The 57,671-nt window shown below is 42.8% G+C and carries 48 protein-coding genes (2 of these 48 cut by a window edge); 21 read left to right on the plus strand and 27 right to left on the minus strand.

Annotated features, from left to right (window positions below; translation table 11 throughout):
• The 8 genes from PSU78_RS06810 to PSU78_RS06845 form a co-directional block, all read right to left on the minus strand.
• Nucleotides 1-844: the 5' portion of an energy transducer TonB gene (locus PSU78_RS06810; protein ID WP_300386362.1), read on the minus strand. 113 nt of this gene lie to the left of the window's left edge; 844 of the gene's 957 nt are visible here — the first part of the coding sequence; it begins with the start codon at nucleotides 842-844; its stop codon lies beyond the left edge, outside the window.
• An 82-nt stretch (nucleotides 845-926) separates the two neighbouring features.
• Nucleotides 927-2,324 carry a UDP-N-acetylmuramate:L-alanyl-gamma-D-glutamyl-meso-diaminopimelate ligase gene (gene mpl, locus PSU78_RS06815; RefSeq protein WP_300386158.1) on the minus strand — a complete coding sequence of 466 codons (1,398 nt, stop codon included), beginning with the start codon at nucleotides 2,322-2,324 and terminating at the stop codon, nucleotides 927-929.
• Nucleotides 2,325-2,945: a hypothetical protein gene (locus PSU78_RS06820; protein WP_300386160.1), complete on the minus strand. Its 621-nt coding sequence runs from the start codon at nucleotides 2,943-2,945 to the stop codon at nucleotides 2,325-2,327.
• Between the two features lie 3 nt (nucleotides 2,946-2,948).
• Nucleotides 2,949-6,731 carry a methionine synthase gene (metH, locus tag PSU78_RS06825; protein ID WP_300386163.1) on the minus strand — a complete coding sequence of 1,261 codons (3,783 nt, stop codon included), beginning with the start codon at nucleotides 6,729-6,731 and terminating at the stop codon, nucleotides 2,949-2,951.
• Nucleotides 6,732-6,877: 146 nt separating this feature from the next.
• Complete coding sequence (locus PSU78_RS06830; protein WP_300386166.1) at nucleotides 6,878-8,158, minus strand: hypothetical protein; 1,281 nt, start codon at nucleotides 8,156-8,158, stop codon at nucleotides 6,878-6,880.
• 5 nt (nucleotides 8,159-8,163) lie between these two features.
• On the minus strand, nucleotides 8,164-8,832 hold the full coding sequence (locus tag PSU78_RS06835) for an ion channel (RefSeq protein ID WP_300386169.1): 669 nt from the start codon (nucleotides 8,830-8,832) through the stop codon (nucleotides 8,164-8,166).
• 11 nt (nucleotides 8,833-8,843) lie between these two features.
• Nucleotides 8,844-10,391: a YifB family Mg chelatase-like AAA ATPase gene (locus tag PSU78_RS06840; protein ID WP_300386171.1), complete on the minus strand. Its 1,548-nt coding sequence runs from the start codon at nucleotides 10,389-10,391 to the stop codon at nucleotides 8,844-8,846.
• The gene (locus PSU78_RS06845) at nucleotides 10,388-10,633 is read right to left on the minus strand and encodes an accessory factor UbiK family protein (RefSeq protein WP_300386174.1); all 246 of its coding nucleotides are present in this window, start codon (nucleotides 10,631-10,633) and stop codon (nucleotides 10,388-10,390) included. The genes PSU78_RS06840 and PSU78_RS06845 overlap by 4 nt, the downstream gene beginning before the upstream one ends.
• Nucleotides 10,634-10,810: 177 nt before the next feature.
• Between PSU78_RS06845 and PSU78_RS06850 the strand changes: the two genes are divergently transcribed.
• From PSU78_RS06850 to pqqA, 12 genes are all read left to right on the plus strand, one after another.
• On the plus strand, nucleotides 10,811-11,587 hold the full coding sequence (locus tag PSU78_RS06850) for a TorF family putative porin (RefSeq protein ID WP_300386177.1): 777 nt from the start codon (nucleotides 10,811-10,813) through the stop codon (nucleotides 11,585-11,587).
• 70 nt (nucleotides 11,588-11,657) lie between these two features.
• Nucleotides 11,658-11,996, plus strand: a complete 339-nt coding sequence (glnK, locus tag PSU78_RS06855) for a P-II family nitrogen regulator (protein ID WP_300386180.1) — start codon at nucleotides 11,658-11,660, stop codon at nucleotides 11,994-11,996.
• 10 nt (nucleotides 11,997-12,006) lie between these two features.
• Nucleotides 12,007-13,515 (plus strand): ammonium transporter, encoded by a 1,509-nt coding sequence (locus PSU78_RS06860; RefSeq protein WP_300386183.1) that lies wholly within the window; start codon nucleotides 12,007-12,009, stop codon nucleotides 13,513-13,515.
• Between the two features lie 146 nt (nucleotides 13,516-13,661).
• Nucleotides 13,662-13,967, plus strand: coding sequence for an ArsR family transcriptional regulator (locus PSU78_RS06865; protein ID WP_300386186.1), 306 nt, complete (start codon nucleotides 13,662-13,664; stop codon nucleotides 13,965-13,967).
• 45 nt (nucleotides 13,968-14,012) lie between these two features.
• Nucleotides 14,013-16,145, plus strand: a complete 2,133-nt coding sequence (aas, locus tag PSU78_RS06870; RefSeq protein WP_300386189.1) for a bifunctional acyl-ACP--phospholipid O-acyltransferase/long-chain-fatty-acid--ACP ligase — start codon at nucleotides 14,013-14,015, stop codon at nucleotides 16,143-16,145.
• Nucleotides 16,146-16,171: 26 nt separating this feature from the next.
• Complete coding sequence (locus tag PSU78_RS06875; protein ID WP_300386191.1) at nucleotides 16,172-17,800, plus strand: YiiX/YebB-like N1pC/P60 family cysteine hydrolase; 1,629 nt, start codon at nucleotides 16,172-16,174, stop codon at nucleotides 17,798-17,800.
• 25 nt (nucleotides 17,801-17,825) lie between these two features.
• A complete protein-coding gene (locus PSU78_RS06880; RefSeq protein ID WP_300386194.1) occupies nucleotides 17,826-19,058 on the plus strand; it encodes an amidohydrolase family protein in 1,233 nt (410 codons plus the stop codon).
• Between the two features lie 30 nt (nucleotides 19,059-19,088).
• Nucleotides 19,089-21,926: a DUF2339 domain-containing protein gene (locus PSU78_RS06885; RefSeq protein WP_300386197.1), complete on the plus strand. Its 2,838-nt coding sequence runs from the start codon at nucleotides 19,089-19,091 to the stop codon at nucleotides 21,924-21,926.
• A 31-nt stretch (nucleotides 21,927-21,957) separates the two neighbouring features.
• A complete protein-coding gene (locus tag PSU78_RS06890; protein WP_300386200.1) occupies nucleotides 21,958-23,337 on the plus strand; it encodes a DUF3999 domain-containing protein in 1,380 nt (459 codons plus the stop codon).
• A gap of 58 nt (nucleotides 23,338-23,395) precedes the next feature.
• The gene (locus PSU78_RS06895) at nucleotides 23,396-24,757 is read left to right on the plus strand and encodes an MFS transporter (RefSeq protein WP_300386203.1); all 1,362 of its coding nucleotides are present in this window, start codon (nucleotides 23,396-23,398) and stop codon (nucleotides 24,755-24,757) included.
• A 68-nt stretch (nucleotides 24,758-24,825) separates the two neighbouring features.
• The gene (locus PSU78_RS06900) at nucleotides 24,826-26,457 is read left to right on the plus strand and encodes a hypothetical protein (RefSeq protein ID WP_300386206.1); all 1,632 of its coding nucleotides are present in this window, start codon (nucleotides 24,826-24,828) and stop codon (nucleotides 26,455-26,457) included.
• Between the two features lie 140 nt (nucleotides 26,458-26,597).
• A complete protein-coding gene (gene pqqA, locus PSU78_RS06905) occupies nucleotides 26,598-26,669 on the plus strand; it encodes a pyrroloquinoline quinone precursor peptide PqqA (protein WP_012777389.1) in 72 nt (23 codons plus the stop codon).
• 91 nt (nucleotides 26,670-26,760) lie between these two features.
• Here pqqA and PSU78_RS06910 read toward each other — a convergent pair whose 3' ends face one another.
• From PSU78_RS06910 to thiS, 4 genes are all read right to left on the minus strand, one after another.
• Nucleotides 26,761-28,092: a murein transglycosylase A gene (locus tag PSU78_RS06910; RefSeq protein WP_300386365.1), complete on the minus strand. Its 1,332-nt coding sequence runs from the start codon at nucleotides 28,090-28,092 to the stop codon at nucleotides 26,761-26,763.
• Nucleotides 28,093-28,135: 43 nt separating this feature from the next.
• Nucleotides 28,136-28,519, minus strand: a complete 384-nt coding sequence (gene apaG / locus PSU78_RS06915) for a Co2+/Mg2+ efflux protein ApaG (protein ID WP_300386208.1) — start codon at nucleotides 28,517-28,519, stop codon at nucleotides 28,136-28,138.
• Nucleotides 28,516-29,301 carry a thiazole synthase gene (locus PSU78_RS06920; RefSeq protein WP_300386211.1) on the minus strand — a complete coding sequence of 262 codons (786 nt, stop codon included), beginning with the start codon at nucleotides 29,299-29,301 and terminating at the stop codon, nucleotides 28,516-28,518. The genes apaG and PSU78_RS06920 overlap by 4 nt, the downstream gene beginning before the upstream one ends.
• Before the next feature lie 78 nt (nucleotides 29,302-29,379).
• Nucleotides 29,380-29,583 carry a sulfur carrier protein ThiS gene (gene thiS / locus PSU78_RS06925; RefSeq protein ID WP_300386214.1) on the minus strand — a complete coding sequence of 68 codons (204 nt, stop codon included), beginning with the start codon at nucleotides 29,581-29,583 and terminating at the stop codon, nucleotides 29,380-29,382.
• A gap of 379 nt (nucleotides 29,584-29,962) precedes the next feature.
• Here thiS and PSU78_RS06930 point away from each other — a divergent pair, with 379 nt between their 5' ends.
• A complete protein-coding gene (locus tag PSU78_RS06930) occupies nucleotides 29,963-30,712 on the plus strand; it encodes a dienelactone hydrolase family protein (RefSeq protein ID WP_300386217.1) in 750 nt (249 codons plus the stop codon).
• 7 nt (nucleotides 30,713-30,719) lie between these two features.
• On the opposite strand, the gene nhaR is transcribed toward PSU78_RS06930, so the two are convergent.
• Nucleotides 30,720-31,616, minus strand: coding sequence for a transcriptional activator NhaR (nhaR, locus tag PSU78_RS06935; protein ID WP_300386220.1), 897 nt, complete (start codon nucleotides 31,614-31,616; stop codon nucleotides 30,720-30,722).
• A 112-nt stretch (nucleotides 31,617-31,728) separates the two neighbouring features.
• Here nhaR and PSU78_RS06940 point away from each other — a divergent pair, with 112 nt between their 5' ends.
• From PSU78_RS06940 to PSU78_RS06965, 6 genes are all read left to right on the plus strand, one after another.
• Nucleotides 31,729-32,076 (plus strand): HPF/RaiA family ribosome-associated protein, encoded by a 348-nt coding sequence (locus PSU78_RS06940; protein WP_300386223.1) that lies wholly within the window; start codon nucleotides 31,729-31,731, stop codon nucleotides 32,074-32,076.
• A gap of 103 nt (nucleotides 32,077-32,179) precedes the next feature.
• Nucleotides 32,180-33,058, plus strand: a complete 879-nt coding sequence (htpX, locus tag PSU78_RS06945; protein WP_300386226.1) for a protease HtpX — start codon at nucleotides 32,180-32,182, stop codon at nucleotides 33,056-33,058.
• 26 nt (nucleotides 33,059-33,084) lie between these two features.
• Nucleotides 33,085-33,624: a TIGR00645 family protein gene (locus PSU78_RS06950; protein ID WP_300386229.1), complete on the plus strand. Its 540-nt coding sequence runs from the start codon at nucleotides 33,085-33,087 to the stop codon at nucleotides 33,622-33,624.
• Nucleotides 33,625-33,635: 11 nt separating this feature from the next.
• The gene (locus tag PSU78_RS06955; protein WP_300386232.1) at nucleotides 33,636-34,700 is read left to right on the plus strand and encodes an AI-2E family transporter; all 1,065 of its coding nucleotides are present in this window, start codon (nucleotides 33,636-33,638) and stop codon (nucleotides 34,698-34,700) included.
• A 60-nt stretch (nucleotides 34,701-34,760) separates the two neighbouring features.
• Complete coding sequence (locus tag PSU78_RS06960; RefSeq protein WP_367186329.1) at nucleotides 34,761-35,717, plus strand: TerC family protein; 957 nt, start codon at nucleotides 34,761-34,763, stop codon at nucleotides 35,715-35,717.
• A gap of 251 nt (nucleotides 35,718-35,968) precedes the next feature.
• Nucleotides 35,969-36,133, plus strand: coding sequence for a hypothetical protein (locus PSU78_RS06965; RefSeq protein WP_300386237.1), 165 nt, complete (start codon nucleotides 35,969-35,971; stop codon nucleotides 36,131-36,133).
• On the opposite strand, the gene PSU78_RS06970 is transcribed toward PSU78_RS06965, so the two are convergent.
• From PSU78_RS06970 to PSU78_RS06995, 6 genes are all read right to left on the minus strand, one after another.
• Entirely contained in the window at nucleotides 36,130-36,771 is a 642-nt protein-coding gene (locus PSU78_RS06970) for a Fic family protein (protein ID WP_300386240.1), read from the minus strand. The genes PSU78_RS06965 and PSU78_RS06970 overlap by 4 nt on opposite strands.
• 22 nt (nucleotides 36,772-36,793) lie before the next feature.
• Nucleotides 36,794-40,375, minus strand: a complete 3,582-nt coding sequence (locus PSU78_RS06975; RefSeq protein ID WP_300386243.1) for a TaqI-like C-terminal specificity domain-containing protein — start codon at nucleotides 40,373-40,375, stop codon at nucleotides 36,794-36,796.
• Nucleotides 40,376-40,516: 141 nt separating this feature from the next.
• The gene (gene gndA / locus PSU78_RS06980) at nucleotides 40,517-42,028 is read right to left on the minus strand and encodes an NADP-dependent phosphogluconate dehydrogenase (RefSeq protein WP_300386246.1); all 1,512 of its coding nucleotides are present in this window, start codon (nucleotides 42,026-42,028) and stop codon (nucleotides 40,517-40,519) included.
• A gap of 182 nt (nucleotides 42,029-42,210) precedes the next feature.
• The gene (locus PSU78_RS06985; protein ID WP_300386249.1) at nucleotides 42,211-42,429 is read right to left on the minus strand and encodes a hypothetical protein; all 219 of its coding nucleotides are present in this window, start codon (nucleotides 42,427-42,429) and stop codon (nucleotides 42,211-42,213) included.
• A 107-nt stretch (nucleotides 42,430-42,536) separates the two neighbouring features.
• Nucleotides 42,537-42,896, minus strand: coding sequence for a hypothetical protein (locus PSU78_RS06990; RefSeq protein ID WP_300386252.1), 360 nt, complete (start codon nucleotides 42,894-42,896; stop codon nucleotides 42,537-42,539).
• 91 nt (nucleotides 42,897-42,987) lie between these two features.
• On the minus strand, nucleotides 42,988-43,980 hold the full coding sequence (locus tag PSU78_RS06995; RefSeq protein WP_300386254.1) for an L-threonylcarbamoyladenylate synthase: 993 nt from the start codon (nucleotides 43,978-43,980) through the stop codon (nucleotides 42,988-42,990).
• 112 nt (nucleotides 43,981-44,092) lie between these two features.
• On the opposite strand from PSU78_RS06995, the gene PSU78_RS07000 reads away from it, so the two are divergent.
• Complete coding sequence (locus PSU78_RS07000) at nucleotides 44,093-44,434, plus strand: cupin domain-containing protein (protein ID WP_300386257.1); 342 nt, start codon at nucleotides 44,093-44,095, stop codon at nucleotides 44,432-44,434.
• A gap of 1 nt (nucleotide 44,435) precedes the next feature.
• On the opposite strand, the gene alkB is transcribed toward PSU78_RS07000, so the two are convergent.
• Nucleotides 44,436-45,074, minus strand: coding sequence for a DNA oxidative demethylase AlkB (alkB, locus tag PSU78_RS07005; protein ID WP_300386261.1), 639 nt, complete (start codon nucleotides 45,072-45,074; stop codon nucleotides 44,436-44,438).
• 383 nt (nucleotides 45,075-45,457) lie between these two features.
• Here alkB and PSU78_RS07010 point away from each other — a divergent pair, with 383 nt between their 5' ends.
• Nucleotides 45,458-46,879, plus strand: coding sequence for a sensor domain-containing diguanylate cyclase (locus tag PSU78_RS07010; protein WP_300386264.1), 1,422 nt, complete (start codon nucleotides 45,458-45,460; stop codon nucleotides 46,877-46,879).
• A 67-nt stretch (nucleotides 46,880-46,946) separates the two neighbouring features.
• On the opposite strand, the gene PSU78_RS07015 is transcribed toward PSU78_RS07010, so the two are convergent.
• From PSU78_RS07015 to PSU78_RS07045, 7 genes are all read right to left on the minus strand, one after another.
• Nucleotides 46,947-47,975: a serine protease gene (locus PSU78_RS07015; RefSeq protein WP_300386267.1), complete on the minus strand. Its 1,029-nt coding sequence runs from the start codon at nucleotides 47,973-47,975 to the stop codon at nucleotides 46,947-46,949.
• A gap of 99 nt (nucleotides 47,976-48,074) precedes the next feature.
• Nucleotides 48,075-50,792 (minus strand): nitrate reductase, encoded by a 2,718-nt coding sequence (locus tag PSU78_RS07020; RefSeq protein ID WP_300386270.1) that lies wholly within the window; start codon nucleotides 50,790-50,792, stop codon nucleotides 48,075-48,077.
• A 50-nt stretch (nucleotides 50,793-50,842) separates the two neighbouring features.
• Complete coding sequence (gene nirD / locus PSU78_RS07025) at nucleotides 50,843-51,172, minus strand: nitrite reductase small subunit NirD (protein WP_300386273.1); 330 nt, start codon at nucleotides 51,170-51,172, stop codon at nucleotides 50,843-50,845.
• Between the two features lie 23 nt (nucleotides 51,173-51,195).
• Nucleotides 51,196-52,890: a bifunctional protein-serine/threonine kinase/phosphatase gene (locus PSU78_RS07030; RefSeq protein WP_300386276.1), complete on the minus strand. Its 1,695-nt coding sequence runs from the start codon at nucleotides 52,888-52,890 to the stop codon at nucleotides 51,196-51,198.
• 32 nt (nucleotides 52,891-52,922) lie between these two features.
• Nucleotides 52,923-54,128 (minus strand): NarK/NasA family nitrate transporter, encoded by a 1,206-nt coding sequence (locus PSU78_RS07035; RefSeq protein ID WP_300386279.1) that lies wholly within the window; start codon nucleotides 54,126-54,128, stop codon nucleotides 52,923-52,925.
• Nucleotides 54,129-54,176: 48 nt separating this feature from the next.
• Nucleotides 54,177-56,606, minus strand: a complete 2,430-nt coding sequence (nirB, locus tag PSU78_RS07040; protein ID WP_300386282.1) for a nitrite reductase large subunit NirB — start codon at nucleotides 56,604-56,606, stop codon at nucleotides 54,177-54,179.
• Nucleotides 56,607-56,853: 247 nt separating this feature from the next.
• Nucleotides 56,854-57,671: the 3' portion of an alginate export family protein gene (locus PSU78_RS07045; RefSeq protein ID WP_300386285.1), read on the minus strand. It continues 559 nt past the right edge of the window; the window shows 818 of its 1,377 coding nt (coding positions 560-1,377); its start codon lies beyond the right edge, outside the window — the gene reads right to left on this strand; it ends in the stop codon at nucleotides 56,854-56,856.

Genomic DNA, 57,671 nt, shown 5'->3' on the forward strand with positions numbered 1-57,671 from the left:
CTACAATGTGCTTGGCGGCTTCATCCAACACCTTATGACCTGAGCTACGATTGATTTCAATCGACTCAATCGAGCCATCGGCTTTAATCGACACGGTCAATTGCAATTGACCGTACATTTTCAGATTTTTAGCCGCTTCTGGATAATTTAGATTGCCTACTTTTTCTACCTTTTGACGCCATGATTCCACATAAAGTGCATCTCTGTATTTTTGCGCTCTGGCGCCGATAAATTTACGCTTTGGACGCTTTTGGTAGTCATCTTGCTGTTTAGCAATCAGCGCTTCTAACCTATCCATTTCTAATGCTGCGGCGGTTAAATCGCTCATATTTAGCTTTTTATTTGGGTTTTCTTGGTTACCCATATCAGCTTCTTTTGCAGCAGCTTTTTGTACTGGTGCGGAGTCTACTTTTTGGTTTGACTGCAATTGCGTCATTAACTCTTGCGCTTGCTTTTCTAACTCCGCGACATGCTTTTGCTCTTTTGTTTCTGCTGCGGTCATTTTTGCCGCTTTTTTGCCTGCTTTTACTTCAGCCACTGGCTTCAATGTAAACTCAGATTTTTGCAACTTAATAGCAGGTAATGCAGATTTCATTTTGCGATTTTGGTCAGTATTACCACCGCGATCTAAATCGGCTTGTGCCAATACATCGGCTTTATCTGGCTTAGTGAGCGTTTTAGCATTCACCAGCATCACTTCTAGTGTAGGTAATTTATCTTTGAATTTTTTAAGTTCAGGTTCGAAGTGAATGCTTAATATGACAGCGTGTACCAACAGTGAAATCCAAATAGCCATAGCCATCACGCTCATCGTTTGTACCTTAACGATAAGTGAATCTACCATGCCCGTTTGTTTTTTCTTTATGGGTTGAGCCAAGTTCTAATCTACCAAAATCTACAATTGAGATATCTATAATGTGAATAGCTTACTTAATGGCATCCAATATTTTTTGATGGACGCCACCAAAGCCGCCATTACTCATGACTAATACATAATCACCTGGTTTTGTGACCTTAGCAATGGCTGCCACCATCATATTTAAATCTTCATACACGGAAGCTTTGTCTTTTATGCTGGATAAGGCCTCGACCGCATCCCAACCTAAGTTTGCACCATAACAGAATACCAAATCAGCCTCTTTCAAACTGGCTGGTAAGGCACTTTTCATCACGCCTAACTTCATGGTATTAGAGCGCGGCTCTAATACGGCTAATATTCGCGCTTTACCCACTTTACTGCGCAAGCCTGCAACAGTGGTTTCAATTGCCGTTGGATGATGTGCAAAATCATCATAGACGGTAATGTCGTTCACCACGCCTTTGATTTCCATGCGGCGCTTCACATTTTTAAATTCACTCAACGCTTCAATCGCGATACAAGGCGCAACACCAACATGGCGCGCAGCGGCAATCACAGCAAGTGCATTCATTCGGTTATGCTCGCCGAGGATATCCCAGCTTAAATTACCCTGACGTTCACCTTTAAAGACCACATCAAAACGACCTTGTGCATCGACATTTTGAATTTCCCAGCCGTCATTCGCTTTTAATTCATCAGTACCAAAATACTCTAGGTTACTCCAGCAGCCTTTATCAATCACGCGCTGCAAGCTTTCCTGCTTGTTGCTTACCACTAAACCTTGTTGCGGAACAGTACGCACCAAATGATGGAATTGTTTTTCAATCGCCGCTAAATCGTCAAAAATATCCGCATGGTCAAATTCAAGGTTATTCAGCACCGCTGTACGTGGGCGGTAATGAACAAATTTAGAGCGTTTATCGAAGAAAGCCGTATCGTACTCATCGGCTTCAATCACAAAGAATGGCGATGTGCTCTTGTTATCCTGCTTGCTTTTCGATAAAGCAGGCGTTTGCGGCAAACGCGCAGAAACGCCAAAATTCTCAGGCACGCCACCTATCAAAAAGCCTGGCGCTAGACCTGCATATTCCAACACCCAAGCTAACATGGAGCTGGTTGTGGTTTTACCATGCGTACCTGCCACAGCAAGTACCCACTTACCTTGCAACACATTCTCCGCTAGCCATTGTGGGCCAGAAATATAAGGCAAACCTTGATTTAAAATCTCTTCCATTAAGGGATTACCACGTGAAACCACGTTACCAATCACATAAATATCAGGATTCAGCTTGGTTTGCTCAGGCGAAAAACCTTCAATCAGCTCAATACCTTGCGCCTCAAGCTGCGTGCTCATCGGCGGATAAACGTTCGCATCACAACCTGTGACGCGATGCCCCTCCTGCTTTGCCAGCACCGCAATGCCGCCCATGAATGTACCGCAAATACCTAAAATGTGAATATGCATCTACTTAGTAGTCCAATAAGGTTCTTCATTAAATTCTCTCAAATAAACTTCTCTATCATTTCTTATTAAGTTTTTAGCTCCGTCTATATTAAGGTGCTTTACATTTACTTCAAAGAAACCTCGTACGCTTGCAGTCACCCAGAAAAACTCCCCATAGCTATTTTTACAAACTCTATCTATATGTAAATCATAAAGATTTCCTCTGATATTAGCGGGCATATCTAAATGCAATATTATTTTTGCCGTTTTAGCGTCAAAACTGTATTTAACATCTTGATTGTCGAGCTTAAGCTCACAATATATGGCGTCAGCCTGCGCAGTAAATTTATTTAATTTTGGTCGATTAAAAATATATTCTTGTACCAAAATCATTAAAGCTACTAAGATTAAAAAAAACAATGAATACGCCATACTAGCCCTTGTTTTTACCTGCATATAAACAAAGAGAAATACAATAGGAGAAAAAACCATGAAGAGATATATGACATCTTGTTTTCTTCGTTCTTTTCTTTTTGAAGTTGGCGTGTTGCCAAATTTAAGTCCGAATCCTAAAACTACTCCGAGATAAGTAATAAAACATACAAAGCCTATCAAGAAATTAAGTAAAGATACTGTATGCAATTTCTACCCCAAATTTGGCGCCAACCAGCGCTCTAAATACTCTTTAGGCAAGTTTCTACGTTTTGCCATATCTTCTAATTGATCTGCGCCAATTTTATCTACACTGAAATATTTGGCATCTTTGTGCGCTAAATAAAAGCCTGAAACGGCGGCGGCGGGCTGCATAGCGAATGATTCCGTTAGCGTCATGCTGATTTCATCGCATTGCAACAGCTTGAACATATCAGGTTTTACCGTATGGTCTGGGCAAGCTGGGTAACCTGGCGCGGGTCGGATGCCTTGATATTGCTCTTTAATCAGCGCATCGACACCTAATTTTTCATCCGCAGCATAAGCCCAGAAGTCTGTACGAACACGTTCATGCATATATTCAGCGAAAGCTTCAGCCAACCTATCTGCTAAAGATTTGAACATAATGCCACTGTAGTCGTCATGCGCATCAATAAATCGTTTTTCGATTTTCTCTATGCCTAAACCTGCGGTAACTGCAAATAAGCCAACATAATCAGCAACACCTTTAGGGGCTACAAAATCACTTAAGCATTGGTTGGGGCGCGGCACGCCATCAATCACTGGTTTAACGCTTTGCTGGCGCATACCGTAGTAAGTGAATGCCACTTGATTGCGTGTTTCATCTGTATAGATTTCAATATCATCGTCATTCACAGTATTAGCAGGCATGATGGCAATCACGCCGTTTGCGCTTAACCAACGACCATCAATGATTTTTTTCAGCATGGCTTGCGCTTCGGCGAACACTTTAGTGGCAGCTTCGCCGACTACGTGATCACTCAAAATCGCGGGGTAAGCACCAGCCAAGTCCCAAGTTTGGAAGAAAGGTCCCCAATCGATGTATTTGGCAATAAGGCTTAAATCAATGTTTTTAAATACACGTCGGCCAATAAATTTCGGTTTAACTGGGGCATATTCATCTGCAAAACTCAAAGCCATTTTGTTTTTACGCGCATCTGCAAGCGTGAGTAAAGGGACACCTTTTTTATTGGCGTGTTGCATGCGTGCTTTTTCGTAATCAGCTTGAATTTCAGCTAAATAGGCGCCGCGTGTTTCTGGTGTAAGCAGATTTTGCATGACTGAAACTGAACGTGAGGCATCTGGCACATAGACAATTGGGCCATCGTAATGTGGCGCAATTTTCACTGCGGTATGCGCGCGTGAGGTAGTAGCGCCACCGATTAATAGCGGCATTTGCATGTCTTTAAAATACGGGTCACGCTGCATTTCTCTGGCGATGTAGGTCATTTCTTCTAAGCTTGGCGTAATCAAACCGCTCAAGCCAATAATATCGGCATTCTCAGCTTTTGCCATGGCTAGAATCTCAGCGGCTGGCACCATTACGCCCATGTTAACCACTTCAAAGTTATTGCACTGCAACACCACTGAGACAATGTTTTTGCCAATATCGTGTACATCGCCCTTAACGGTGGCGATGACCATTTTGCCTTTAGGCTTGGCGACGATCCCTGTGCGCTCTTCATCGGCCGCTTTTTCAGCCTCAATAAACGGTATTAAATGCGCTACCGCTTGCTTCATCACACGAGCGGATTTCACAACTTGCGGCAAGAACATTTTGCCTTGCCCAAATAAATCGCCCACCACGTTCATGCCCGACATGAGCGGACCTTCAATCACGTGAATAGGTCTGCCGCCACTGGCTTCAACCGCTGCGCGCGCCTCTTCAGTATCTTCTACAATAAATTCAGTAATGCCGTGCACCATGGCGTGCGCTAACCTTTTTTCAACTGGCACTGGGTTTTCTGGCGTGCCGCGCCACTCGAGCGTTGCGGCTTCTTTTTTACCGCCCGCCACCAATGATCCTGCTATTTCAATCAAGCGTTCTGTAGGCGCAAGTAGATTGTCAGGGTCAGTGATGCGGTTAAGCACCACATCTTCTACGCGTTCTTTTAACTCTGGCGCAAGGTCATCATAAACACCCATCATGCCTGCATTGACAATGCCCATGGTCATGCCCGCTTTAATAGCGTGGTATAAAAACACGGTATGAATCGCCTCACGCGCAGGGTCGTTGCCGCGGAAGCTAAAGCTCACATTCGACACGCCGCCTGAAATTTTGGCATGTGGCAGATTCTGCTTAATCCAACGCGTCGCTTCAATAAAATCTACCGCGTAATTGTTGTGTTCTTCAATACCCGTAGCAATGGCGAAAATATTCGGGTCAAAAATAATATCTTCTGGCGGAAAGTTCATGCCTACTAATAAATCATAAGCACGCTTACAGATTTCAATTTTACGGGCGTAAGTATCGGCTTGGCCTTTTTCATCAAACGCCATCACAATGACTGCGGCGCCGTAACGGCGACACAGTTTAGCTTGGCGCAAAAATTCCGCTTCGCCTTCTTTCATCGAGATTGAATTCACAATAGACTTGCCTTGCACGCACTTTAAACCTGCTTCAATCACAGACCATTTACTTGAGTCGATCATAATTGGCACACGTGCAATATCAGGCTCACTGGCGATTAAATTCAAGAAATGCGTCATGGCTTTAACGGCGTCCAGCATGCCTTCATCCATGTTGATGTCGATGACTTGCGCGCCATTTTCTACTTGCTGACGTGCCACACTCAGCGCTTCTTCATATTGCTCATTGATAATCATGCGCGCAAAGGCTTTAGAACCAGTCACGTTGGTACGCTCACCAACGTTCACGAATAAAGAATTCTCATCTATTACAAATGGCTCTAACCCAGCCAAACGCGTATTAGGTACGATGCTTGGTATTTGGCGTGGCGGAATGTCTTTAATGGCTTGATAAATTGCCGCAATATGCGGTGGCGTTGTGCCACAGCAACCACCCGCAATGTTTACAAAACCGCTGGTTGCGAATTCTTTGATAAGGCTTGAAGTCACGTCTGGCGTTTCATCAAAGCCCGTATCTGACATTGGATTCGGCAAGCCAGCATTTGGATAAATACAGACAAAAGTATCAGCAATCTTTGAAAGCTCTTCAGCATAAGGGCGCATTAAGGTTGCACCCAATGCACAATTTAAACCAATAGTGATTGGCTTGGCATGGCGTACTGAATTCCAAAAAGCAGTCACCGTTTGACCTGATAAAATACGACCTGATGCATCCGTGACGGTACCTGAAATCATAATCGGCCAAGTTTTACCTTGCTCTTCAAAAAACGAATCTATGGCAAATAGCGCGGCTTTACAGTTAAGCGTGTCGAATATGGTTTCGACCATTAAGATATCTGAGCCGCCTTCGACCAAGGCTCGCGCTTGCTCTAAGTAAGCGTTTACCAACTGGTCAAAACTCACATTACGTGCGGCAGGGTCATTTACATCTGGCGAAATGCTGGCAGTTTTAGGGGTTGGCCCCAGCGTACCCGCGACAAAGCGCGGTTTATCTGGCGTGCTGTATTTATCGCATGAAGCCTTGGCGAGCTTGGCCGCTTGCAAGTTCATTTCATACACAAGATGGGCCATGTGGTAATCATCTTGCGCAACGCTGGTCGCACCAAAGGTATTGGTTTCAATAATATCCGCACCTGCGGCTAGATATTTTTCGTGAATTTCTTGAATAACATGTGGTTGCGTTAAAGTAAGCAGCTCGTTATTACCCTTAACAAACAACTCACGCTCGCCTGCTGGCGCTTTGAAATCAGCGAAACGCTCACCGCGATAGTCAGCCTCAGTCAGCTTGTATTGCTGAATCATCGTACCCATCGCACCATCTAAAATTAAGATGCGTTGTTTAAGTAGGCTGCGCAGTTGTAGTTCAGTAGGGGATGTAGCTAGCATATTGTTTGCAATTAGTAATATTGGTTATGTTGAGCGTATTTTACCACGCTGACATCTTTTTAATCGCAGATGTCAGCGATACCTATGTTGAATCAATCAGCTCTATTTACTTCAAGCTTTAAAATGTGAGAATTGACTAGCATTGATTACTGAACGGCAGATTTATGTAGCATAATCTGCTCAATGTTTTCGTGCCCTTTTTGGTTGAGATAAGGCGCTAACGCTGCATACGGAATAAGACTGTTATAACTACCGCTGCCTGAGCCATAGTCAAGGTGTGTTCTCACGACCAGCCCCTTAGAACTTAACCCCAGAGACAGTCTATTAGGCTCATCAATCGAGTCACATGCATCATTCTCAGACTGGTCATTTTTAGTTAAGGGATTATTTTTCGCCTCCACACATGATGAATATGCAATATCATCATGACCATCGTCCGACTCAAATACTTTTTTACAAATAGTAAAGTTATCAAATTTACACGCCAGTTTTCTAAACCTCTCACTTGGTTGATAGTCTTTCCAAATTTTACTGTCAATATTAGAGGTCTTTACTTTTACATTTTTAAACCAACCCCATAGCTCCTCCTCTTTGCCTGTTTGTATATTGTAAGTAGTAAAGTTTTGCCAAAAATTGGGGTGTGCTCCTCCGCTGTACTCATCGCCTTCTTGGCGTATCGTCAGCCAATTTTCATCCCAATAGACAATGCTTTCTTTGATTGTTTCATCAGATGGATTTTGCCCATCCTTCAAATCCTGCCTGAAGTACAAGGTTGTTTCAATTTTTTTCTTTTGCTCCTGCTGATATTGTGCAGCGTTTTCGAACGTATCTGGTAATAAGGCCAGTTGGTATGAAATGGCTGTGTTGAGATCTTCAAATATCATCACTTGGTATGTTTTATCCATAACAAGCTTCTCTTGAATCTTTATTTTCTTGAGTAAGCTTGTAACGCGCGGCTGGTTAAAAGCATCATCGCAACCTTGATTTTCCAAATCATATCCGTTTTTGTTGGTTGGTTTCTTTGGTTTAGTTTTCAGCCTGCTCAAATCAATACGTTCTTTTTTGTTGCCTACCAGCTTATAACCAGTAATTTTACTATCCGTGATTTCATTAAGCTGCCAAATGACAGTTTTATCGTTTTGATAGTCTTCGAAATATTGACCCTTTTCGCTCAAGTGCAGGTATTTGCTAGCACCAGTTGTTAGTGGATAATAATAGCCAACAACATCTCCAGCCGTCCTTCCTGATTCAGGTTGTGCAAAACAAAACATTACGCTGGTATTGCCAATTTTACCGCGCAAAATAGGTTTTTCCTTTTGTTCTTGGCTCTGTGCAATTGAAGTTGCCAGCGCTAGTATAAACAATAAAACTAAAGTAAAGCGGGAGCGGTTCATAGGCAACATTTCATACACATCATTCACTTTCATCCCAACTAACCTTTTCTTATCACAGAGGTCATTGACACCAATCTTGAAACTATCAATGCCATGTACATTAAACCTACAAACATCTGAAAGGTGCCAATGACTTTTGCGATAGGATGTATTAATGAAATATCACCATAACCAGTACTAGATAATATGGAGAAACTCAGAAATATAAGCTCCACCCAAGTGCGCGGCTGATCTGGATTTAAGGTGCCTGTAATACTGCCTGGATAAAGCTGCTGGCAGACCGAATAAGCAAGCGCGAAACCCCAAGCTAACACGGTGAAAGTATTGGCTGCGGCAAACAACTCATCTCGCGTGAGTACATTGTCGTTAAACATATACATTACCAAGCCAACAGCTGTATAAAAGTAGACTGCACTTTCCATGCATTGTGCCCAAAGCAAATATTGTGCACTTCCGGTTGTGACATAGGCGATTGTTAACACTATGGCAGGCAATGCGAGTATCCACGCCATTCCATTAAACAATGGGCTACGATTCACCACCCAAACTGCTAAGGCTAATGCAGCCACGTTAAAACAGCTGAATATTGCTTGATGAAACTTTGTACCTTCCAACATCGGATGAATAGTCAAGCTGAGCACTTGCACTAATAGCAACCATGCGGATGGGTACTTTGCTAGCCTCTGTATTATGGTGTGTATATTCAAGAGCTGTATCTTTAAACGGCTTTATCGTATTTTCGATACTGCACGGCTTCTGCAATATGAACAGGCTTAATCTCATCATCCCCAGCCAAGTCGGCAATCGTACGGGCGACTTTTAATATGCGGTGATAAGCGCGTGCAGATAAACTTAATCGGCTTATTGCTTGTTTAAGCAACTGCATACCAGCTTCATCAGTCACACAATATTGTTCGATTTCTTTAGTGCCTAGTAAGTTATTTGGCTTTGCTTGCCTATCGAGCTGTTTCTCTCTAGCGCTTTCTACTCTTAATCTTATCGATTGTGAGTGTTCACTTACACTGGCTTTTGTGAGTTCATCTTCGCTTAACGCGGGCACTTCAATATGAATGTCAATGCGGTCTAATAATGGCCCTGAAATTTTAGCTTTGTAGCGCGACACTTGGTCTGGAGTACAGCGACATTTATTATTGTGATGCCCTAAATAACCACAAGGGCACGGATTCATGGCCGCGATTAACTGAAAATTTGCAGGGAAATCTGCTTGCCTTGCGGCACGCGAAATGGTGATTCGACCACTTTCTAACGGCTCGCGTAATACTTCCAGTACTTTGCGATCAAATTCGGGAAGTTCATCTAAAAACAATACGCCATGATGCGCTAAGCTAATCTCACCTGGTCGTGGAATTCCACCGCCGCCAACCAATGCTACTGCTGAAGCCGTGTGATGCGGCGCTCGATAAGGTCGGCGCTTCCAGTTTTCTAGTTTGTAATTGCCATTAAGCGATTGGATGGCTGCGGAATCTAAAGCCTCTGACTCTATCATTTCAGGCAAAATGCCAACAAAGCGCGATGCCAACATGCTTTTACCTGTGCCTGGCGGGCCACTCATAATCACACTATGTCCACCAGCCGCGGCAATTTCTAAAGCGCGCTTAGCCATGCTTTGCGCTTTTACATCACTAAAGTCGGGGTAATTCACTTCATGTACAAAGTCAGCTGATTCCAATTGCGTTAACGCCGTATGCCCACTCAAATGTGCACAAACTTCCAATAGTGAGTTCGCTGGATAAATAATGGCTTCTTTGACGAGCGCAGCCTCTGCCGCACTATTTTGAGGCAAAATAAATGCGCGCTTTTGGGGCATGCCTCCATTTTGAACCTGGCTATTATTTTGAGGCACATTTGCATCACGCATCATGCTTGATGTCATCGCCAGTGCACCACGAATCGGCCGCAATTCACCAGTTAACGCAAGTTCGCCAGCAAACTCATAACGGGACAATGGCTCAGTTGGAATTTGCCCACTTGCTGCCAATATGCCCAAAGCAATCGGCAAATCATAACGCCCACTCTCTTTGGGTAAGTCTGCGGGCGCTAAGTTTACAGTGATACGCCGCGCGGGAAACTCAAACTGAGCGGTCTGCAAAGCCGCACGCACACGATCTTTACTCTCTTTGACCTCAGCCTCGGGCAAACCAACAATCGTAAAGCTCGGCAAACCGTTCGCCAAATGTACCTCAACAACCACCTCAGGCGCATCCATGCCATTTAAAGCACGGCTATATAAAACCGCTAAACTCATTGCTGATGCTTTTGTAGCGACTCCAACTCAGCCAACTTTGCCTCTAACTGATTGAGTTTTGCGCGCGTGTTGCGTAGTACTTCCGCTTGCACATCAAACTCCTCGCGAGAAACTAGCTCCATTTTGGTGAGCGCGCTCTTTAATAGTGCATGAATATTTTTTTCTGCATCACCTAGGGGCGAGTCGTTAACTATGCCTTTGATTTTACTTGATATTTCATTTAATTTTTCTGTGTTAAACATAGTGATTCCTTATTTTCAAGCTCTAGTTTACAGGTTTTAACGGGTTAATACAAAAACAACAAATCATTAAAGCATTTGTATCAACTTGATTTTAATAGGGATTTTTCTTTTGGCACGCGCTTTGCTTATGTTATCTCGAATATTATTTATTCTTTACATTATCAAGGGGAAAGCAATATGCGTAAATCATTATTATCACTTGCAGTTTTAAGTGCATTATCTATTCCAGCATTATCATTTGCAGAAGATGCTGCACCAAGCGCTGAACCAGCATCACCACATACTTTTACTTACAATGTAGGTTTATATAGCCAATATGTATTTCGTGGATTAACTCAAACGGGTGAAAAACCAGCAATCCAAGGTGGTGTTGATTACGCACACTCAAGTGGCTTTTATGCTGGTACATGGGCTTCTAATATTAGTTGGTTAGAAGACAATAATACATACAGCAGATCAAGCCTTGAGTTAGATCTTTATGGTGGCTTTGCTAATACAATCGGTGACACTGGCGTTGGATACAATGTTGGTCTACTACAATATGTGTACCCAGGTGACAAAAAAGCTGGCTCCGTTCCGGCTGGCACTACAGAGATATACGGCAGTTTAAGTTACAAATGGCTAAGTGCTAAGGTATCAGTGATTGCTTCAGCAAATGGCTTTGGTGTCTCAAATGCAGATGGCACTTGGTATGCAGAGTTGAATGGAAACTATCCAATCGCTGAGACTGGAATTACTATTAACGGTCATATTGGCAGACAAGATTACTCTAGAACTGGTAATGAAATTTATAACTACACAGACTGGAAGCTTGGTGCTACAAAGGCGTGGAGTAATGGTGTTAACCTAGGTGCATATTATACTGACACAAATGCTCAGGCTTCTTCATACACATTAGCAGGTGAGAACATTGCTGATAACCAATTTGTAGTTTTCGTGCAAAAAACATTTTAATGTTATAACCTTGCAGTAGAAAATAGAGCGTATTTTCTACTGCATTATTCTACTCAACTAGGAGACACACATGAAATTTGTATCCGCAATTATCAAGCCATTTAAGCTTGACGAGGTGCGTGAAGCCCTTTCTAACATTGGGGTTCAAGGCATTACAGTAACGGAAGTAAAAGGTTTCGGCCGTCAAAAGGGTCACACTGAGTTGTATCGTGGCGCAGAATACGTGGTAGATTTTTTACCTAAAGTTAAACTGGAAGTTGCGATTGATGACAATTTACTTGACCAAGTGATTGAAGCGATAGAAAAATCAGCTGCTACAGGCAAAATCGGTGACGGTAAAATTTTCGTTACCAATTTAGAACAAGCAATTCGCATTCGCACCGGTGAAACCGGCGTTGAGGCTCTATAAGGGGATCATGATGAAAAAAATATTATCGATTTTTGCATTAGTCACAGCACTTGGATTAGGTTTTACATCTAATACATTTGCTGATGATATTGCCGTGCCAGCACCAGCAGCTGAAATGGCGGCTCCAGAAGCTGCGCCAGTGGCTGATACCGCAGCTGCGGCTCCAGTAGCAGCTGAAGCGGCACCTGCAGTTGCGGCAGCACCCGCACCTGTTCCAAATAAAGGTGACACAGCATGGATGTTACTAGCAACTATTTTAGTGACACTAATGGCAATCCCTGGTTTGGGCTTATTTTACGGTGGCTTAGTTCGCCAAAAAAATATGCTTTCAGTACTAATGCAAACTTTCATGATTTTCTCTTTTATGGGCGTGCTTTGGGCTATATACGGCTACAGTGTTGCGTTCACGGGTGGCAATCCATTCTTTGGCGGACTTGGTAAAGCATTCTTATTTGGCATTACGCCTGATTCAGTTGGCGCAACATTCAGCAAAGGGGTTGTGATTCCTGAGTTAGTATTCGTGGCTTTCCAATTGACGTTTGCGGCTATTACTCCAGCATTGATTATCGGTGCTTTTGCTGAACGTATGAAGTTCTCTGCAATCTTGGCATTTATGGTGTTGTGGTTCACATTCTCATACCTACCAATGGCTCACATGGTTTGGTATTGGGACGGTCCTGATGCTATTACTGATGCTAAATCACTTGAAACTGTTGTTGCTAACGCAGGCTGGTTATGGGCTAAAGGTGCACTAGACTTTGCGGGCGGTACTGTTGTTCATATTAATGCAGGTGTGGCAGGTTTAGTTGGCGCAATCATGGTTGGTAAACGTATCGGTTACGGTAAAGAATCTATGGCTCCTCATAGCTTGACCTTAACAATGGTAGGTGCTGCTTTACTATGGGTAGGTTGGTTCGGCTTCAACGCTGGCTCTAACTTAGAAGCTAACGGTTATGCAGCTTTAGCTTTAGTAAACACAATGATTGCAACTGGTGCGGCTACATTGTCATGGGCATTCTCTGAGTGGTTCATCAAAGGCAAACCTTCAATGCTAGGTGCAGCTTCTGGCGCGGTAGCTGGCTTGGTTGCAATTACACCAGCTTGCGGCTTCGTTGGTCCTATGGGTGCAATTGTTATCGGCCTACTTGTTTCACCAATTTGCTACTTCATGGTAGCTAAAGTGAAATACATGTTCGGTTATGATGATGCATTAGACGTATTTGGTGTACATGCTATTGGTGGTGTATTCGGTGCGTTAGCAACTGGTGTGCTTGTCAACCCAGCACTAGGCGGTATGGGTGTATATGACTACGTAGCAAACGCTGTAGGTACTTATGACTTTGCTGCTCAAATGACTGCACAAATTTACGCAGTGGTGACAGCAATCGTAGTTTCAGCAGTTGTATCATTCATTGCTTTCAAAATTGTGGATGTGTTAATCGGTCTACGTGTTTCTGAAGAATCTGAACGTGAAGGTTTAGATACTACTGAACATGGCGAACGTGCATATCATGCATAAGCAATAGGTATAGTTAGTTTGTAGTAATTTAAAAACGGGCACCTAGGTGCCCGTTTTTATTTATATCGCCTTAATAATTAACGCTAAATAAAAATACTTCAATAAAAGCACTTGACATATAAAACTAAATAACTAATTATGTAGTTATGAAGATAATCACAACGATTCCTGATGAATGGCAAAATATCGCGCACCTATTTATTGCACTTGGTGACGCGCATAGACAGCGCATTTTATTGGCGTTTGAAAAAGAAGAACGACTCAATATTATGCAAATCGCAGCGGCTTCAACATTAAGTCGAACAGCGGTGACACATCATCTTAAAATTCTGCATCAAAGCGGCGCACTGCAAAGTGAAAAAATTGGTAAAGAAGTCTATTTCTGGGTAAATAAAAGTCTAATGACTAGCGCTATAAAAGGCGTATTGCATTATATTGAAACCGAAATATAAATAATAAAAACGATAACGTATTACAACTAAGCTGGGAGAGCTGAAATGTTGGCCAAGATATTACGATTTATTTGCAAAATTCTGTTTCGCGTTCAAGTACGCGGTTTGGAGAATGTACCTGCAGAAAACAGGCTACTCATTGTCGCCAATCATGAATCCTTTTTAGATGGCCTACTACTCGGTTTGTTTTTACCTAAAAGAGCCACTTTTGTCGTGCATACTTCAGTGCTAAAGAAATGGACATTTAGACAAGCTTTACGCTTAACTCCGCATTTGGCGGTAGACCCAAGCAGCCCACTCGCCATGAAAAAAGTAATTAAATTACTAGAAACTGGCGAAAACGTAGTAATTTTCCCAGAGGGTCGCATCACTTTAACTGGCAACTTAATGAAGGTTTATGACGGCCCAGGTTTTGTTGCTGCAAAAACTGGTGCCTCTATTCTGCCTGTGCGCATTGACGGCGCGGCGGAGTCTTACTTTGGACGATTAACCAGTCATCATCCAAGGAGATTACTGCCAAAAGTCACACTCACGGTGATGCCAACCACAAGCATCGTCATGCCTAAAGCGACTAATTACGGCTTCCCTACAGGCAAGCAACGCCGCCGCATTGCGGGTGAAGGTATGCGTAGCGTTATGCAAAAGATGTTATTTCAGGCTCAAAAAAGCCGCACGTTATTTGAATCTTTTTTAGATGCCATCGATAAGTTTGGTAGTAACTACAAACTCATTGAAGATATGAATGAGACGGAAGAAACCTATCAAGACTTACTTAAAAAGAGTCTAGCGCTCGGCCGTATTGTGACTAAAGTGAGTAGCGCCAACGAAACCCTAGGCGTGCTGATGCCAAATATCACCAACACGGTTGCACTTATCTTAGGCATGAGTGCATTTAATCGCGTACCTGCCATGATTAACTATACTTCAGGCACGTCTGGCATGCAAAACGCATGTATCGCGGCCAATATCAAAACCATCATTACTTCACATAAGTTTATTGAAACGGCCAAGTTAGAAAGCGTGATTGCAGAGCTTAAAAACCTTAAAGTGCTATATTTAGAAGATTTACGCGCAGATTTTGGTGTGGTAGATCGTGCTTGGTTGGTGGGCTACGCTCTTCATTACCCACGTGCAGCCATGGAGGTGAATAAACCAGATGAACCTGCAGTGGTGCTATTTACATCAGGCTCGGAGGGCAAACCAAAAGGCGTTGTGCATTCGCATAAAAGCCTGCTGTCTAATATGTCGCAAATCATGGCTATTTTGGATTTTAGCCCAACAGACAAATTCATGATGGTGTTACCAATATTCCATGCTTTTGGTTTTACTGGTTCATTACTACCCGTACTCAACGGCATTAAACTTCATCTTTTCCCATCGCCGTTACAATATAAAGTGATTCCAGAAGTGATTTACGATCGTGGCTGTACCGTGTTCTTTGCCACCAGTACGTTCTTAGGTAACTACGCAAAATTCGCGCACCCTTACGATTTTTATAAACTTAGAATCGTGGTGGCAGGTGCAGAAAAACTCAATGACGAAGTACGCAAAACTTATACTGAAAAATTCGGCATTCGCATTTTAGAAGGTTATGGCGCCACAGAATGTGCACCAGTGCTTTCTGCGAATACACCAATGGCTAACTTAAACGGCAGTGTTGGGCAATTCGTACCAGGCTTGGAGCACAAACTTGAATCGATACCAGGTATTGAAACAGGCGGCTTGCTGCATGTAAAAGGCGAAAACGTTATGAAGGGTTATTATTTATTCGATAACCCAGGCGTACTGATTCCGCCTGAAGAGGGCTGGTACAACACGGGAGACATTGTAGAAGTTGACGCGCAAGGCTTTATACATATTAAAGGCCGTGTAAAACGTTTTGCCAAAGTGGCAGGGGAAATGGTATCACTTGAAGTGGTTGAGAAAATCGCATGCACAGCCGCACCAGAGCATCAACATGCAGCTAGTACGCAAAGCGATGTTCAGCGCGGTGAAAATATCATTCTATTTACTTCAGACCACGGATTAAAGCGCGAAGACTTACAAATAGTGGCTAAAAATCTAGGCAGCCCAGAAATTGCCATCGCCCGCAAAATAATTTATGTAGAAGAGTTACCCTTACTTGGCACAGGTAAAACAGATTACGTCACACTTAAAAAAATGGCAGAAGCCGCTTAAATAAGCACTCAATCGGGGACTTTCAATTGAAATATAATAAAATAAAACTCATAAAAATTGCGACTCCTAACAAAAGACTTTTTCATGTTGTAGGTCTATCGCTACTACTAGCTGCTCCTGCTTATGCTACCAATTCAATTGAAAATACAGCTAAACCAAAACCCACCAGCCTTATAAACCCCAATACTCAAAACCAACACTTAAATAACACATCATATTTTGAGCAAGACGCCCTGCAAGTATTAACCCTCATTGATAAATCAAAAAAACTGCGAGAACAGTTGCCTCACTTTGTGGATGAATCAAATCAGGCAATTAAAAAACATCATGGCGCATTGCCTTCAGCTTACGCCTTGCGCATGGCGAAAGCGCTTTCTGAGGCGCATGACTTACGCAATACCCTATTCAAACAAGCCTTATCACATCGAAGTGCGTTATATCGTGTAGATGACGAAATTGATGACAAAGCGCGTGTGGCTGAGATCGTTATTGCCATGTCAGCCGCAGTGACTTTGTTTGAAAATAGCAAAGAAGTGCATAATGCCTTGGATAACAATCATTTATTACGCAGCAAACTCAATGAAGGTTATCCAGAATTCGGCATCCCAGAAGGCTTTTATGACTCTTCAACCATACGCTCTAACAACCCTGAATATCGTAAAACGTTTAACGATGCTGTGCGTTTTTTTGCAGATAATAAATCTGAAATTGAACTGCAAATAAACCAAAGTTCACCGTCTATTCAATCGCTATATCGCGAAGTTGCGCAAAGCCCAATGATTAAAGGCTTAAAGGGCGGCAATGTATTTAAAGAGATTTTTTCTTTACCAGTGAAAGCCGCTGGCGGCGCGGTTGATTTGTCAGAGCGCGGTTTAAATAAAATCAAATTTACCAGCTCAAAAGTCGTCGGCAACACCATGGGAATAGTGCGCTGGCGCGCTGGCAAACTTAAAGATGATACCGTGATGTTAAAAAATATGCTGGCGCAATTACAGCCTGGCGATATTTTGCTAGAAAAAACACCGTTCACACTTACCGACAAAAGCATCCCAGGGCATTTTGGACATGCAGCTATTTACATAGGCACTGCCGATCAGTTGCGTGAAATGAATGCGCTGGATTTACCTGTTGTACAAAAGAATCTTGCTAAGATCACTGAAGGCCGCGGCGTGGTAGAAGCACTAAGAAATGGCGTTCAGCTCAATAAGCTACAAGATTTTATGAATGTAGATGACGTGGCGATTTTGCGCCCCAAACATCTTACATTGGCGGATAGATTAGAGGCCGTCACACTTGCATTGGGCAATTTAGGCAAGAAGTACGACTTTAATTTTGACGTTAATACCACCGATACTATCGTATGTTCAGAGCTGGTCTATATCGCCTATCCGCAAGTGGATTTTGTCACTAAAAATGTACTCGGCAGCTTTGCCATTACGCCAGACGATATTGCCCTACGCGCTGGTGCGACTGAGACTGACCCATTGCAACTGGTTTTATTTGGCCATGATGGCAAGCTAGTGTTTGACGATGGTAGCGACAGCAAGTTTGATGAGAATGGTTTAGCTTTATATGAAAAACTTGTAAAAGGTAAACCAATGCCTGACGAAGACCCTCGTCCCAGCGTGCGTGCGTCTTTTACTGGCTTTCTGTAAAGCTAGCCGTTTAATCTCAACACACATGAATCGTAGACAGTTCTTACTTAGCACAGCGGCACTAGGCCTATCAGGCAGTGCTGTTGCGAGTATTAGACTCTGGCCTGAGTCTGGGTTCACAAACCCATGCTTATCTGGCTTACCAGACGAATTAAAAAATCACCCGCTAATGACAAAAATTTGGACAGACATAGATGCAAGCCAAGTATGGGATTGCCATGCGCATATCATAGGCGCTGGGGATAGCGGCAGTGGCGCATGGTTTAACCCTAATATGGAAAGCTGGATGCACCCGATTTTGAAAGTGCAGAAAAACTTTTACATGAATGGTGGATGCATCGTTGAACATAATGAAGATGCTAGCTTTGTTACGCGGATGACCCAATTAGCAGGTGAAATGCCCAGCGGTTATAAAACCATGCTATTTGCTTTTGACTGGTTTCGCGATGAACAAGGTGTGGCTGATAGTAAAAGCTCTATATTTCATGTACCCAATGAATATGCAGCAAAAATCGCTAATCAATATCCACAGTATTTTGAATGGGTCGCTTCGATTCACCCATATCGCCCAGATGCTATTGATGCGCTAGAAAAGGCTCACAGCGAAGGCGCTCGTGCCATAAAATGGCTGCCAACGGGCATGAATATTGACCCAGCTTCGTCCAAATGCGCTAAGTTTTACCAAAAACTACATGATTTAGACATGCCAATTATTAGCCACACTGGTCGCGAAAGTGCAGTGAAAGTGGGTAATCAAGCTTTTGGCAATCCGTTAAAAATGCGCAAAGCGCTAGATTCTGGCGTACGCGTAGTACTCGCGCACTGCGCTAGTGATGGCTATGACGAGGACTTAGACCATCAGAATGTAACGGTAAAAAGTTTTGATTTATTTACCCGCATGATGGATACACCTGCTTATCAAAATTTAGTTTTTGGCGAAATTTCTGCCATCACCTTATTCAACCATGCATGGGTCATTAAGCCGCTTTTAGCGCGCACAGACTGGCATAGCCGCTTACTCAACGGCACTGATTATCCGTTACCCGCCATATTACCGCTCGTTTCTACCAAGCAGCTTTGCCGCGATGGCTTGCTGGAAGAGTCACATTTATTATTTCTGCAAACATTACGCAACTACAATCCACTCATGTTTGATTTTGCAGTGAAACGTTTAATGCAATGGCAAGGCGTAGGATTTTCAAAAGAGATTTTTGAAACAAGAAGAGTGTTTGATAAAAAACATACTAAAAATACTTAAGCAAATTCTCAAGTAGATTAAGGGGGCATCATGGAGTCATTGTTTTTAATGTTGGGATTATTAGGAATCGTTGTCGCAATCGGCGGCATAGCGGGATTTTTCTCACTATTCACCTCTAATAATAAAGACGCCAAGATTAGGGAGGTCGAGCTAGAAACCAGCAAGTTAAATCTTGAAATCACTCGATTAAGCACTCGACTGGATGCCCTGAAAAAAATCGTGGAAAGCCAGCAGCAGAACATAACGCTGCCAGTTGCTGCGCTTAAAACTGAAGCCCCTAGCATGGTCATTCATCCAGTGGCGGAGTCTTTTACTGAAACAAGTGTCGCAAACGCACCTACAGCCCAACAAACTAACACATCCAGCTTCATCACAAATCCTGATAGCGATATAACTGAGCAAGCTTTTGCTTCTGTAAACCCAAGCATTCAAGCAGCTAGTGTGCAAGAAACGCCTATTAAATCAGTTAGCACTTCGACCACAAATTCTGCTGCCCCAAGAACCATCACACGACCACCAATTAAACCCTTAGAACCTAACTTTATCGAGAAAGGCATTACTGCGGCAAAAAATTGGCTATTTGGCGGCAATACACTGGTGCGTTCTGGCATTGTCATTTTGTTCATCGGCATTAGCTTTTTACTAAAACTTGCGGTTGATAATGGCTTTATACCTATCGAGTTACGTTTAGCTGCTGTGGCTTTAAGCGGCATTGCTTTACTGGTTGTCGGCTGGCGCTTGCGTGATAAACGTACTGAGTATTCATGGGCTTTACAGGGTGGCGGCATTGGTATTTTATACCTCACGATTTTTGCCGCGTTAAAGCTGTATCAACTTATACCTGCAGGCGCGGCTTTTCCATTGCTAGTTGTAATCGCTTTCCTTTCAGCATTTATCGCTGTCAAACAATCAGCCATGCCACTCGCCGTACTGGGCTTTGCAGGTGGTTTCTTAGCGCCTGTATTGACATCAACAGGGCATGGTAGCCATGTGGGATTATTTAGCTATTACCTAGTGTTAAATCTGGCTATTGCCTATGTTGCATTACATAAAAGCTGGCGTCCGCTTAATGTGCTGGGCTGGGCTTTCACGTTTATCATTGGCACATTATGGGGTGCAAAAAGTTATGTGCCAGATAACTTTTCCACCACCGAACCATTCCTGATTATTTTCTTTTTGTTGTTTACTGGTATTGCGGTGTTATTCGCTCATCGCCAAGCAACTAAAGCGAGTGATTATGTGGATGCCACCTTGGTATTTGGCACACCATTAGTGGCATTTAGTTTGCAATATGCTTTGCTGAGAGACTCGCATTTTGGCCTTGCTTATAGCGCGTTAGCACTTGGTCTGTTCTACATTGGCTTAGCTTGGTGGGTGTTCAAACGTAAACTCGAAACACTTAAATTTTTGGGTGAATGCTTTTTAGCGCTCGGCATAGGTTTTATTACGCTTACTCTACCACTTGCTTTAGATGGGCGTTGGACGTCGGCCGCTTGGGCGGTTGAAGGTGTAGGCTTGCTGTGGGTGGGTTTACGTCAAAATCGCACTTTCCCAACATTATCAGGCTTGGCATTACAAATACTCGCGGCACTGGCCTTTATTAAGGGTTGGGGGTTAACTGGTTACACAGGTGTGACCAACCAGAATATGTATTTAGGTGTCGCCTTTATCGCGCTTTCTGGCTGGGCTTGCGGTGCGTTGTGGAATAAGTTGCGTCCTGAAAAATTCTCATTGCTGACTACAATATTGGCCTTGTGGGGCTGGTTATGGTGGGTTTCATCTGGCTTAACCGCAGTGGATGAGCTGTTAGCTAGTAATTATTTCATGCACGCAAGCCTCGCATTTATCGCCATCACTAGCGTGTTACTACCATTTGTTTCGCGCTTCTTTAGATGGGAAAAGCTTGCTAAATTAAGTCTGCTATTAATGCCAGCCATGACGATCTCGCTGCTTTGGGAGCTTTTCTTAGCTGCGTTTGATAGCAAACACCCATTTGCTTATTACGGTGCTTATAGTTGGCTGAGTAGTTTTGCCGCCTACATCTGGCTGATTAAGCGCGACCATATTCCAAATGGCTCGTTTCTTCGCGCTCCATTGTTATGGATAGGCGCAATTATAGGTGTCATGGAGTGGCAGTATCAGCTTGGTCTATATGTGCAAGAATCTAACGTATGGAAAGACATTGGTTGGGCAATTATTCCGATTACCATCGTATTAGGTATCACGCGCTGGCAGTTTGCTAAAAAAAGTACGCTCACAAGTGAGCAACTCCACAGCGCGCGAAATTGGGCTTGGATTGGCTGTGTGCCGATGGTTGCGTCACTTATCGCTTGGTTTATGTTCATGTCACTTAACTCCAGTGGCAACGCAGCGCCACTGCCTTATATACCGCTGATTAATCCGCTCGATATTACGTTGGCTACAGTCCTGCTATTGCTATTCATCTGGCATCGCGTTGTAAATACATACTTAGGCAAATTATCAAGCTTGATGCCTATAGTGCCAAGTGTGATGGGCTTTACCCTGCTCAACGGCATATTGTTGCGCACCTTGCATCATTGGGTAGGCACGCCATTTGAATGGGTGTCTATCTTTAATAACTCAACGGTACAAATGTCGTTCACCTTTTTGTGGGGCATTACTGCATTCGCACTCATGCTACTTGCGCATAAGCGTGGTCAACGCCAAATTTGGATTGTCGGCGCGGCCTTAATGGGCTTGGTAGTGGCTAAATTATTCCTGCTAGACTTATCGCAACACGGCTCGGTAGAACGCATTGCTTCATTCATTGGCGCAGGTTTGATGCTGCTGGTGATGGGTTATTTTGCACCATTGCCACCAGTCAAAAAGGCAATCAATGCTGATTAAAAGTAAAAATGTACTCAAAAAGGATACACCCATGAAAAACAATAAACTGATGATTACATGTTTGCTCGTTATGCTGACGCCATCTGCAATGGCCGCCAGTTTTAAGCTAGAAGCCAATGGTAACGAGCCGTTTTACCAAAGCAATATTAGCAAAGAGGTTTATCAATACACGCATAGCAGCACGCTGCAAGACCTGACTATTCAAAACGCATCAGGCGAACAAGTGCCTTATGCGCTGATTCCTTATGAAGACTTGCATCCGCAAACTACAACGCAGCAAGATAGCAAACCGCTGATTATTTATCCGATTAAAGAAAGTGCTCTAGACAACCCAAATGAATTGCGAATTCATCTACAGAAAAGCACGGGAAGCACTTCAATTGATATTGTTTCAAGCGATGACATAGCGAATGCTAGCAAAAATACCAACTCAATTTATCTGCTAGATGCTGGCAAAAAACATATGCCCTTAGAAACCATCTCGGTTGATTGGCAAGGCGTTGACGGCAAATTACTCACCTTAGAAGTGCTCACAAGTGAAGATTTACAAACCTGGTCGCATGCAGGTAACGCAGTATTACTTAAAACTAGCAATGCAAACAGCAGCATCTTACAAAATACCATTTCGCTCGATAGCCCAAGCGAAGCACGTTATTTACAAATTCGCGCCACTGAACCAAACAGTGCTAGCTTTAAGCTGACAAAAGCAAGTGCGGAATATAGCAAAGTACAAAGCATCGCTCCTAAGTTGGTGCTGCAAACTATTCAATTGATAGAACGCAGCGAAGACACTAAAAATGGTTTAGTGAATATTGATTTTGAATCTGCTGGGCATTTTCCTGCCAGTTATTTGCAAATCAAACTGCCGCAAAATAACACGATTACCAATGCAACCATTCAGGTGCGTAACAATACTAACGAGCCTTGGGAATATCTCACTACCGCATCAGTGTATCGCTTGATGCAACAAGGCAAAGCTTTCACTAGCCCAGACGTAGTTTTATCCCCAACTGTAGCGCGTTATTGGCGCTTGCAATTCAATCAGTCTAGCGGCGGCATCGGTTCAGAAAATCCGACATTATCTTTAGGTTGGTTGCCGTCAACAGTCGTATGGAACGCCCGCGGACAGGCGCCATTCACACTGCATGTGGGCGAAAAACCAAGTATTGTTAACAACCTTTCTATCACTAGCTTAATTCCAGATTACAAGATTGAAAAAGTTCAAGCGCTAGCTAATTCAAGCCTTACGATGGAAGTGAGTGCTAACAACGAAACAACTGAACAAGCCGCCAACACTTGGACTGCGCCTATCGATTACAAACGCTGGTTATTGTGGGGTGGTTTATTTTTAGGGGTATTGCTACTAGCTGGCATGGCATTCTCTTTACTTAAAACTGACACCAAAGAATAAGCGCGTGCATATAAAAGCATATAAAAGCATATAAAAACTAGAAAATAGGGATCTATCTATGAGCAATCAATTTACATTAATGAGTGAGCAGCGTTTTCGCCCATTCTTTTTTACACAGTTTTTAGGTGCATTTAACGATAATGTATTTAAAACCGCGCTCATTACCTTGGTCGCTTTTCATGCATCAAGCTTAAGTAGTATTGATGGCGCAACGCTTGCTACTTTGTTGCCAGGGTTGTTTATATTGCCATTCTTTTTGTTCTCCGCCACCGCAGGGCAAATCGCCGACAAGTTTGAAAAATCGCAAATCATTCGCTATGTAAAAGTATTTGAAATAGGCATTATGACCTTTGCCAGCGCTGGATTCTTTTTGCATAATATCTGGCTGCTCGCTGCCGCGCTATTCATGATGGGCATGCACTCAACAATTTTCGGCCCAGTAAAATATTCCTACCTGCCACAACACCTAAAAGCAACTGAGCTCATTGGCGGCAATGGCATGGTAGAAATGGGCAGTTTTGTGGCGATTTTATTAGGTCAAGTGCTAGGTGCTTCACTTGCCACTGTTGCACATCACGAGTTATTCACCAGCATCGCCATTATCACCATTGGCTTTTTAGGTTATTTTAGCAGCCGCGGTATACCCAACTCCCCTGCAGCAGATGCCAGTCTTAAAATCAATTGGAACCCCATCACCGAAACGGTAAAAAACGTTAAATTCATTTGGGCAGACCAAACCGTATGGCTAGCGATAGTTGGCATTTCTTGGTTCTGGTTTTACGGCGCGACTTTATTGGCGCAATTTCCCAACTTTGCCAAAGACATTTTGCTAGGCAATGAAAGTGTTTTTATTTTACTGCTCTCTGTTTTTTCAATCGGCATTGGCATTGGTTCACTGATGTGCGAAAAGCTATCTAAAGGCAAGTTAGAAGTAGGTTTAGTGGTATTCGGTGCCATTGGTCTCACACTATTTGGCATAGATTTATATTTGTCCAGCACCTACCTCCATGAAACCGTGAATCTTAAATCGATGTTCGATTACAAATCTTTCATCACTTACAGCCATGCCTACAACCCTGAGGTCTACAGCTTTAACCATGAGTCTTTAGCACGCTGGCGCTTGCTGGCGGATATTGCCTTAATAGGCTTCTTTGGCGGGCTTTATATCGTACCTCTTTACGCCTTAATTCAAACACGCGCTAAGAAAAGTCATCAATCACGCGTAATTGCTGCTAACAATATTATGAATGCTTTATTTATGGTCGTTTCAGCAGGCTTTTCTATATTGTTATTGGGAAAAGGTCTGAATATCCCGCAGTTATTTTTAGCCACCGCATTGCTTAATGTATTAGTGACTATCTACCTATGCATTCGCCAACCTGAATATTTCAAAACATTTATCGCATGGATTAAACGTTAACTAATACGGCGATGCAAAACAACACGCTCAAAACAATAGTCAGTTAATTAACCAAATTGCTTTCACGAATGAATAAAATTACATCTAAACTCATTGCCCCAACATTCTTGTTATTCAGCCTTAACACGCAAGCCAGCCCTACTCTAGCTATTGAAGATGGTTTACTCGGTCTTTACTCTGCCGAGAATATTGAAATCACCACTGGGCGATGCCAAGACTGCGCCACGATTCCACAAGCACGCTGGTATTTTAAAAAGGAACTTATCGCAGTACCTAAAAAAGGCGTGCCTATCGCAGGGTTTTCAAAAACAGCATTTAGTTTGCAAGAAGCCATAAACGAGCAAAATAATAATGCTTTACCACCTTTGATCTGGCTAGGCTCGCAGCATGTGATTCCACATGCAAGACTGAATGATAGCGGAACGATGCTGACTGAAGCATCAGGTTTAACCAGTCCATTTTCCATTATTGATAAAATTCCAAGTAATCTATCCTATTGGAATGACAGCACCTTACAGTTTTTTAAACAACGTGATGTCAGGTTGCGTGGCGAGTTAACCGACAAAGGTTTTATCGCGCGCACAGTTTGGCCACTTGATTTCAAAATTGATGCCAATGCAAATCTTAATGCATTGAAAGCTGATGAATCACTAAAAAGCTTAGTTCAATATGAAAATGGTGGCGCCAAAAGCGCGTACGAGAGCAGATTGCTGTGGGAGAAAACACCTGGCGTAGCAAAAGAAGTGGCAGGAAAAGCCGTACTCGCATTTATGCTGAACGGCGCACAAGGTGATGACGACGAAGCGCATGGCGGCCATTTTGCTGTTGTGACAGGCCGAATGGAAACTGATGGCAACTATTCGCGTTGGCTGGTAAATAACTATTACAACCTTGCCTCGAATAGCGAAAAAGGCATCATCGCAGGCGTTACGCCAATGGATAAATACTTGACCGACCTTAATAGCGGTCAAAACTTTTATCGCCCTTCTTATATGCTGGTTGCTGTACTTAAAAACGACAATGTACCTGCACAATTTCAGGCTACAACCAACCGCATTTATAACCAATTCTATCGTAACGATTTTGTTTATGACCACTCTCGCAACAACTGCGCAGGCGTCAGCATCGATACACTGAGAGCACTAGGGTGGAACATTCCAATGCGCGGAGTTGAAAGCCAACTTAAAGCCTCGGCAGCCTACTTTTATGTAGCGGCCACTGAGATGAGCTTAACAAAAGGTCGTGCGATTTATGATTATCTAAACACCGAAACTACGCGTCTTTTTCCAGCGGTTACATTTGATGCAATTGGCGAAGATTTATTATTAGGTGCCAATCAGTGGTCAAGAAAGCTTTACACCGACCACAACCCAACTACGCCTTTCATGCGCCAGATTGGCGAAGATATTGAAGCGATTTATTTTGTACGGATTCCGCAAATTCCTTCTAGCCGCGCCTTTGGCTTAGCACCTGTGTATAGCTTTGACCAATACCTGCAGCAAGCACCTGCTGACCGTAGCCAATGGAAAATTGTACCAACAACGCCAAATCCACTACCTGAAAGACTTAAAGATGGCGCGGCGTTAAAGCTACAATCACCATCATTGATCCCTCTACCAATAGCCGCTGTATTGATGTTTATTATGGGTGGATTGACTTGGCTAATCCGTAAACTGCTAAAGCGCAGAGCGAGAAATTAACTGTCAGCTAATTTAAATCTAATGAATTTCATTAGCTGTCATTCATGACTCTAGTCATTCCATTAATTCTCTACAGGCATATAGTAGCTAAACGTTAAGCAGCAATGCGATACGAAATTAATCTAAAAAGGAGAACTATTATGTGGACTACACCAGCTGCTACTGAAATGCGTTTCGGTTTTGAAGTTACAATGTACGTAATGAATAAATAGTTTCAAAATAAGCTTAGGCTTATGCAAAAAGGGTGCTTTATGCACCCTTTTTTATTTTCTACCGCTTGCGACTAATAAATCAAATTTACACTTATTTAATCACAAACTCTTTCGGTAAAAATACCCAAATCTTTCCAGATTGCTTCATGGCACCAGCTTTAGCACCTGCTTCATTGCCATCACCCCAATAAAAGTCAGCGCGCACGCCGCCTTTAATGGCACCGCCTGTATCTTGCGCCATCATAAAACGCTTTAATGGCTTGGCGCTATTGGGCTCGGTTGTAGATAAAAATACTGGGGCACCTAAAGGCACATATTTGGGGTCTATCGCCACAACGCGTTCACCCAGAATAGGCACGCCAAGCGCACCGAGCGGGCCTGGCAAACCTGCGGGTAGCTCTCTAAAGAACACATAACTTGGGTTGCTATTGAGTAATTCGCGAAGTTTAGTTGGGTTGTTGCGTGCCCAATTTTTAATGCCATTCATGGAGGCGTTGGCCATTGTTAGCTCACCGCGTTCCACCAGCAAGCGGCCGATAGAGTTGTAAGTCATGCCGTTTTGATCTGCATAGCCAACATGCACTTGCTCACCACTTTCTAGCTGTACGAGCCCTGAGCCTTGAACTTGCAAATAAAAAACATCGATGATGTCATCTATGTAGATAAACTCACGACCTTTTAACGGCGCCGCTTCTGACTCAATGTCAGCACGATTGTAATAAGGCACTAATTTATTACCTACCAAGCGACCACGTACGCGCTTGTATTTCAGTTCTGGAAACAAGCTATCTAATTCAACCGTTACCAAATCGGTGGGGACTTGATACAGAGGGTTGGCATATTTGGCGGACTTGAAACGGCTACCTTTGAGTATTGGCTCGTAATAGCCTGTAATTAATCCGCTATCTGTACCATCAATATTGGTCGTTCTATAGACAGAGAAATTTTGTTTGAAATACGCAAGAATGGCCTCTGAACTCGGCTTATTGGCTGTTTGATTATTGAGTTGTGTGGCGGCATTACAAACTTTTTGCCACATAGGTTTATTAATGAGGGCGCTGCAACTTTGCATCCAAGCTGGCCAAGATAAACTCAAATCAGATAAATTTTGTTTTGTTTGACCCAAACCGTCAACGTCTTCCCATAGCGCAGGTTTTAATAAACCGTAATCGGCAATTTTAGAATCAGCAGGCTTGATGTCTGAAGGTTTTGCGTCAATAGGCTTAGCTTCTATTACTGGCTTATCTGGTTCAATAATTTGCACAGGGCTGGTATCAGGCGCCTTAACAGGATTTTTATTTGGGCTACAGTCACATTTAGCGATTGGCTTTGTGGGCGGAGTTGCCTTTAAAGTTTTACTAGCGCAAGCAGTCAGCCCGCCGCTAATAAATGCGATCAAAATAAGTGTTGTAATTCTTTTTATCAATTGATTATTATCACTTTAGAGGCTAAACGAGAATTCAACACTAATGCAAAACTCTAGGCATATTAAGTACAAATGGCTGAATCTCAGCATCAAACTGCGTACCGTCATCTGCCACCATTTGATAAGTACCATGCATTTCACCCATGGGCGTACTTAACACAGTACCGCTGGTATATTCAAAATGCTCATTCGGATTCAATAAAGGCTGCGCGCCAACAACGCCTAAACCTTTGACTTCCTGCTGCTCACCATTCGCTTCTTTAATCACCCAATGACGACTAATCAGCTGCGCAGCCACGTTGCCAGTGTTAGCAATTTTAACGTGATAAGCAAAAGCGTAACGATTCCGTGCTATATCTGATTGATCTGCAAGAAATTCCGTTTCGACCGACACGGTGCATTCGTAATGCTTATCCGTGGTCATTTTGTCATCAAGCCTTCAGATGGAGAGCTTGGGCTTGCTGAATATAATTTTTTAGGCATACGCCCAGCCAAATACGCCTCACGTCCAGCTTGCACCGCTTTTTTCATGGCGGATGCCATCAAAACTGGATCACGCGCTGCGGCAATCGCTGTATTCATCAATACTCCTTGGCAACCAAGCTCCATAGCAATGGCTGCATCAGAAGCCGTACCCACGCCAGCATCCACCAGTACTGGAATTTGCGCATTAGCAATGATAATTTGTAGATTCCATGGATTTAAAATGCCCATGCCTGAACCAATCAAAGACGCTAATGGCATCACAGCGCAACAACCAATTTCTTCTAACTGTTTGGCAATGATAGGATCATCCGAACAATACACCATCACGTCAAAGCCATCTTTTACCAGTGTTTTAGCTGCAGCGAGTGTTTCTATCATATTCGGGTATAGCGTATTAGGATCGCCCAATACTTCTAGCTTCACCAATTTGTGACCATCTAGCAACTCTCTTGCTAGGCGCAATGTGCGCACAGCGTCATCAGCAGAATAGCAACCTGCGGTATTAGGTAGATAAGTGAATTCCTCTGGTGGCAAGAAATCCAGCAAAGAAGGCTCGCCAGCATTTTGGCCAATATTAGTACGGCGTATCGCCACCGTGATAATTTCTGCGCCACTCACATCAATCGCCGCGCGTGTTTGTGCAAAGTCTGCGTATTTACCAGTGCCCACTAACAAACGAGATTGATAGCTTTTACCTGCTATTTTTAATAGATCTAACAATTTAGTATCCTCTTTAACATGATAGTTAGTGGTTAACGCAGTGTTCTGGCTGAAATTCTAGCGACTATTTTGTCAGCGCTAGCCGCCACCTACCGCACCAACTATTTCCAACTTATCTCCATCGGTTAACTGCTTATCCGCAAACTGACTACGCGGCACTATTTCACCATTACATTCAATAGCAAGGCGTTTGCCTTCTAAATTAAGCTGGGCTACCAATTGCGCTACTGTGAAATTTTCCGCATCAAAACTGCGAGGCTTACCATTAATAATGAGTTGCATTGTGACTGACATCGCGTGAACTTTAGCAAGAAGTAATTATTGATGCGCCGCATAAATAATTACAATATAAAACATCATTTTACGAAATTAGTAGCTTATATAGCAAACCTTATCTCGACTATTTTCAGTAGCACTTTAATTTTCATAGTACTTTGAAAGTATTCAAGAATCCAAAATATATGGACTATGTATTAAAAAATAGTTCACAGCACAGCATCTCAAATACGATGCGGCCCCTATTAAGCAGTCGTGATGTCATTTTATTAATTTGCATGCCTCTCAAATTGCCATGTTATTCAACATCATCCTTACCTTAATGAATTTCATCGTTGTACAATAGCAAAATTATTTTTTTACACGATCATTTAGAAGGTAAGCAATGAAAGTTCAAAGCCAAATCGCAGACATCAATACCCCAACAGGTGTGATGCGCACGTATATTCATCGCCCTGTCGGCGGCAAACCTAGTGCTGGTGGCAAATTTCCTACCATTTTATTTTATTCAGAAATTTTTCAGCAAACTGGTCCGATTGAAAGCGCAGCTAAAATCATCGCTAGTCATGGTTATGTAGTGCTGGTACCAGAAGTATTTCATGAGTTAAATCCTATTGGCACTGTTCTGGCATATGACGATGCTGGTCGCGATAAAGGCAATGCAGACAAAGCTGCCAAAGATGTGCAAGGTTATGACACAGATAACCAAGCAATGATTGCCTATATCAAACAACAAGATTGGTATGACGGCAACATTGGCGCAATGGGCTTTTGTATCGGTGGTCACTTAGCTTTCCGCGCTGCCTTACAACCAGAAATCAAAAGTACCGCTTGTTTCTATGCAACCGATTTACACTCAATGACTATTCCAAATAAACCAGGTCAGCACAGCATGGAACGCCTGAGCGACATTACTGGCGAGCTGTTGATGATTTGGGGCAAGCAAGATACGCACATTCCAACTGCTGGACGTACGCAGGTCTACAACAAGTTAACTGAAGCTAACCTCACATTTACTTGGCATGAGTTCAATGCACAACATGCCTTTATGCGTGATGGCGATGAGCGCTACGATGCGCAGACTGCCATACTATGCTATCAATTAGCGCTGAATCTATTCAGCAGAACAATGTAATCAAACTTTAACTTTTAAAAAGCGTTTGTTTCGCCGTATCGCGGATTGCCGCGACGGCTGGATGATCAAAACGCCGCTCAACTGAGATGGCGTAGTAATAATCTTGCACCTCTTCAGTTTTGCCAAGTTCAACCACCCCATACTGCCGCTCAATTTCCGATGCAATGACTGAAGGCGCCATAAAAATACCGATACCTGCCTGACCAAAAGCCTTCATCAACGCACTGTCGTCAAATTCCCCAACAATTTGTGGGCGTATGCGCTTCGTATCAAACCAGCGCATTAACCTGCCTCGCATCATCGTATCTAAACTAGGCACTAATAAGGGCGCATGACTCAAACTGGCAGGGAAGCCTTCTCTGTACTTTGCCGCCAATGTGGGTGTCGCAAAAAAACTGATGCCACATTCACCGAGTTTATGATTATCAGCTTTGATATCCAATTGCTCAGGCATAGGTCTATCTGACAGCACTAAATCTAAACGATGTATGGCTAAATCGCCCAGCAACTTATCTAACTTATCTTCTCTGCAGATAATTTTTATCGGCTCATTCAGCGTCATCGCTGGCGCAAGTAAACGGTAAACGATTGATTTAGGCATCACATCGGCAATACCCACTCTAAAAGTGGCCACTTGTTTCACGGTACCGCCACTTAGCGCTTGCTCCATCTCCGCACCTATTTCAAAAATCTCATCCGCGTAAGATAAAGCTAAACGACCTGTTTCTGTCAGTTCTAGCCCACGGCCAACACGCTTAAACAATGTCGCTTCCAACGAAGTTTCCAACAATCCAATTTGACCGCTAAGCGTTTGTGGGGTGAGGTCAAGCTGCTCACTAGCACGGGCGATGCTGCCAGCGCGCGCCACTTGCCAAAAATAATTCAATTGTTTGTAGTTCAACATAATAGGTCAACCATCAGTTTTTTACGAGTTATCTATCAGTATAATCTTTATTTTTACGATGTGTTAATTCCCCTAGTATATACAAACGTTAATGCTTACTTAGGAGATTAAGATGCAACTTGATATTCAAACAAATGGTTTTTCATTAACCGATGGAATTCGCGATTACGCCACACGTCGCATGCAGTTTGCGCTCGATAGAAATGATGGGCATGTGATGCACGCTCGTATTAGCTTAGCCGACATCAATGGGCCGCGCGGTGGAATAGATAAAAGATGCCAAATTAATTTGGTATTGGCGGGACACAGTAACATTGTCATAGAAGACACTGAAGCTGATTTATATGTGGCTATTGATCGCGCGAGCGACCGCTGCGCTCGCACACTGACTAGACGACTGGAAAAACACCGTGAACATTCTTACGACTCTGCACCTATACCATTAGCCACAGATGACTAAACAAACTTAATGTTTTATAAATATTTTAGTTTTACCAGTACTTTAGCTTGAGCAAACTAAAGATGACATTAACCGCTCAATATTTGATGTTTTGGAGTTCGCAATGAAACGTATTATTTATTTTTTAGCCACCAACCTTGCCATTATGTTGGTACTGTCTCTGACCATGCGCATCCTTGGCGTGGAACCTTACCTCAATGCTAACGGATTAGATTTAGGCAACTTACTGGCATTTGCCGCCATTATGGGGTTTGGTGGTGCGTTTATCTCACTGGCAATGTCTAAGTGGTCTGCCAAACGCATGTCTGGCGCGGTAGTCATTGCAGAAGCACGTACGCCTACTGAAACTTGGCTGATTAAAACGGTGCGTGCTCAGGCAGATATGGTCGGCATCAAAATGCCAGAAGTGGCGGTATTTGACTCCCCTGAAGTGAATGCCTTTGCAACAGGGATGACTAAAAATAGTTCCTTAGTCGCAGTATCGACTGGCTTACTCAATAAAATGAGCAAAGATGAAGCCGAAGCCGTGCTGGCGCACGAAGTTTCACACATTGCGAATGGCGACATGGTTACGCTCACCTTAATTCAAGGCGTGGTGAATACTTTTGTGATGTTTCTGTCACGCGTCATTGGTTATGCAGTAGATAAGATTATCTTCAAAACTGAAAAAGGCACTGGCCCTGCATTCTTTGTCACAATGATTATCGCAGAACTATTATTGGGCGTATTGGCTTCCATAATCGTGATGTGGTTCTCGCGTCAGCGTGAGTTTCGTGCTGATGCTGGTGCGGCTAAATTATCCAGTGCCAAAAAGATGATTGCTGCTTTAGAGCGTTTGCAAGCAGAACACGAACCATCTGCCTTACCAAAACAAATGGCTGCTTCAGGCATTTCTGGTGGCGGATCCAGCGGATTCAAACGCTTGTTTTCAAGCCACCCAGACCTATCTGAACGCATTGCTGCGTTGCGTAATAATGCATAAATAGCTTATAAAAAACGAGACTTAAAATGAAAATGAAACGTATTGAATTGTTCTTAGAGCATTTTATGTTTGGAAGTCGTTGGCTGTTAGTACCTTTTTACATAGGTTTAATTGCAGGCATTGCCTTGTTATTAGTTAAGTTTGCCAAGGCATTCTTCGTCCTCATCCCCACAGTGTTTAGTGGGGATGGTGGCGAAGCATTATTGGGGATTTTGACCTTAGTTGATATTACCTTGGTCGCAAACTTGCTGCTTATTATCATTTTTGCTGGCTATGAAAACTTTGTCTCTAAAATTGATACTGGCGATAATGAAGACCGCCCAGAGTGGATGGGACATGTTGGATTTTCTGATTTAAAATTAAAGCTGATTGGCTCTATCGTGGCGATTTCTGGGATTGAGCTACTTAAATACTTTATCAACGTAAAAGAAGTGTTGGCTGAGCCTAATGGAAATTATCAACTTGCTTGGTTAGTGGGTATTCACTTAACGCTAGTATTTTCTGGTGTGATGTTTGCGCTGATGGACAGAATTGCTGGTGGCAGCCATGGTACTAAAAGTAAGTAAGGTTTGAGTTAGTGCTAAATGCTAAAACTAAATTTAGTCGTCGCCTTGTGCCATGGCTCGCATTAGGCGGCTTAGTTGCACTCGCGTCTATGGTTGTTGCACCGTTTCTTGCACCTATCGCTTGGGCAAGTGTTTTGGCTTATGCATCATGGCCAGTGGCTGAAAGAATTAGGCGCGGATGTAACAATAAAGATACCTTGGCCGCTTTTTTAGCTACTGCATTGTTAGCACTGACAATATTCTTACCACTAGTTTGGTTAATCTGGCTAGCTCAACAGGAAATTGGTCATTTGTTTCCTGCGCTTCAGGCATTTTTGGCTAACCCTCCGCCAGTGCCAGAAGCATTACGCAGCATGCCTTGGATAGGTGAATGGTTAATGCAACAGCAGGCTCACTTTACTGCCAATCCAAATGGCGCCTCACTAGTCATTAAAACTTGGCTTGCGGCGCACACAGCAGACCTGAGCACACTAGCAGGTGGCTTAGGCAAAAACTTGGCCAAAATGATACTCGTTGTGGTTATTTTATTTTTCTTTTTTCGTGACGGCACAAGGATTGTGCGCGAATTACGTCACGTTTTAGAGCGCTTTATAGGCGCCCAAGTGCATGATTATTTACATGCTGCAGGCACTACTACTCGCGCTGTTGTGTACGGAATTTTACTCACTGCTTTAGTACAAGGTGTTGTGGCTGGGCTTGGTTATTGGGTCGCAGGCTTAACTTCACCAGTAATGTTTGGCTTACTGACGATGATATTAGCGCTTATTCCATTCGGAACACCTTTAGCTTGGGGCGCAGCAGGGCTGTTGTTATTGTTGCAAGGTGAAACTGCTGCGGCTATTGGCGTATGGATTTGGGGAGCCGCTATCGTTAGCCAACTTGATAATGTGCTAAGGCCATTATTCATTAGTAGTATTAGCCCCATACCCTTTCTATTAGTGCTGTTTGGTGTGCTAGGTGGGCTGCTAGCATTTGGCTTGGTTGGCCTATTTATCGGACCAATTGTGCTATCAGTTGTATGGGCGGTTTGGCGTGAGTGGACCGCACATTTGGATGAAGTAGCAACAGTGAATTAATCAATAGCAAATATACAAACTTAGCACTAAGAACTAAAAAGGAAAAATAAAATGGGTGAAATGCAATCAATTGGAACATGGTGGATGTGGTCGGGTTTTGGCCTATTTGTGGTGGCTATGCTATCTATAGACATGTTCGCATTAGGCCGCAAAGGCGCGCACAAAGTCAGCGCTAAAGAGGCGCTTGTTTGGTCATTCATTTGGTTTTCACTAGCACTATTGTTTGGTGGCGCATTGTGGTCTTGGTTAGACCACACATCAGGGCGTGCGATAGCCGATGCCAAAACGATGGAATATCTCACCGGTTACTTGCTAGAAAAAACCTTAGCGATGGACAATATTTTTGTTTTCGTCATGCTGTTTTCTTACTTTGCCGTGCCCATTGAATATCAAAAGCGCGTGCTAGTTTATGGCGTACTAGGCGCAATTGTATTGCGAGCATTGATGATACTGCTTGGTGCATGGCTAATTGCCGAGTTTCATTGGGTACTTTATGTGTTTGGCGCATTTTTGCTAATTACTGGCATCAAGATGTTTGTTTTCGCAGACCAAGAGACAAATTTAGCACAAAATCCATTGCTCAGTTGGCTGCGCCGCCACATGCGCATTACCGATAGTTATCACGGTGACAAATTCTGGATTACTAAAAATGGTGTTCGCTGGTTCACGCCGATGTTTTTAGTATTAGTTTTGGTCGAATTCTCAGACGTAATTTTTGCAATGGACAGTATTCCAGCAATTTTTGCCATTACTAGTGACCCATTTATCGTATTCACTTCCAATATTTTTGCGATTCTAGGCTTACGCGCACTGTATTTTTTATTGGCAGACATGGCCGACAGATTTCACTTACTCAAATATGGCTTAGCCGTTGTACTCATGTTTGTAGGCACAAAAATGCTCATTGTAGAATGGTTTAAAATACCAGTTGCAGTTTCACTAGCGGTGGTCATTGCGGTGCTAGGCATTAGCATATTACTCAGCCTAAAAAGCACACGTCCTAAGCCTTCACACTAGTAAAGCCTTTAAAAGGCACTGCCCTGCAAGCCAATATCCATGCGGCTTTCGCATTCGACTTAGTGCTTCAGCACTTAGCAAAAATGGTGATGCCAAGAACCGGTTCAGGGCAGTGCCTTTTTGTTTGCAGCTAAGTAGGGCGTCATAGCGTAGTGTATTGCGCCGAATGACAGAAGCCTCTAAAGCGAGGGGTAAAGAGCTATTCCGCCCTATATGTTGAAATTATGATTAACCAAGCCTATACTACATTTATGCTTAAAAATTCTTTATTGTCTCAAAACCCATATCTTGCTAATGCAAAAGTATTTGAGCAGGCTTTGCGTGTTAATGTGCTTTCATCTATGGCCATTGAAGGTGTTAAAAAGCCTGCTGAAAAAGCACTTGCGACACCTAGCCTTAAAATAGCAAAGCGCTAACGCTCTCGCTCGCTTCGTGCGACTACTTTTTTGAAAACATTTTTCATCGGTTCGTAATCTCTACTCATGCTTAATTGCACCGCTTGAAAATAAGCTTGTTTTTCTTTACCTGTAATCCCCGAAAAATCCAGCAACGGCAAACCTGCTTGCAAGGCCATTAAAGTAGCCAGTAAGCGAGATGTACGTCCGTTACCTTCTCTAAAAGGGTGAATGAGTACCAGCTCACAATGCGTCACCGCTAATGCTTCGATAATTTCATCACGGCTATTAAAATTACAGGGGGTATATTTTGCTAATACATCACGTTCAAATTCCGCCATTAAGCGCGTGACTTGTGCTGCCATCGCAAAATTAAAATTACCCTTGCTAATATTCACCTGCCTATGCTGGCCTGCCCATGCGTAAATTGTGCCTAGCCAATGTTGATGAAGGTCGTTTATATCTTGCGCTGTAAATCTAAGCTCGGCAGAATAATTTTGAATCGCCCACATAGTGACTTTAAAAAGATTGGTTGCTTCAAGCGCATCCATTTCACGTTTACGCTTAATATTAGCTAAGTTTTTAAGCACTCGCCCATGTGAGCCAGCTTGAAACTGCGTTTCAATTAAACCATCCGTGCTGTAACGTGTGCTATTCATATTTTGTAATATCCGTTACCAGTCACGAGCCCTCAATCAGCTTAATTTCATCGTCACTCATGCCATAAAGCGCATACACCATGGCGTCTAGCTCAGCTTCAAGCACGCTGGTGTCTTGGTTATTTTGTCTAGCTAAAATAATTGAATCTATTTTATCAACAAAAGGCTTCTGGTTTTCTGCCTCTTTTATTGGTAACCTAGCAAGATTTTCTTTTTTCACCTCAGCCAAAGCCTCACCTTTCTCAGGGTTTAGCAAACTGTGATAGTAATCAATTAGTTTGGAGTTAAGTAATGCCAACAAATACCTTAACTCTAATTTACTACTGCCAGCCGTGATTACATGCAAGTTATTCATACAAACAAATTGCTCTTTATCTAAAGCAGCAATGATTGTATCGCCAGTCTGCCTAACAACTACTTTTTCGTTAGCTTCAAAATTAGCACTATATCTAGGTTCTGCTAGCCACTCTCCAAACTTTATCCAACGAGAACCATCCCAGCGAGTTTCGTAACGCGTTATATCTGAACCTCTTAAAAGTTTTTTATACGTATCATCAATCTGAAAAGTCGCATCAAAAACTCTTTTCTCAACGGTCTCTGCCGTTTGCTTCGGCTTACCTTTACCTTTTTGATATGGCTTAAGGCCTACAACAACATTAAATAAATCACCAAGTAATATATTATTTTCTTCAATTTTAGACTTTAGTTCTAAAGTTGGTAATGCCATAAAAATATTTATCGCATCTCCATTCAAATCAGCCCATTTTGATTGAGATGCGGCAATTAGCCGAGACAAATCATCACTAGATGCATAATCTTTTATAGGGATAGAGTTGTTTTTTTCAGTCGTTTTTTTAAGAAAAACTGACACTGTATCAACTACAGCTTCATCAAATACGGATTTTTGATAGCTTGCGATTTCGTGTATGTATGTTTGAGAAATAATGAATTCTCTAATTTTCCTCAACTTGAGGTTTGTTAGCCAAGTATTAGGGATTATGTAGCTTAAAAAAGCATTTTGCTTTAATAACTCAACACTTCTCTCTATAAATAGCAAATATGTATCTAATTGATAATCTTGATGTTTGTAATAGTTTAGATAAAAAGCCTTATCGTTTTCACCTAAGTGCGCACCGTAAGGCGGATTACCAATCACCACATCAAAACCCACAAAGTCACCTTGTTCATTGAGCACTTCAGGGAACTCAAAGCGCCATTCAAAGGCGTTTTGGTAAATAGCGCCGCTTTCAATTTCTTGCTTTTTAATGAGTGCTGTTTTTACTTCTTTTAGCTTGGCATCTTGGCTTTTTTCATTGGTGGCTATGGCAAACATTTCGGCTTGTTTGCCTCTTAAGCCGAGGTCTATAAACGCCATCATTTCTAACTCTTTGCTTAAGCCATCAAAGCTAAATTGCTTTACGTATTCTGTTAGCTTGATATTGAGTGCTTTAGTGACGGCGTGCCCACTTTTAAGCTTTTCTTGAAACTTGGCTTTCATGGCATCAATGCTTTGTAACACATCGTGCTTGCTGCCAATATTTTCTTTATATTGTGTTACTTTTTGTTTGTAATCTTGAATCTCGGCTTTGATGGTTTTGCTGTCTAAGTCATCTGTTAAACCAAAGCGGCTAATTAAGCTGTTGCCACATTTAATATTAATGTCGATATTTGGCAAGGTGTCTAGCTGGCCATCATCTTTATAGTAGGCATTTTTGAGTAGTTCTATCCAAAGCCTTAGCCTGCAAATATTGACTGAGTTTGGGTTAATGTCCACACCAAACAGGCAGTTTTCAATGAGTAGTTGTTTTTCTTTAAACAGGGTTTTTTGAATACGGGTTTTTTCGGTGTGGTTCTTTTTATATTCAAATAGCTCGCCTTCTGGGCTTTTGATAATTAACTCGTCGTTTTCTATGCTTAAGCTGTAGTCTTTAATACGCTTGCCGTCTTCGCTCACCAGCACGCCAAGCTCGCTTTTAATACGCAGCATTTCATTGAGTGCAGAAACTAAAAAGTGACCGCTACCCACGGCTGGGTCACAAATTTTAATGCTGTTAATCAGCGTATTGGCTTCTGTTATCTCTAAGTCTTTATTATGTAAATCGGTGAGCGTTTTACATTGCCAGCCTTTTGCCGCATTGAATTTATCAATAATGGTTTTGGTAATGGTTTCGCGCGCCATGTACATGGTAATAAAGCTTGGCGTGTAAAAGCTACCGTCTTTATAGCCGTTAATTTTTTCAAATATTAAACCGAGTACCGAGGCGCTAATGAGCGATTTTGATTGGCTCACCAGCTCTTCATCGCTGTCATTGGCAAAATCAAAAGCATCTAAAAAAGCCAATAAGTAAGGCAGCGTGCTCACTTTGCCTGTTTTGCGTTGGTTGTTGCTGTCTTTCACTACGGTTTTGGCGTAATAATCTATGGTGACGTTATCGACTAAGTTAGAAACCTTAATGCCGCTGTTTTCATCTGGGTGCACTTCAAAAAGCGAGCTGTTAAGGTAAGGGATATGGTCAAACTCACGCACGTAGCGTTTATCTATGGGCTTGGCGAGCACTTCAAAAAATAGGGTTTCGAGCGCATCGTATTGGTCTAGCGTGTTGGGGTTTAAAAACTTGTGGTCTTTATTGCCTGTCCATTTCACAATTTGTGATTCAAGCAATTTTAAAAATAGAATACGATTTACCCAAATAATAATGAGCTTAATCACTGCCTCAAAGTCATTTGGTTTGTTGTATTGCGCAAGTTTGTGGCTAATGTTTTCATACAGCGTGCCATTTTGCGGGTTTTTGGCGCGGCCGATGATTTTCTTACCGCCATCTTTGCTTTCTTCTAGCCCTAAAATATAAAGCAATTCGGTATAAAAATCGCGGTTTAAGCTGTTGGCATCGTTTGGGTTAAATTCTTTGAGTAAGCAATCAGCGCTTAATAGTTTGTAAATGGCGGTGAGTTCTTTTTCATTGGCTGGCAGCTGAACATTAAAGTGCGCACATTCTATTTCTTCAGGGTCTAGTAAGTCTTTTTTAAGCTTGGGTAGTTCGCGCTCAAGTGCTTGGTAAAACTCTGCTGTGGTGTCGCCTAATAACGATTTGCTGGTGTGCGCATCGTATAACTTTTTTACGGTGGAGTTACGCCAAAATAATCGGTCAAAATCTTTAGCGTCAAATACAAACCAGTTATTAAAGTCGGTCACAATAATATGAAAAAGTGCTTTATTGTCTTTTGCGCGCTCATTCATAAAATACATAATAGCTTGCTGAAATGACTTTCTGTTTAAGTCTTGTTCCACAATCATGTCGGTACTATTAGGCATTTTTGCTTCAATAATTACCGAAGGTTTTAGGTTTTGCATCACCGCTAAGTCAATGCTGATTTGCCCCTTTTGACTATATGGTTCACTTTTGTAGCCAAAACTATCTAAAAATGGCTTGAGTGCGCTAGCAACAATGTTAGGCTCGGTTTGATTGGTGCTTATTTGGTCGGCAAGAGATTTTTTATAGTGCTCTAATGCCTGTTTAAAAGCGTTAAACTTGTCAGCATCTAACGCTTTGCGAGATAGAAGTGGGTTGATGAAGTTTCTAGGCTTTTGTTTATTTAACTTCATTGAATGTTTAATTTAATTGATGTTATTCGAATAATTGATTATCTACACAAGAAGCTGATTAGGCAAGATAACAGTTGCAACTACAAAATTAAAAAGCCCGCTTTCGCGGGCTTTTTAATTTCAAATCTTAGCTTCTAACTATTAGATTTCTAATTGTGGACGACCTGCTTCTGGCCAATCCAAGTGGAAGAACTCACCACGTGGTTTGTCAGTACGCTCATAAGTATGCGCACCGAAGTAGTCACGTTGACCTTGTAGCAAGTTAGCTGGCAACACGGCACTGCGGTAACCATCATAATATGCCATAGCCGCTGCAAAACCTTGCGCTGGAATACCGTTTGTGACTGCCAAGGCAATCACTTTACGCCAACCTTCTTGACCATCGTTCATGGCTTGCGTGAAGTATGGATCTAGCATCAAGTTTTTCAAGCGTGAGTTCAATGCGTAAGCATCAGTGATTTTTTGCAAGAAACGTGCGCGGATAATACAACCACCGCGCCAGATTTGAGCGATTTCACCGAAGTTCAATTTCCAGTTGTAAGCTACTTGTGCTTTATCAATCAATTGGAAACCTTGCGCGTAAGCACAGATTTTTGAGCAATATAAAGCGTTTTTAATCGCTTCGATAATGGCTTTTTTGTCGCCTTCAACTTTAATTTCTGGGCCTTTTAAGATTTTGCTAGCTTCAACACGCTCTTCTTTTAAGCTTGAAAGTGCGCGTGCATAAACTGCCGCAGCAATCGCGTTAGCTGGTGCGCCTAATTCAAGCGCGTTCGCTGCAGTCCATTGACCTGTACCTTTTTGACCAGCAGTATCTAGAATCTTGTCTACCAAGAAGCCAGGACCCATTGGGTCTTTTTGTTGCAGAATATCAGCGGTAATTTCAATCAAGAAGCTTGATAACTCGCCTTTGTTCCACTCTTCAAATACTTTACCGATTTCATTTGCTGGCATGCCAAGCAAGTTTTTCATCAACCAGTAAGCTTCGCAAATCAATTGCATGTCGATATATTCAATACCGTTGTGCACCATTTTTACATAATGACCAGCACCATCTGGGCCAATGTATTCAGCACAAGCAAAACCGCCAACCACTGGCTTACCTGGTGTTCCACCTTCCATAGGCTCGCCTGTTTTAGCGTCTACTTTAGCAGCGATGTCGCGCCAAATTGGCTCTAAACTCGCCCATGCTTTACGTGTACCTGATGGCATTAATGAAGGGCCGAAACGTGCGCCAGTTTCACCACCTGAAACGCCAGAACCGATGAAGTCGATGCCTTTAACAGCTAATTCTTTTTCACGGCGGATAGTATCTGTCCACAATGAGTTACCACCGTCAATAATGATGTCGCCTTGCTCTAAGAAAGGTAATAAAGCATTAATCGTAACGTCTGTTGCGCTTCCAGCTTTAACTAACAAAATGATTTTACGTGGGCGTTTGATGCTTAAAACAAATGAAGCTAAATCAGCATGACCTACAACACGTTCGTGTGATGGCTCATTCTTTTTACATTCTTCAATGAAGTTCACCATTTTTTTAGAATCACGGTTATAAACCGCAATGGTATAGCCATGATCGGCAATATTCAGAGCCAAGTTTTGGCCCATAACAGCTAGGCCAACTAGGCCAATATCAGCATTTTGTGTAGACATTTATCTTCTCTTTTGGAGTTGTTTAATGGAAAGGGTGTTTTTGTACGCGAGATTATAAAACTTTTAGCGAATTAAATCGTTATAAATTCGCATAATTAGTGCTTTATTTTGCTTTTTTCGAGCGTTTATTGGAAAAATATTTGAGTTGCCTTTGACGCTAGACAATAGTGGTGAATTTACACCTAGAAATCACTACTTCGTCCTGAAGAGTAGCCTTGTGGCACATCGTTTTGTAGCTCTCCGCATTGCGCGCAACGATGATCATGCATGGTTGGACTTAATATCAAGTCTGCACTGCCGCAGAACTTGCAGTGTTTAGCCGTTTCTACTGGCGCCTTATGATGTGTTTCATGGTGTTCGGTAGCCACTTTAGTGCTACCCAAACCGTACTTATTATCCATGGTGAAACCTCCATAGTTAATACCGCAGTTAATACAAGAGTTCAATGTTGAACCGTTAAATTACGCCCTTTTACTGCTATAGGCAAGGGCTAAATAGTATCGCCAACTTACTTTTTGACTGGTGGCTTGCAGCCAGTATAAGCGATTTTCTCACCATCATTTAAGGTCGTTGTATCACCGTTAATCAACAGCGTAATATTGCCGCTAGTAAAGCGATTACTATTGTCCGTAGATTTAGCTAAATTCACTTCATGATCAGGGTAAATCAACCAAGCATCATTACCGTTATTTAGCATACGCACATAAAATTGCTTACCTTCTTCACATTGATAGGCGATTGCATTTTGTGGCGTGCGTGATTGCACCTGCACACTAGTACTAAACGGATTAAGGTTAAAAGAACTACATGACGGCTGCATTGCTATTAAACTTGCCAAGATAATCCATTGATTTAATTTTTTTGTCATACTTTGAATCCTTAAATTTATAACGCTTGATGCAAACCTAAATCATACATGCGCTTGCCATGTATGCATAAGCTAACTATTTTTATTAAACTCATATCTCTTTATTAAAGCCAGCGCGGCTTAATCTATCCAACACCGCCGCCCAAGACGGACTATCTGGCGGCAGTTCAACTAACAATCTATCCACTTTTAAGGCATCAAGTTGATGTAAAGCGCCATATAACTTCTCGGCCACTTCTGCTGGTTGATTAGATAACTGAGCAGTATGACAGCGAGGCTTATTGCCATCGCCCATTAACAAGGCAGCACAAGTTTTGCCTGTGTTTATTAATTGCTCAGAGGTCTCAAGTAAAGCGGCCCTATCTTTAAATAGTAATAATGGTGTGCGTGGGGAGTAGTGCAATGCATGCTGACCTGGGGCTTTCGGAGTTAAAGTTTTCGCATTTGCCTTATTCATAGCGTATTCACTTACCGTTTTCCGCTGCGGCTTGCCTACTACTTTAGCAATATCGGCCTCGCTAATCATTCCAGGGCGTAGTAGTTGCCACTCCCCATCAGTTGCGACACTCACTATAGTTGACTCAATGCCCACTTGGCAGGCACCGCCATCTAACACTGGAATACTCGCACCTAATCCCGCTTCAACGTGAGCCGCCGTAGTTGGGCTAAGTTGGGTAAATAAATTAGCCGATGGCGCGGCAACGCTTAACTTGCTTAATCTTAGCAGTTCTAAAGCTACAGGATGATTTGGTACACGTAAGGCAATAGTTGGCTCGCCGCCACGCACCACACGTGAAACATGATTTTTCGCTGGCAGTATTAAGGTAAGGGCACCAGGCCAAAAGGCTCTGGCTAGTTTAACTGCAACTTCTGGGAATTCTGCAGCCCACTCGTTAACTTGACTTATATCGGCAATATGTACGATTAGCGGATGGTCAGCAGGGCGCTGCTTTGTTGTAAAGATTTTCTGCAACGCAATATCATTTGTCGCGTCTGCCGCTAAGCCGTAAACCGTTTCGGTAGGAATCGCCACAACTTCGCCATTTTGAAGCCTTGCTGCGGCTTCTTGTAAACTAATGCGCATATAAAAATAATTGCTGATACAAAACGACTATTTTACTACTTATGTCACTTAACAATCATCATTTGCCTGCGATACGTTAAAATAGCGCATCTCTATTCATTAAGAACCCATCATGAAACAAACGCCAGTAAAAGAAATCACCGTTGAACATAATCCAGCACAATCAAAACTTGATACGCTTAACGTGAGTAAATGGCCAACATGGCAAAAAGAGGTTTCTACTTTTCCATGGGCATTCCCAGAGCAAGAAATTGCTTATATTTTAGAAGGTGAGTGCGTTGTGACGACTTGCTGCGGCACCACTGTTACGTTTGGTAAGGGTGATTTGGTGACTTTTCCAGCTGGCATGAAAATCACTTGGGAAGTAAAACAAGCACTGCATAAACATTATCAATTAGATGGCAACATTGTTACCCAAACATTTAAACGCATTAAAGCGGCGTTAAAACTATAACTTAACCTGCTTTTCGAAAAGTAAGGTTATACCGATACGCACCCAAAATAGGGTGCGTATTCATTTTCAGTGGTGCTATAGCGTGAAAATTAAGGCGTGATTCACCGCCCCACACAATAACATCACCATGCACTAAGGGGATTCTGAGAGTTTTATCCGTTCGAGCTAAGCCGCCAAATTTAAATACCGCGGGTATTCCCAATGAAACGCTCACGATAGGCTGATTAAAATCCAACTCATTTTTATCCTGATGCAAACCCATGCTGGCACCAACTTGATACTGATTGATTAAACATGCATCGGGTTGAAAATTATCAAATCCAGCTTCAGCCGCTGCCAAAACCGCAAGTTGCTGAAAACTAACTGGCATCAATGGCCAAGGCTTATTATTGGCTGGGTCTTTCATATCATAGCGGTAACCTTGGCGGTCACTCACCCAGCCTAGCGCGCCACAATTGGTCATAGCCGCAGACATTGCAAAACCCATTTTTGTCATCATGAAACGTAACGGCGCTTGGCTGACAAGCTCTGCCAAATCCATCAATAGCGACTGTTCGTTCGCTAATGCGTAACTTTTTAGCAAATAAGCATCTTTAACTATTTCCAGCTTGTTTGGCTGTATATTCGCAAATAAATCCATTCAAACTTCCTTTACTTAGGCATTGAGCGCATTTACAGAGCCGCTTTTATCTAAGTCAACTTATTGAGTATATTAAGATGTTAGCGAGAAAGTTAAGGGCAAGTTGACTAGCGCTTGATTGACTCACCCTAAATTAATTCGCAAAACTGCCGAAATAATGCTATACATACATAAAATTTAAACCATTATTTGAAATTGTTTAAATTAAATCACCGCCATTATCCCTACCGCCAAGCCATTTCCTCTAATGTTGGGAGTGGAATAGAGCATATTAATAGTAATAAACGCGATAAATGATATAGGCACTAACAGCAGAAGTTAGTAAAAATTTAAACTACAGATTTAAACCACACTAGTGATGACTTTGTTTTTGGAATTTAATCATGTCAATATTACTTAATACAAGCAATTTGCTGCCACATGGTTACTGCATTAACTGGTCGCCTACTCTTTTATGGCTGTATGTGGCGTCTGATGCCGCGATTGTGTTAGCTTACTACTCAATACCTTTAACTTTAACGTACTTTGTTTGGCAAAGAAAAGACTTACAATTTCGTGGGATTTTTTTGCTATTTAGCACATTTATTCTTTCTTGCGGCACTACTCACTTACTCGACATTATCATTTTTTGGAATCCCATTTACTGGCTAGACGCGGGCATGAAAGCCTTCACAGCCACGATTTCAGTGATTACAGCGATAGCCCTAGTCTATATTACGCCTCAGGCATTAAAGTTACCCTCTCCTTCTCAATACGATAAAGAGGTCTATGACCGTTTACAAGCGTATGAGGCACTAAAAGAGGCTCAAGCATCACTGATTGAAGTCGATGAATATAAAAAATCTGAAGTTGCGTTGCATGCGAGTGAGCAAAGACTGCAATTAGTATTAAAAGCCAGCCAACTTGGATTTTGGGATTGGGACATCAAGAATAATATTGTGACTAGAAATGAGCGTTGGGCAGAGATGCTAGGCTATCAATTGAGTGATATTGAATTTTCAGTCAAGCAATGGGAGGATTTTATTCACCCTGACGATAGGAAAATAGCATGGCAATCAATCCAAGACAATATTGAAGGCCGTTCAGCAACACATGCGCTTGAATACCGTATGCGCACAAAAAATGGTGAATACAAGTGGATACTTGATCAAGCGCAAGTGGTATCAAGGGATGTTAATAACAAAGCGACTCGCATGTGCGGAACGCATACAGACATTACCGAACGTAAAAACATGGAAGAGCAAGTGCGCAACTTTGCTTTTTATGACGCGCTTACCCAATTGCCTAACCGACGCCTCTTAGGCGACAGGTTAACCAAAGCCATCTCTACCAGCAAGCGAAGTGGATATTATGGTGCACTGATGTTTCTCGATCTAGATAACTTTAAGCCAATTAATGACGCGCATGGACATCATGCTGGCGATTTACTATTAATTGAAGCGGCCAGTCGCTTAACAGGCTGTATTAGAGAGGTTGATACGGTTGCACGCCTTGGTGGCGATGAGTTCGTATTGATATTGAATGAGTTAAGCCTAGATAAAGCAGAATCCATTTCAGAGACTAAGTTGGTCGCTGAAAAAATACTAGACGTATTATCTAAGCCATACTTGCTAATAGAAACGCATGTTGGGCAAAAGGATAAGGTCATCGAGCATCACTGCACTGCCAGCATTGGCGCTGTTGTATTCATTAAGGATCAAGCCAGCGAGGCTGACCTCATGAGCTGGGCAGATGCTGCCATGTATACAGCCAAGGACGAAGGTCGGAATTTAATTCGATTCCATGGTGACTCTGCAATCCTTTAATACATTTACTCTCTAAAATTTGCTTAGAATTAATGCACTTAAACTGCGCTGAAATAGACTAAGCTATTTATTTTTCGCTTTTTTCTACCGTATTCAGTTGCTCAAGTGTATTCTCATCTAGTGCGCTCAGCATACCACTCCAGTCTTTCAGTTCAGCCAATGCGCCTTGTTCTTTGGCAATTTTAGCAAGTGCTAAAACGCTAGAAGTATGGTGTGGATTTAGTACTAAAACTCGTTTAAATTCCGCTTTAGCTTGCTCTACTGCGCCTAGATTATATTGCGCGAGTGCATCATAATAAATCGCTTCAGGCTCAGTTGGCTCATGCTGTTGCCATTCGTTAGCAACCACCAGCAAATCTTGCCATTTACCTGCTTGCATCGGCAGCACTACTTGCATCCAATATGGGCGTTTTTCAAGCGGTGCATCCCAAAAGGCTGGCTCTGTTTGAATCACTTTATCGGTCTCAGGTAATGCCATGGCAGCTTTAATCCATTTAGCAGGCACATTGTAGTAATAGGCATTTGCACCGGGACTTTTAACGGTATTTAAGCCAATTAACTTGCCTTGGTCATTAAACAGCGGACTACCACTTGCCCCCATTTGGAACGAGGCTGATGTACGAATTACATAACTATCGTCCATGGCGTATAAGGCTTTAATCTTACCCACGGTGGTGAGTGGCTTGGCTGCACCACCTGGGAAACCAACTGAAAAGGTTGAAGCTTCATAAACGAGCGGGTTATCATCAGCAAAAGTCGCTGGTTTTAGGGGTAGAAATTGAAAACGAAGTATACATACATCGTGCTTCCAATCGGCTCTAACTGCTTCAGGGATATATGTCTCACCCATGGCAGTCACATTGCTACCCAAAGAATCGGCTAAAACATGGCAATTGGTTGCCACTAAATTTTCCGCCACCACCACACCCGAGCCACTGCCTTGCCTGCCTGTTTTAGTGACGGTATGCACCTTAACAATCGTACCCTTGAGATTGTAGACCAACTCTGGAGATGGCTCTGCCGATGCGACTTGAATCACGATGAGCTGACTCATCATCATGGGAAGTAATAATTTACTTAAGAATTGAAATCTCATCTTTTAGCCTTGTTATTGGATTAACAAGAATAATGGATTGTAAAACTGAGAGTTGGTTCCAGTATTTATTGTCAGGCTTACTCAGCAGTTTTTAAGAGACTATGAATGCTTACTGTGAAGTGTGACCAAGCGTTTAAGCTCAGGTACGCAAGAGCCGCACTCTGTACCGCATTTCAGTTTATTTTGTAGAGTAATTAAATCTGCACCCAGTTGGATAGTTTCGATAATATCGTTTTCTGCGACATCTAAACAATTGCAGATAATCTTGCCGCGGCTGCGTTGTCCTGCTGGTGGAGTGCTGAGTGGCGCTAGCGCCCAGCGACGAAGTTCTGCGGTGAACTCACCAGCAGTCATCACCTCTTTCAACCAATCGGTAGCTAGCGTTTCACCTACTAAACGCACGCCTGTGACTTCTGGCTTACCGCTATCACTATTGACTAAAATACGTTTACTGATGCCACGTTTTGCATCTTGATAGTTGAGTAATGGCATATCATCTGTCATCGCTAGTATTTGGTCAATTTGTGCTATCAATGCATTATCTGGCGCTTGTGTGTGGGCTGCACGTAAAATCAGCATGCCAACATGACGTTCAGTTTTGCGGCCAAATAAGCCACAAGTAGCGTAATCAAAATGTACTAATAAACCACGTACTTTTTCTAACATCTCTAAGTTTTGAATGGTGCGCATCACAGTCATTCGCCATGGTAACTCTAGCTTTTCAATTTTGATGGCCGTGTGCTTCAGCTCTGGCTGTTTTGAGGTTTTATCAAAAGTCGGCGGCATTAAAGCATTCACGCCCAAGCCGTGCATAAACTGACTGCCCCAATGCATCGCTATAAAAGTTTGTGACGCTTGCACTTCATCAGACAACTGCGCAGCCAACACTAAACTGCCACGCTTATTGCTGACTTTGACGATGTCGCCATTTTTGATTGAGCGGCGCATCATGTCATCTGCGCTCATCTGAATTACTGGCTCTTCGGCATGGTTAAATAATTGTGCCACTGTACCCGTGCGGCTCATACCGTGCCATTGGTCACGCAAACGGCCTGTGAGTAAATGCAGCGGATTGCGCGCATCTGTTTTATCTGCGGTGCCTTTGTAGATAGTATTCATAAATTGCGCTTTACCGTCTGGTTTCTGAAACACGCCATCGGTGTATAAACGTGCTGCGCCAGTTGTATCACCCGTTTTAAACGGCCATTGTTGTGGGCCTTGCTCGTTAAGCAAACTGTAGCTTAAACCAGTAATATCCAAATCTCGACCACGTGTGGTTTCACGGTGTTCGTTAAAGATTTCTTCTGTCGTTGTATATGGAAATAAGTTGGAGTTTTTAGCTAAACGCTTTTCTAAACGTTGCGCAAAATCTACGATAATCGCCCAATCATGGCGCGCTTCAGCAGGCGTTGAAACAGCCGGATTCACGCGGGTAATACGTCGTTCAGTGTTGGTGACTGAGCCTTCTTTTTCACCCCATGTGCTGGCAGGCAGTAATACATCTGCATATTGGTTGGTGTCGATGTTGTTGTAAGCATCTTGCACCACCACCAACTCAGCATTTTGTAAGGCTGCAATCACGTTATTCACATCTGGCATAGAGTGCGCTGGATTAGTACAGGCAATCCAGATGGCTTTAATGCTGCCCTCTTTCACAGCATCAAACATCTCGACTGCCGTTTTACCTGGTGTTGCAGGTACGCTATCTACACCCCAGAGTGTAGCAACTTCTGCGCGGTGTTCTGGGTTAGCTAAATCGCGATGCGCAGATAATAAATTCGCCATGCCGCCGACTTCACGGCCGCCCATAGCATTTGGCTGACCTGTCAGTGAAAACGGTCCAGCGCCTAATTTACCGATTTGCCCAGTGGCTAAATGCAAGTTAATTAAGGCGGCGTTTTTATCTGTCCCGTGGATGCTTTGATTCAAGCCCATACAGTACATAGAAAGGCTTGGACCTTTGCCAAACCACTTTGCCGCCGTGATAATGTCAGCTTCTTTAATGCCGCAAATATCTGCCACCATTTTTGGCGTGTATTCACGCACGGTATCTTTTAACGCATCAAAACCGTTGGTGTGCGCTTGGATATAAGCCATATCCAGCAAGCCTTCCCATAGCAATACATGCAGCATGCCGTTATACAAGGCAACGTCTGTGCCTGGCAAAATGGCGAGATGTAAATCTGCCGCTTGCGCAGTATCGGTGCGACGCGGATCGACCACGACAATTTTTAGATTTGGATTATTTTTCTTAGCATCTTCAATGCGGCGGAAAATAATAGGGTGCGCAAACGCGGTATTTGAACCCGTGATAAATAAGCACTCGGCAGAGTCAATATCTTCGTAACAAGCTGGTGGGGCATCCGAACCCAGCGTAGCTTTGTAGCCCGTTACTGCAGAACTCATGCAAAGGCGTGAATTCGTATCGACGTTATTGGTACCAATCAAACCCTTAGCGAGCTTGTTGAACACATAATAATCTTCAGTTAACAACTGGCCTGATATATAAAAAGCCACGGAGTCTGGGCCGTGCTTCTCTATAGTTTGCGCAAATTGTTCGGTTAAATAATCAAGCGACTCGTCCCAAGAAACACGTTTGCGCGTGGCTTCACGCGTTAAACGCATTTCAGGGTACAGCAAGCGGTTATCAAGCTTGGCAGTAAGATGGAGCGTAGAACCTTTAGTACATAAACGCCCAAAGTTGGCAGGGTGATCAGGGTCACCTTTAATGCCAATAATCTTGTCATTTTGGCTAGAGATAATGACACCGCAGCCAACGCCGCAGTAACAACAAGTTGATTTGGTTTCTTTAATCACTTTTAGCTGAACTTTAGTTTGGTTCTTTTAGAATTTGGTACTTGATTAGACTAGCTTTTTAATTTTAGGTACACGACGCCATCTTCAACTTTGGTTTTAAAACAGGCGGTTTCACCCACATCTGGCTCATCTGCTTTGCCGTCAACTAAACTGATTTTCCAGCTATGCAGTGGACAAGCAATTTTATCGCCATAAACGATACCTTCTGACAACGGCCCGCCTTTGTGTGGGCAACTGTTATTTACGGCCAATATGCGGTCATCTTCTAAACGGAATACACCAATGTCGATGCTGACATTGTCTTTATTGGTGGTGCGCACGACGCGTGCGCCTAATTTTGGAATATCTTCAAATGGTGCTACTTTTACCCAGTTACTCATGATTTTTTAACCTTAATTCAAGCTTACGAAACAACTAATAAATAAATTAACAATAAATTTACAACAAATGAAAGAATAGCAATCCACTGCCATTTAACTAATCTAGCACGTGCGATTAGTGGGGTACGTGCTGGCGCTAAAATCGGCTTTAACTCACCATGTTCAAGCGCTAATAACATTTCTTCTGCTGTTTCAAAGCGCACTTTTAAATCACGCGCGATGGCTTTAAGAATAATATTTTCTAACCAATACGGTATATCTGGCCTATATCTTGTCGGTGAAATGGGCTCACCAAATTTTGGGCGTTGAAATGGCTCAATTTCCCCATGCGGATACTTACGTGTGAGCAAGTAATAGAGTGTGACCCCTGCTGCGTAAATATCACTTTGTACTGTGGCTGGCGTGCCATCAAACAACTCTGGCGCCATAAAGCTTGGCGTGCCAGGATTCTGTGTCATTTCCGTGGCAACAATCATGCTACTTAAGGCTACACCTAAATCCAAAATACGCAATCGTTGATCTGTCGCTTGGTGAATGTTATCTGGCTTAATATCTCTATGTACGATATTGAGCCGATGCAATGCCGCTATACCGCGTAACAAATCAAGCCCGACTTTAGCCACGCCTGCTACCGTGAAGTGATGCCCGCTATCTAAGCGCTGCTGAAGCGTTGAACCTTCATGCCAACTCATCACATAATAAAGTTTGCTACGTTTCTCTGCGGCCACCGGAAATACTTGCGGCACGTATTGAGAAACGACACGCTTTGCCAGCCACTCCTCGTTCAACAAACCATTGCAGCTATCTACATCATTGGCTAATAGCGGCTGCAAGGTTTTTAATACAAAAAGCTGTCGACTATTAAGGTGGCGTACTTTGTATAGCAAACTTGCACGAGATTCATATAAAACCTCGACCACCTCAAAATCATCAATGGTTTCGCCTACCTGCAATTTATTTGGCACAACCAGATGCTTACCATCCGCTAACAACTCTGAAAGAGTCTCTTCGCCAAGTTGCGTAATTCTAGCGGCAACCGCTGTGCTGTTATCGGTACTGCCTTTTTCAATCGCTAACTTAGTCAGTTCGTCGCAAATCATTTGCGGGCTGTCATAAAGCGCCATCGTTTTATGAATATTTTGCTCGCCTAATACATCCCAAACACCATCACTCATCAAAGCAAATACGTCACCAACTTGAAGCGTGCCATCGGCATAATCCACTTCTAAATGCCTATCTAATCCAACCGCACGCTTTAAAACGTGGCGCATCTCAGGTCTATCCCATACATGGTCGGTAGTGAGCTGTTTTAGCTTGCCATCTCGAAGCAAATAAATACGCGTATCACCTACGTGTGCCGAATAATAATGCTGCCCACGCAATACCAATAATGAAAGCGTGGTCGCCATACCCACCATATCGCGGTTTGCATTTGCTTGCGCAATTAACCAACGATTAGCCGCTGTCAGCACTTTATCTAGTGCCACTAGCGGTTCCCAAGTATCTGGCGTGGCATAGTAATCTGACGTCACCGTGCGCATGGTCATTTCAGAGGCTTCACCGCCACCTGCATTACCGCTAACGCCATCCGCCACCGCTAACATTGCGCCTTTAATGCTAAGTTGCGCACTTGCTGGAGTAACCACACCCACGTAATCTTCATTACGTGTGCGCGGACCCGTTAGGCTGGATTGGCCTATTTCGAATTTTAATGACATGGGGTAATTTTACAGCGCTGTAACCACTAAGTTTAAACTTTAGCGGTAGTGACACTGCCCCAAGTCGTTCTCCATCTAGTTTTCACGCCAGCTAAACCGATCATGGCTAACACAGCTAAGCCTGCAAATATCAACAAACCAATTTGGTAATTGCCATGCGTTTGTTTAAAGTAACCTAAACTTGCCGCAAGGTAGAAACCACCTACACCGCCAGCCATACCCACCAAGCCAGTCATCACGCCGATTTCTTTGCGGAAGCGTTGTGGTACCAATTGGAATACGGCGCCATTACCCATGCCTAAAATCGCCATGACAGGAATAATAATCGCAAGTGCTAGTTGATAAGTTGGTTGACCAAAACTCATGATGACTAGCAATACGGCAGCAATGCTATACATAGCTAATAAGGTGCGAACGCCACCGATACGATCAGCCACCATGCCGCCAATTGGGCGAACTAGCGAGCCAGCAAACACACAGGCAGCTGTACAGTAACCTGCTTTAACAGCACCTAAGCTATAAAGATCATTAAAGTAAATAGTGAGTGATGAAGCTAAACCCACAAAGCCGCCAAAAGTCACACTGTAGAAGAACATAAACCACCAAGCGTCTTTGTCTTTCAGAATAGCCACGTATTGGCTTAGTGACTTAGCTGGCGGTGCATCTGGGCTGTCTTTTGCAAAAACGAGGTAAACAAACATCGCAATGCCTAGCGGAATTAAAGCTAAGCCAAATACATTATTCCAGCCATAAGCCACCGCTAGTGTTGGTGCAAATAATGCAGCAAACACCGTGCCTGAGTTACCTGCACCAGCAATACCTAGTGCAGTACCTTGATGCTCTGGCGGATACCAGCGGCTTGCCAGCGGCAAAGCAACGGCAAACGCAGCACCAGCAAAACCCAAACCAATGCCCAGCATTAAAGCTTGCTGAAAGTTTTGTATGCCGTGCAGCCAAGCCACGAGCAAACTCAATATCACAATAATTTGACCAATTAGACCTGCCATTTTTGGTTTGATTTGATCAACCAACACGCCCATCACAATACGCAAGAGTGCGCCAGCCAATACTGGGGTTGCCACCATCAAGCCTTTTTGTGCAGGTGATAAATGTAAATCAGCAGCGATTTGTACCGCTAATGGCCCGAGCAGTACCCACACCATAAAGCTTAAATCAAAGTATAGAAACGCTGAGAACAACGTTGGTTTATGTCCTACTTGCCAAAAACTTTTTTGCATATAACTTCCTTATAGACTTTTAATTAAGTTGATTTAAATTAAGTAAACTTAAACCTCAATAATTTCAAACTCTTTATGTTTATTACGATTATTCACACGCTCTGCCCAAGGATCTACCGAACCTTGTAAGCTATATAACAAGCGCTCATAAGCCGCTTTACGGCCTTCAGCATCCTCTAGCATACGTTGCTTAACGTATTCCAAACCTACGCGCTCTAGCCAGTGCACGGTACGATCCAAATAGCGGGCTTCTTCACGGTAAACCTGAATGAAAGCACCTGAATATTCCAGTACTTCATCAGAGGTTTTTACTTTGCATAAAAACTGTGCTGCTTCAGTTTTAATCCCACCGTTACCACCTACATAAATTTCCCAGCCTGAATCTACCGCGATAATGCCAACGTCTTTAATACCAGATTCTGCACAGTTGCGTGGGCAACCTGAAACAGCGAATTTAACTTTATGTGGTGCCCACATATGGTCAAAGGCTTTTTCAATATCAATCCCCATTTGGGTGGAATTTTGCGTACCGAAACGGCAGAACTCGCTACCCACACAGGTTTTAACCGTACGAATGCTTTTGCCGTAAGCGTAGCCAGAAGGCATGTCTAAATCTGCCCACATATCGACCAAGTCTTCTTTTTTCACGCCCAGCAAGTCAATTCGCTGACCGCCTGTGACTTTCACCATAGGCACCGCATATTTATCTGCAACATCTGCGATTTTGCGTAATTGGTCTGGCGTAGTGACGCCACCATACATGCGTGGAATCACTGAGTAAGTACCATCTTTTTGGATATTGGCGTGTACACGTTCGTTAATAAAACGTGATTGCGGGTCATCTTGTGCTTCATGTGGCCATGTAGAAAGCAGATAGTAATTCAGCGCAGGACGACAAGTAGCACAGCCGTTCGGCGTGCTCCAGCCCATGCCTCTCATAGCATCTGGAATATTTAAATATTTATGCGTACGGATTTCTGCTCGGACTTCTTCATGATTTCTATCGGTACAACCGCAAACCGCCTTGCTCGTTGACGGTGGCGCATAACCGCCACCTAAGGTTGAGGCTAAAATTTGCTCAACCAAGCCAACGCACGAACCGCAACTTGAACCTGCTTTTGTTTGCTTTTTCACATCATCAAGCGTGAATAAACCTTGGTCTTGAATCGCTTTAACGATGGTACCTTTGCACACGCCATTACAGCCACATACTTCCATTTCATTGGTCATTAAGGATGCTTGGTTTTGACCTTGATGGCCTGTGTCACCAATTGCAGATGGGCCAAACAATAAATGATCACGAATCTCATGAATAGGCTTGCCATCTCTAAGCATTTGAAAATACCACGAACCATCCGTGGTATCCCCATAAAGCACGCCACCAACGATTTTGTCGTTTTTGATGATGAGTTTTTTGTATACCCCACCAACTGCATCGTGCAAAACAATCTCTTCTGTTTCTTCGTCACCTGTGAAGTCGCCAGCACTGAATAAATCAATCCCTGTGACTTTTAATTTCGTAGAGGTCACAGAACCTTTGTATAAACCAATACCAAAATTGGCTAAATGTGTTGCGCAGACTTTTGCCATTTCAAACAACGGCGCCACTAAGCCATATGAAATACCACGGTGCGCAACGCATTCACCCACCGCATAGACGCGTGGATCGAAAGTTTGCATGGTGTCATTCACCACCACACCTTTGTCACAGTGGATACCAGCAGATTCAGCTAGTGCGAAATTAGGGCGAATACCTACAGCCAACACTAACAAATCAGCAGGTAATTCAAAACCTTCTTTAAAACGAACCGCTTTAACGCGACCGTTTTCATCACCAATAATCGTTTCTGTGTTGGTAGAGAGATGGAATTTAAGGCCTTTAGCTTCTAAAGATTTCTGCAGCATGATGCCCGCAGTTTTATCTAATTGCTTTTCTAACAACCATTCGTTTCTATGGATAACAGTCACATCCATACCTTGAATACTTAAGCCATTAGCCGCTTCTAAACCCAGCAAGCCGCCACCAACCACCACCGCGTGCTTATATTTTTTTGCAGCAGCAATCATATCGTTAGTGTCTTTAATATCACGATAGCCTAAAACGCCTTCAAGATCGTTACCTGGAATAGGCGGCATAAATGGTTTTGAACCCGTGGCCAGTAGTAGTCGGTCATATTCCGCACTCGTGCCATCTTCAGCATAAACCACACGGTTTTTACGATCAATTTTGTTGATGCGCGCATTGGTATGCAAGGTAATGTTGTGCTCGGCATACCATTCACGGGTATTTAGAATGATGTCGTCAATCGTCTGCTCATTCGCCAATACTGGCGATAGCATAATGCGGTTGTAGTTAGGATAAGGCTCATCACCAAACACGGTAATGTCGTAAATATCAGGCGCGATTTTAAGCAGTTCTTCTACAGTACGCATGCCTGCCATGCCGTTACCAACTACTACTAATTTCATTTTTTGCATAATTCAATCATCTTTTCAGTTAGATTTTTTGGTGCATTAATTCAAAGTTATAGACCCAAAAAAGCAATATCTATACCAATAAACTAGTCAATTTAAATCATGTTTAAATACAGCTGCTTATGTTTATATACTCAATAAATTATCTTTGAATCCAGCCCAAAAATGTACTTACGCACCAAAATGGGAATCCATCTTGGTGCGTAAGCAACTTAACGTCATTGTTTTTAAACCGATGCGTTAAGTCGTATTAGAACGTATACATTGCAGTTAACCAAAGTTTATCAGTGTCACGAATGCGGCCAGCATTATATTGGTCACTTTCTGTAAACTTACCATATTCAAGCTTAGTCATAATGTTACTATTTACGTTATATGTGACAGCAGCATTCCATTCCTTACCGTACTTATCACCAGTACCCCCGCCTACTTTAGCGAAGTCCACATCAGAGTTAATTACATGATAATCAGCGAAGAATAAGAAATCATCTAAACGATAAGTTGCAGTAACAAACGTATCTTTAATACCTTGGCGTGGTGTCGCTAAAAACTTATCTACCCAGCCTTGAAACAAGTGGTTAGTACCAAATGGTGTTTGGAAGGCAAACTTACCATCATTGCTAGAGAGCGTTTCTTGGTCGATACGAATATTAAATGCATCAAAACCAACACCACCGCCTAGTTTCATATAGTGCGCATCAATGCGAGCGTCACCGCCTGAATAATCCGTTTGTTTGGCATACTCAGCCGTGTAAGCCGCTCTAAAGTTTGGACTGAATGGATGAGTGCCATCCAAACGTAAACCTAATGTTTTATTAGATTGATTCGCGGTAGGATTACCTGCACCAAACCAAGCATTGCCGAAACCTAAATCATCAAACTTTGAAAAGTAACCATAGCCCGTTACACCCTCAGTCGCAGAAATGCTGTATTTTGCATTCAAAATATCTAAGGCTCCAGCAGTACGATATCTAGTATTGATTTGGTTTACAGATTCAAAGTGTGCTGCATATACACTAGTATCAGGAATAGATTTATTAGTAACTGAAATACCATCAAATACTTGCA

It is taken from the genome of Methylotenera sp., assembly GCF_029945705.1.
GTDB lineage: Bacteria > Pseudomonadota > Gammaproteobacteria > Burkholderiales > Methylophilaceae > Methylotenera.

Bases quoted from the DNA above. Each gene is read 5' to 3' on its own strand.
- PSU78_RS06960 (WP_367186329.1), top strand. From the start codon at position 34,761: ATGCAATCAATTGGAACATGGTGGATGTGGTCGGGTTTTGGCCTATTT.
- PSU78_RS07035 (WP_300386279.1), bottom strand. From the start codon at position 54,128: ATGCAAAAAAGTTTTTGGCAAGTAGGACATAAACCAACGTTGTTCTCA.
- PSU78_RS06880 (WP_300386194.1), top strand. From the start codon at position 17,826: ATGAATCGTAGACAGTTCTTACTTAGCACAGCGGCACTAGGCCTATCA.
- PSU78_RS06845 (WP_300386174.1), bottom strand. From the start codon at position 10,633: ATGTTTAACACAGAAAAATTAAATGAAATATCAAGTAAAATCAAAGGC.
- PSU78_RS06990 (WP_300386252.1), bottom strand. From the start codon at position 42,896: ATGACAAAAAAATTAAATCAATGGATTATCTTGGCAAGTTTAATAGCA.
- PSU78_RS06890 (WP_300386200.1), top strand. From the start codon at position 21,958: ATGAAAAACAATAAACTGATGATTACATGTTTGCTCGTTATGCTGACG.
- PSU78_RS06975 (WP_300386243.1), bottom strand. From the start codon at position 40,375: ATGAAGTTAAATAAACAAAAGCCTAGAAACTTCATCAACCCACTTCTA.
- PSU78_RS07015 (WP_300386267.1), bottom strand. From the start codon at position 47,975: ATGAGATTTCAATTCTTAAGTAAATTATTACTTCCCATGATGATGAGT.
- PSU78_RS06860 (WP_300386183.1), top strand. From the start codon at position 12,007: ATGAAAAAAATATTATCGATTTTTGCATTAGTCACAGCACTTGGATTA.
- glnK (WP_300386180.1), top strand. From the start codon at position 11,658: ATGAAATTTGTATCCGCAATTATCAAGCCATTTAAGCTTGACGAGGTG.
- PSU78_RS06895 (WP_300386203.1), top strand. From the start codon at position 23,396: ATGAGCAATCAATTTACATTAATGAGTGAGCAGCGTTTTCGCCCATTC.
- PSU78_RS06930 (WP_300386217.1), top strand. From the start codon at position 29,963: ATGAAAGTTCAAAGCCAAATCGCAGACATCAATACCCCAACAGGTGTG.
- nirD (WP_300386273.1), bottom strand. From the start codon at position 51,172: ATGAGTAACTGGGTAAAAGTAGCACCATTTGAAGATATTCCAAAATTA.
- alkB (WP_300386261.1), bottom strand. From the start codon at position 45,074: ATGGATTTATTTGCGAATATACAGCCAAACAAGCTGGAAATAGTTAAA.
- mpl (WP_300386158.1), bottom strand. From the start codon at position 2,324: ATGCATATTCACATTTTAGGTATTTGCGGTACATTCATGGGCGGCATT.
- PSU78_RS07010 (WP_300386264.1), top strand. From the start codon at position 45,458: ATGTCAATATTACTTAATACAAGCAATTTGCTGCCACATGGTTACTGC.
- PSU78_RS06970 (WP_300386240.1), bottom strand. From the start codon at position 36,771: ATGAATAGCACACGTTACAGCACGGATGGTTTAATTGAAACGCAGTTT.
- PSU78_RS06950 (WP_300386229.1), top strand. From the start codon at position 33,085: ATGAAAATGAAACGTATTGAATTGTTCTTAGAGCATTTTATGTTTGGA.
- nhaR (WP_300386220.1), bottom strand. From the start codon at position 31,616: ATGTTGAACTACAAACAATTGAATTATTTTTGGCAAGTGGCGCGCGCT.
- apaG (WP_300386208.1), bottom strand. From the start codon at position 28,519: ATGACCACGGATAAGCATTACGAATGCACCGTGTCGGTCGAAACGGAA.
- nirB (WP_300386282.1), bottom strand. From the start codon at position 56,606: ATGCAAAAAATGAAATTAGTAGTAGTTGGTAACGGCATGGCAGGCATG.
- metH (WP_300386163.1), bottom strand. From the start codon at position 6,731: ATGCTAGCTACATCCCCTACTGAACTACAACTGCGCAGCCTACTTAAA.
- PSU78_RS06965 (WP_300386237.1), top strand. From the start codon at position 35,969: ATGCTTAAAAATTCTTTATTGTCTCAAAACCCATATCTTGCTAATGCA.
- PSU78_RS06840 (WP_300386171.1), bottom strand. From the start codon at position 10,391: ATGAGTTTAGCGGTTTTATATAGCCGTGCTTTAAATGGCATGGATGCG.
- PSU78_RS07030 (WP_300386276.1), bottom strand. From the start codon at position 52,890: ATGTCATTAAAATTCGAAATAGGCCAATCCAGCCTAACGGGTCCGCGC.
- PSU78_RS06865 (WP_300386186.1), top strand. From the start codon at position 13,662: ATGAAGATAATCACAACGATTCCTGATGAATGGCAAAATATCGCGCAC.
- htpX (WP_300386226.1), top strand. From the start codon at position 32,180: ATGAAACGTATTATTTATTTTTTAGCCACCAACCTTGCCATTATGTTG.
- PSU78_RS06900 (WP_300386206.1), top strand. From the start codon at position 24,826: ATGAATAAAATTACATCTAAACTCATTGCCCCAACATTCTTGTTATTC.
- PSU78_RS06995 (WP_300386254.1), bottom strand. From the start codon at position 43,980: ATGCGCATTAGTTTACAAGAAGCCGCAGCAAGGCTTCAAAATGGCGAA.
- PSU78_RS06885 (WP_300386197.1), top strand. From the start codon at position 19,089: ATGGAGTCATTGTTTTTAATGTTGGGATTATTAGGAATCGTTGTCGCA.
- gndA (WP_300386246.1), bottom strand. From the start codon at position 42,028: ATGTCTACACAAAATGCTGATATTGGCCTAGTTGGCCTAGCTGTTATG.
- aas (WP_300386189.1), top strand. From the start codon at position 14,013: ATGTTGGCCAAGATATTACGATTTATTTGCAAAATTCTGTTTCGCGTT.
- PSU78_RS06940 (WP_300386223.1), top strand. From the start codon at position 31,729: ATGCAACTTGATATTCAAACAAATGGTTTTTCATTAACCGATGGAATT.
- thiS (WP_300386214.1), bottom strand. From the start codon at position 29,583: ATGCAACTCATTATTAATGGTAAGCCTCGCAGTTTTGATGCGGAAAAT.
- PSU78_RS06850 (WP_300386177.1), top strand. From the start codon at position 10,811: ATGCGTAAATCATTATTATCACTTGCAGTTTTAAGTGCATTATCTATT.
- PSU78_RS06830 (WP_300386166.1), bottom strand. From the start codon at position 8,158: ATGAAAGTGAATGATGTGTATGAAATGTTGCCTATGAACCGCTCCCGC.
- PSU78_RS06985 (WP_300386249.1), bottom strand. From the start codon at position 42,429: ATGGATAATAAGTACGGTTTGGGTAGCACTAAAGTGGCTACCGAACAC.
- PSU78_RS07000 (WP_300386257.1), top strand. From the start codon at position 44,093: ATGAAACAAACGCCAGTAAAAGAAATCACCGTTGAACATAATCCAGCA.